Below are 56,749 nucleotides of genomic sequence, written 5' to 3'. Positions count from 1 at the left end.
CTCTGGTGCTGAAGCAGAATGATAATAAGTTAACCGGTAGCTACTGCTTTATCTCCCGAGCGGGGACGCGTATAGATTGTCCGGATGATGGCGAGAATAATCTTCGCGGTGTCATCGTCGGGAACGGTGCAAAAGTCACGTTTACATCCTCTTTTAAAAGTGCAAAAGGCGTGGCTAAAATAACTTTGGAAGATAATGTATTAAAATGGCGGCTCGTTAAATCTTCCAGTTTGGAGATTAGCGCACCTGAACACTATAGTTTAATTAAGGATAATTAGCGTGAAGCTGATGATGCCTGTTCACTTCAAAAGCTGTCTTGTTATGGCGCTGATGGTCTCTGGCTATCAATTTTTCGGCCTTGTTATTGCCCCGGTATATGCGGCTCAAGTCCAGGGATACATAGTTGAATCTGACCTCTATGTTGACATCAATAATCAGCGTATTGGTCCTGGCTCCCGCTGGGACGCATCGGTTGAGAAAAATCTGGGGTATCAGATCAGCAAAAATTATGTTGGTGAAGTCTCCTTTGCTGGTGAGAGGTATAGATACTTTCAGCATAATTATCCCGGGCTTGAGGTTTATACGTCTAATTTTATGTGGGATAAACAGCACAGGAGTATCGATAGCTATATTGTTTCACAGCTAACAATAGACTCGCCGAAAATAAAAACCTACCGAGGCATAAGCGTAGGAATGACGGAAGGTTATCTTATCCAAAAGTACGGAAAAGGCACACCTGATTTCAGTGATAACCAGTACTGGTTATATTACGATGGTGACGAAAAAAGAGTCTCATTCCAGATTGAGAATGGCAGAGTGAGTCATATTATGATGGTGTTTAATCCTGATAATTAAAATGGTGTTATCTGCGCTAGGAACATATCGATGTGATAAGTAAATGATAAATGCTAAGGTAATTCTTATTACGGTCGCTATACTACTTGTGGGGATGACTGGCCGGTGTTTACACTATGATGACCTGTGGCACTTTGTATCAGTTTTAAGCGCGAGGCTTAATTTCATTTCTACCAAAACTATGGTGAGTGCGCTATTAACTTTCAGGCTTGTGGAGAGCAACGCCTATGTGAATTTTTATCGCGCAGGCGATCGGGTACTTGAAGACGGACTACGCATTAGCGATCTTGAACTTCGCCTCAGCAAAGAGAACGGGCGCACGCCATTGCTGCTCAGCTTTAGCCTGCAGGGCAGTTGCATTACTCTCGATGCCGTTAAAGCCCATTACCCGCATCTTACCTTGACCGACTATCCTCGCGCTGGCTCGCAAAATGAGGTTGCCAGCTATACCGCATCAGCTGGAGCCAGTGGGTTGGCCGTCACCTTCAGCTTTGCAGTTAAACAGCCGGACTGCCTGAGCCAGGTAGTTATCAGCGATAAACAATAATCTGTTTTGCTTTCCACTCACTAACTGCACGCTACGGCCCTGCGAATTGCAGAGGCACTGCTAATACCTCACTACGGAACTCGGCGCTGAGTCCGGATTGCAAGATTGCCCTACAGGAGCGACTCATACCATGGAATACACCCTTCAGGAAGGTTCATTTTCCCTTTTCCCCGCCGGCTGGCAGGACGCCAGCATGAATATTCTGCGCGATGAACAGAGCGGCTTATCCGTGGTGGTCAGCCGCGGCATTATTCCCGACGGCAGCAATGCCGAACAGGAGTTTCACCGCCAGTGGGAGATGCTGCGCACGCAGATGGGCGAGATTTCGCAGAGCGCGTTCACCCCGGTCATGGCCGGTCCGCAGCGGGATCTACCCGGCACGGAAGTGGAGACCGCCTTCGAGCGCAACGGGCAGCGCCTGTGGCAGAAGCAGCTGGCGGTGCAGGTGCCGGATAAGCCGGTACTGCTGCTGTTCACGCTTTCGGCCCTGCGTCCGTTTACCGAAGAGGACGCCGCCCGCTGGGAGGCCATCAAACAGAGTTTAACGCTGAACAACCGCCGGGAAGCGTAAGGCATGAGCGATAACAAGGCCGCCCGTCAGGGTGATGAGATCATTCACTCCAGCATCTTTGCCGATATTACCAGTATCGTGGCTGAAGGGGTCGTCTACGCAGCTATTGGCTCGGCGGTCGCCGTCGCGGCTACCGTTGCCGCGCCAGCGCTGGGGGCGGGGCTCGCAGCGACGGCCGTAGCGACAGTCGGTTCAAGCTGCCTGCTCAGCGGTATTGTCGGCGGTATCCTGGCAAACGTCACCGGCGCAAGCGAGCTTATCAGCAAAGCCGCTGACGGCCTGGGCGATATGCTGTTTCCCCCGTCTCCGGCGGGAACAATCGTCACCGGGTCAGGCAACGTCATGACCAACGGCCTGCCCGCCGCGCGCGCTGCGGGGACGCTGACGCCGGCGGATACGCCGCCGCCTGAGCCCCAGTCGCCGGGGAGCTTCGCCGACTATGCGGGGGCGCTGTTGTCGATGGCGGGCCACTTTGGCAGCGAGATGTGGCAGCCGACGGTTGCCAGCGCCGCGGAAGGCACCTCGCCGCTGGAGCAGGATAAAGTTGTCTGTTCAAAGCACTCCGGTCCGCAATACCTTGCCGAAGGCTCAAAAAGCGTCTTTATCAACGGTCAGCCCGCCGTGCGGGCAAAGGACAAGACGACCTGCGATGCCACCGTTTCAGATGACGTTTCGCCGAACGTTATTATCGGCGGCGATACGCTCACCGTGCGCGATATAAAAAGCGGCAAGCTTCCCGGCCTGCAGGTGGCCATGATCGGCCTGTCGCTGTTTCGCGGCCGCCCCGGTAAGATCCTGAGCAATATGCCCTGCGCGCTCGCGTCCGCTGGCGGCGGGATGCTGGCCGACATGGCCGTTAATGCCGTATTCGGCTCCTTCCACCCGGTCCACGCCGCCACCGGCGTCAAGGTCCTGAACGACGATGACGAGCTCGACTTCTCCCTGCCCGGCCACTTCCCGCTGCGCTGGCAGCGCAGCTACAACAGCCTGACCCTGCGGGAAGGGCTGTTTGGCCGGGGCTGGGCCACGGTGTTTGACAGCTATCTCACCCTCAATGACGGCAGCGTTACCTGGTTCGACGACACCGGGCGCGAACTGTCGTTTGCTCTTCCCCCCGTTGACCGGCCCCTCTACAGCATCAGCGAAGGCGTGATTGTCCGCCGCAACGAGGCGGGCGACGTCGCCATTGGCGACGATGACGGCGCCGTCTGGCGGCTGTTTAAGCCGACCCGCGATAACCCTTCCCTGCTGCGCCTGGCCTCCCTGAGCGACGAATACGGCAACGCGCTGGAGATGGGCTATGATGCCGGGCGCCTGGTGCGCATCCACGACGCGCTGCTGGCCGTTGACGTTACGCTTCACTACGAGGATATCCGCCACCCGCAGCGGGTGACCTCCGCGAGCCACTTCGACGGCGAGCGCCACTGGCCGCTGATGCGCTGGGCCTTCAGCGACGGCGGCCAGCTGGCCTCTGTTACCGATGCGGCAGGCGTCGTCACCCGCGAGTACCGCTATAACGCCGAAGGGCTGATGACCTGGCACCGGCTGCCGGGCGGTCTGGAGAGCGAATACCGCTGGCAGAAGCTGGACCACTGGCGGGTGGTGGAGAACCGGACCAGCACCGGCGACGGCTGCCGCTTTACGTATGACCTGGACGCCGGGCTGACCACGATTGCGACGTATGACGGCCAGACCCGCCGCCACTACTGGAACGCGCAGGGCCTGATTACCTGCTTTATCGACGAGCGCGGCGAAAGCTGGCGCTTCGCGTGGAACGACGATGAACAGCTGACGCAGCGCACCGACCCGCTGGGCAATACCACGACCTTTACCTACGACGAGGCGGGTAACCGGGTCGGGGAAACTGACGCGGAGGGCAACACCCGCGCCACGCAGTGGCTGGCGCACCGCGCCCTGCCGACGGCCATCACCGAGGCGGACGGGACATCCACCCGCTTCTGGTACGATGAACATCACGGCCTGACGCGCATTGTCGATGCGCTGGGGCAGACCACGCGCCTTACGCGGGATGAGTCTGGTCTGGTCACGGAAGAGACCGACGCCGCGGGCAACCGCCGGATGCAGGAGTACAACGATGCGGGGCAGCTTATCCGCGAGGTGGACTGCTCCGGGCGGGTGACGCGCTACCGCTATCATCCCCTGGGCTGGCTGAACAGCGTCACGACCGCCGACGGGGAAGAGACCCGCTACCGCTACGATGCGGCAGGTCGCCCGGTTCAGCTGGAGCGCGCCGAGGGCTGGCTGGAGACGCTGGCGTGGAGCCGGCATGGGCTGCCGGAGGCCCACGAGGGCGCCGACGGCAGGCGCAGCGAGTTCCGCTATGACGACGCCGGGCGGCTTATCGCCACCCGCAATCCGCAGGGGGAAGAGGTCCGCCGCCGCTGGGACAGCCGGGGACGTCTGACCGCGCTGGAGAATGAGAACGGCGAGGCGTACCGCTTCCGCTGGGGGGCAGACTCGCTGCTGCTGGAGGAGGAGGGGCTGGACGGCGTCGTCTGCCGCTATCAGTACGACGCCTGCGGGCGCACCGTCGCCCGGACCTTCGCCGCCGGACATCCCGATGCCATCACCCACCGCTTTGCCTGGAGCGCGGGCGGGCGGCTCGTTGCCCGCGCCACGCCGGAGGGGCAGACGCGCTATCACTATACGCCAGCAGGGCTGGTCGGCCGGATAGCCCTGCATCCGGCGCTGGGCGAGAACGCTTGGAGCCGGCAGGCCGAACAGGAGCTGTCCTTCAGCTACGACGCCCTGGGCCGGGTCACGCAGGAGCGGGGCGAGCACGGCGCCCTTGCGTGGGAGTACGACGCGCTGGGCAATAAAACCGCCCTGCAGCTGCCCGACGGCCGCGCGCTGAAGCAGCTCTATTACGGCAGCGGCCACCTGCTGAGCATCGCCCTGGACGGCCTGCCGGTGACGGACTTCACCCGCGACGCGCTGCACCGGGAAACCGGCCGCACCCAGGGGCTGCTCACCAGCCGCAGCGAATACGACCGCCTCGGCCGCCTGCACCGCCGGGACGTCTTCACCGGCGGGGCGCACCGCCCGGCGCCGGTGCGCTGGTCGCGGCGCTGGGACTACGACTACCGCAACAACCTCATCCGCGAGGAGCGGGACGACAACCCGTTCAGCTGGCACCGCTGGCAGTACGACGGCGCCGGGCGCCTGCTCACACAGGACGGCACGCTGCCGGGCCAGGAGCAGTGGCGCTGGGACGGGGCGGGGAACCCGCTGGACGGCCAGGCGGCGGAGGCGGTCGCCCACAACCGGGTCACTGAGCTTAACGGCATCCGCTGGCGCTACGACGTCCACGGCCGGACGACGGAGAAGGACGACGGCCACATCCGCTGGCAGTACCGCTACGACGGGGAGCACCGCCTGACGGAGGTCATCAGCCGGCCGCGGGACCGCAACAGGCCGCAGACGCGGGTCAGCTTGCGCTACGACCCGCTGGGCCGGCGCATCGCCAAAACGACGCAGCGGCAGCGGCCGGACGGGCAGGCCGTTGGCCGGACGACCACCGTGCGCTTCGTGTGGGAGGGCTACCGGCTGCTGCAGGAGCTGCACGATGAGGTGCCGCTGACCTACGTCTACAGCGGCCCGGAAAGCTACGAGCCGCTGGCGCGCATCGACGGCCTCAGCCAGCCGGAAATCCTGTGGTACCACTGCCAGCCGAACGGCACGCCGGAGCGGCTGACCGACGCCGAGGGGCAGGTACGCTGGGAGGGCCAGAACAGCGCCTGGGGCAGGCTGCTGAGTGAAAGCAGCGTAAAGCTGGACGGCTACGCGCAGAACCTGCGGATGCAGGGCCAGTATCTGGACCGCGAGACGGGGCTGCACTACAATCTGTTCCGGTACTACGACCCGGACAGCGGGCGGTTTACGCAGCAGGATCCGATAGGGCTGGCGGGTGGGATAAACCTTTATCAGTATGCGCCGAATGCGCTGGGGTGGGTGGATCCGTGGGGGTTGAGTTGTAAGAATAGTTGGAATGAATTTCAGAGTAGAACAAAAGGTTTCTTCTCTTCAAGTAAAGCGGCAGCAAATGCTTATAAAGCGGTTAAAGGAAAAATAAAGCCAAACTTCCCTGACCCAAGAACGTATCTAGAAGAATCCCATGTAAGACAACATTTAGCGCAATTTGATGGTGGAGTATCTAAGATTGCATGGGGAGTTAATCGTGCAGAAATAGGTCCTCCGGGTGGCCATTTTGTAATGCCTAGACATGTTGCTGATGATCTTATTTCACGATCTGGAGGAAGTATCCCTAAACTTGAACATTTACTTGGTTTAAGCCCTGGTGATCTTGGTGATGCACCAGTTAGAATTGACATTCCTAATCCATCAGGATTAAGAATGCCATCAGGTAACGAACCAGGAGCAAATGAGTTCTGGCTACCCGGTGGCAAGACTTCAGGAGGAATACCTGAAGCTGTTATTGACCAAACACCGGTGACGGAGGCAGTGATATCTAAATTGCCAAATAGTAATATATGAAAATAGGTGCTCTATATGAAAGAGGTTATATTTAGTAAGTACGGTATAGATATTCTTAAAGATGATGGTAATTTTTATATAAAATATGACTCTGGAGAGCTTGCTAGTAAGGAAAGAGAGTCTGAAATTAGTAGTCAAGAGGCCGAAAAAGCTATGAGAGGGGCAGAGGAAGCATATGAGGTAATTATCGCGTCTCAGAATAGAGATAATGGATATAAGCCTTATATTAAATAACGTTATCAACGAGCGAAAGTTTATGTTGATTAGCTGGGATCTACGTGTCGTCACCAGCCGGAAATATTTTAGTTTCACTATTAGCACAGTTATCATGATAGCACATCAGATCGGCTGACCGACGCCGGAGGCAGGTACGCTGGGAGGAGCAGAACAGTGCCTGGGGCAGGCTGCTGAGTGAAAGCAGCGTAAAGCTGGACGGCTACGCGCAGAACCTGCGGATGCAGGACCAGTATCTGGACCGCGAGACATGATCCTACCCACGTAATGTGGACACGCTTCTAAGCGAGGTTCTGGTTTTCGAATTGGTCCGGGCTGAGGCCGCCACAGGCACTGTGGCGTCGCCAGCGATTATAATCACACTCGATATAATTAAACACCGTCTTCCGTATTATTTCCCGGTGGCTAAAATGTTCTCCGTGGATACATTCCATTTTCAGCGAGTGGAAGAAGCTTTCCACACAGGCATTATCGTAGCAACAACCCTTAGCACTCATGCTACCCTGCAGGTTGTGCTGCCTGAGCAGGAACTGATTATCCGCCGAACAGTACTGCCCACTACGGTCAGTTTGAACAATGACATTTTCCGGGCGTTTCCGTCTCCACTGCGCCATTTGTAGCGCATCACAGGCAAGCTGTGCCGTCATTCGTGATGACATTGACCAGCCCTGCTCCGGACCACAGGTCAATCACCACCGCCAGGTACAGCCAGCCCTCATCAGTACGTAAGTACGTGATGTCACCTGTCCATTTCTGGTTCGGTCCACTGGCGTAAAAATTCTGCTTCAACAGGTTCTCTGATACCGGCAGACCATGTTCACGGTAGCTGACCGGACTGAACTTCCGCGCTGCCTTTGCCCTGAGCCCCTGACGACGCAGGCTGGCGACAATGGTTTTTATGTTGTATTCCGGAAGTTCATCCGCCAGTCGCGGTGCACCATACCGCTGTTTTGCATCCCTGAAAGCCTGCCGGACATCAGCATCACAGACCAGACGGAACTGCTGCCGCCGATTAAGCTAATGGCGACGAAGACACCATGTATACCAGCCACTGCGGGCCACGCGCAGCACCCGACACTCGCTTTGATACTGAACTCTTCCCGATGTTTTTCGATGAAGACATACTTCATTTCAGGCGCTTCAGGCGGGCATTTTCGGCAGCAAGCTCATTCTCCCGTTTGGAGGACGTTCTCTGCTGCTGAATTTTGTTGCGCCAGGCATAAAGCTGAGACTCATAAAGGGAGAGTTCGCGGGCAGCGGCGGTCACGCCGATTCGCTCAGCAAGCTTCAGGGCTTCGCTGCGGTATTCAGGCGAATACTGTTTTCGTGGCTTCTTAGTTACGGTTGCTGATTTGGTCATGTGAGTCACCTCTGTCTGAGAGTTTACTCACTTAGTCGCGTGTCCACTAATCGCGGGTAGGATCACTGGATGGCGGTGCAGTCTACATCGAGTATTTGCGGGGAATGTATTGTCCTGAATCGCGCGGCTGCTCATCCCTCTATTCAGGGACGGGGCGAACAGGATAATATCTTCACGCGCCTGCCCGATCTCCCCGGCAGGCGCGCGGATACTATCAGGTCACCACCATCGGCCATTCGGGAGGGGTCTGCTGCATCACTTCCACCATCACGTCCTTGATGTTATTCCAGACGGCGGCTATTTCAACGAGGGTAATGCCCAGTAGACCGGTCGCAAACCAGCAGGCGGCGGCCATGCCGGCGACGCTGGTAATAATAGCCAGTCCGGCATAGTCAGATTTACGCAGCTTAATATTCAGGGTGCTGGCAAAAAACATCAGCACGGCGCTCACTAATGGCCAGCGCAGGAGGGCTACGCCGGTAGTCACAGAAACCATACAGAAATCCTCAGAGTTGCATAGCCAGAGATAGCGCGGCGATGCTTCAGGGTGCAGGCGGTCTGGCTATCAACAGGCGGTCACGTACAAATGTAAACACGAATCAGGCCTTACTCAATAGTGTGAACTATATCACATTTGTCGTTTTGTTCGCCAGCGGGCGTCGGCGTTTTTTTAACATCTTCAGAGTGAGTTTTGTTCAGTATCTGAGCTGTTTTTTTGTTTTTTATATAGCGAATTCAATACGTTGAGTTTTTATTTATCGAGGGCTGCCCGTGCCGGGTTAACCGAAGTACGGCGAGAGTTATCTCGGCCTGGGCGGTCCTTTTAGCAATAAAATTAAGTTATTTCAGATAATTATATATATGGTGGTTTGTGGCATCATTGTTTTACACCTCGCGTTACTCCTCCTGTACGCTTTATGCTTATTATTAGTGCGTAAATAATATTTATTGAGCGCCCGGATAGTCTTATTAATTAAAATATTAAGAGTGATTAATAAGTTTCATGATAGGCAGAACTGAACGGTTGCTAAAAAAATACAAAAATTCAGCCCGTTACTCTGAAAGAGTATTGCTAATGTTTAAAGATTAATGCAGTTTACTGAAGGTGTCTGGAGGATTCAGACGCATAAGGACGCATAAAGAGGATGGGAAAACTGTGGAGCATGACTGTGATTGCGCAGCGTAAGGCACTGAGAAGCGTCGGCATTTTACTGGTGGCGATCCTGCCGGTTCTGCTTGCTTTTTGGCTGGCGCAACAGAGGGCGGAATCCGACACGCACGGCCAGCACCGGATAATGGGGCGGCTTATCATCAATAAAGCCGAACGGGTCATTAATCAGGTAATGCTCGCCTTCCAGGATGCTTCAACTTACCGTGGGGCAATCTGCACATCACAGCATCAGCAGCGGTTGCTTGATATTGCTCATGGTCGGCTTTATGTGAAGGATTTGATTTACGCAGACGGCAATCGCTTTTTGTGTTCCACAACCCAGACACGTCGCCAGCCGTGGATCATGTCTTCGCCTGATTACTTTCGCCCGCCGGATATCTCAATCTACTATTACCGCGACACCCCGCTCTATCCCGGCTACCGGATGATCTATATGCAGAAGGGGCACTACGTTGCCATCCTCGATCCGCTTTCATTCAGCCAATTGGAAACCGATGATAATACGCTGGTATTCGGCATGTACGATACCAAAGCGGATGAATTTTTCTCCGCCAGCGAGAACGCCGATCTGACGACGCTGCAATCGCTGGTGCACGATAGCAAGACAGCGTTTACCCACAATGACCGTTTCTATACCATAGTGCGCTCCGCACAGCGGCCGATTGCCGTCATACTGTCATCGCCTTCCGAACGCTATTTCCAGAATCTCCGCCACCAGCTGGCGCTGACCCTGCCGCCGGGTATGATTATCAGCATTCTTATTTTATGGCTATGGTCGCGTATTCGTCAGCGGCTCGACTCCCCTGAGCGCCAGCTACAGCGGGCTATTACCCGACATCAGCTTGAGCTTCACTACCAGCCGATTATTGATCTTAAGACCCGGCAATGTGCCGGCGTAGAAGCATTGCTGCGCTGGCCCGGCGCGCAGGGGCCGATCATGAGCCCGACTGAATTTATCCCGCTGGCCGAAAATGAAGGGCTCATTGCGCAGATAACCGACTATGTCATTCAGGACGTGTTCAGCGATTTAGGCACATTTCTGCATCGAAACCCCCGGGTCTATGTGTCAATAAACCTTGCTGCCTCTGACTTCCTCTCTTCTCGGCTGCTGGCAGTACTTAAAGAGAAAACGCGGCAATACCGGATTGACCCGCAGCAGATTAAAATAGAGGTCACAGAACGGGCGTTTCTTGACGTCCCGAAAGCCGCGCCGATCATTCAGGCGTTTCGCACGGCAGGTTATGAAGTGGCGATTGATGATTTCGGCACCGGCTACTCCAACCTCTACAATCTCTATTCGCTGAACGTGGATATCCTCAAAATTGATAAATCTTTCGTGGACTCCCTGATGGATGGCAGCAGCAGCAGCCACCTTATCGTCGAGCACATCATTGAGATGGCACAGAGCCTGCGCTTAAAAATTATCGCCGAAGGCGTTGAGAAAGAGGAGCAGGTCAGATGGCTCTGTAAGCGCGGCGTGCACTTCTGTCAGGGATGGTACTTTGCCAGAGCGATGCCGCCGCAGGCGTTTATTGAGTGGCAGCAGAAGTCGGCGGCCCCGATCGTCACCGGCACCGCTCAGGCTGAGATCTGATGCCGGTAATCGCTCGGCGTGCGGTCAAACTCGCGGCGGAAAACGCGGGAAAAGGTCTGCTGCGACACGTAGCCTAAGTCCATCGCGATATCAAAGATAGGGCGCCGGGTATTTCTCAGTTCCTCCGCCGCCAGCAGCAGCCGCCGCTGGCGAATATACTCGCCCAGCGTCTGATGCGTCACCGTGCGAAACATCCGCTGCAGATACCACTTCGAATAGCCTGACTTTCTGGCAACAACGTCGATGTTAAGGGGTTGATCGATATGTTCATCAATCCATTCAATCAGGGTCTGAATAATTTGCTGATGGGACATAAGCGGCCTCTCTCACAATTCTGATTCGTCGTTTTGTCTGCGGGCGAGTATAATTCCTCAAGTTAACTTGAGGTAAAGCGCTTTATGGAAAAGAAATCTTCTCGTGTAAAAACGCTGCTGACGCCGGGCGAAGTAGCGAAGCGCAGCGGCGTCGCCGTCTCGGCACTGCACTTCTATGAGAGCAAGGGGCTGATACAGAGCACTCGCAACGCCGGCAACCAGCGGCGCTACCGGCGTGATGTTCTGCGCTATGTGGCTATTATTAAGATTGCCCAGCGCATCGGTATTCCGCTTTCCACTATCAGCGAGGCGCTGGGCGTGCTGCCCGAAGGGCACAACCTCAGCCCCAAAGCCTGGAAGCAGCTCTCGTCCCAGTGGCGCGAGGAGCTGGACGAACGTATCAATACGCTGGTGGCGCTGCGTGACCAGCTCGACGGCTGCATCGGCTGCGGCTGCCTGTCGCACCGCGACTGCCCGCTGCGCAACCCCGGCGATATGCTGGGCGAGCAGGGGCCGGGGGCGCACTTTCCGGGGCAGAAGACCCCGAACTAACCATTTTGCCGGAGAACGTCATGCTGACGCTGCACCACCTTAACCTTTCTCGCTCCCAGCGCGTGCTGTGGGCGCTGGAGGAGCTTCACCTTCCTTATGACATCGTCCGCTATCAGCGCGAGCCCACCATGCTGGCGCCCGAAGCGCTGAAAAAAGTGCATCCGCTGGGCAAATCGCCGGTGCTTGAAGATAACGGGCAGGTGCTCGCCGAGTCCGGGGCCATCCTTGAATATCTGCAGGAGAACTACGATCCCGATGCCCGCCTGAAGCCGCAGGCAGCGGCGGATAAAATCCAGTACCGCTTCTGGCTGCACTACGCGGAGGGCTCGCTGATGCCGCTGCTGCTGATGAAGCTGGTATTCGCCAGCCTCGGCAAACGTCCGGTGCCGGTGGGGCTGCGTACGGTAGGCAAAATGCTCGGCCAGGGGATACAGAAGGCGTGGCTGAACAAGCAGCTCGCCACCCACGCACAGTTTATTGAGGCGCATCTGGCCCGGCACCGCTGGTTCGCCGGTGAGCAGCTGAGCATGGCTGATATTCAGATGAGCTACCCGGCCTTTGCGCTGCTGGCGCGGGGCGGCCAGGGGGCGTTGCCGCAGCTTGAGCGCTGGAAGCAGGCGGTCGAGTCGCTGCCGGCGTGGCAGAAGGCCGTCGCGCAGGGTGGGCCGCTGGATTTTCCCGGCTGATGAAGGCACGGAGAACGGGCGCTTTCCTCGCGGTGATTGACTGAAGCGGCCGGGCGGCCTGAGCAGGTCGCCTTTAACCAACGCGCCGTCAGGCGTCAGTTCATTCCGGATGAGGTGGATGACGCCTGGCTGATTGAGTGTGCGGAGGCCAGCTACATCCATGACGCGGTGATGAAAATGCCGATGGGATATGAAACGCTTATCGGTGAACTCGGCGGAGGACTCCCCGGCGGGCAGAAGCAGCGCCTGTTTATCGCCCGCGCGCTCACCGCAAACTATGGCCGAGGCGACCAGCGCGCTCGACGCCGACAGCGAGCGCTGCGTAAACCAGGCCATCCGCCAGTTGCGCATCATCCGTATCATTATTGCGCATCGCGAATCGACAATTGCCACCGTGGATAAGATGCTGTCCCGGAATGTTGCGACTTAGTTTGCCGCCTGTTTCATACTCTTCTGTCATAAGTGAATTTTAGCGAAAGGGCGCAATCATCGGTTGAAAAGCCCCTGCTAAAAGCCAGATAATCGTTTGCCTTTTTTACCGTGACCTTTGGGTATCCGGCGTTTACGCATAAACGCCGGCACGGACTCGCTTCAACGCCGCTTTGTCTGCGCGGAGCTAAACGTTTGCTATTTCGCGGCACCCCTCGCCGCAACGCAGCACATGGAGATGACGTTTAGCTGGCAGTGGATTGTCCACCACGCGGGCGGAGCAACGATAAAAACTCTTTGGGGATGTTTGTTATGTCAGTGCCTTCAGCGCCTCGCGGCGGTTCGTTAGACGCCTTATTTAAAATTTCAGCGCGCGGCAGCAGCGTGCGTCAGGAAGTGCTTGCCGGGTTAACCACCTTTCTGGCGATGGTCTACTCCGTTATCGTCGTGCCGGGTATGCTCGGCAAGGCCGGCTTCCCGCCGACCGCCGTATTTGTCGCCACTTGCCTGGTAGCCGGCGTTGGCTCGATTGTGATGGGCCTGTGGGCGAACCTGCCGATGGCCATCGGCTGCGCTATTTCGCTGACCGCGTTTACCGCCTTTAGCCTCGTGCTGGGGCAGCACATCAGCATTCCGGTGGCGCTCGGCGCAGTCTTCCTGATGGGCGTGCTGTTCACCATTATTTCCGCCACCGGCATCCGCAGCTGGATTTTGCGCAACCTGCCGCAGGGCGTTGCGCACGGGACCGGCATCGGTATCGGTCTGTTTCTGCTGCTGATCGCCGCCAACGGCGTCGGCCTGGTGATCAAAAACCCGCTCGACGGGCTGCCGGTGGCGCTGGGCCACTTTGCCAGCTTCCCGGTGATCATGTCGCTGGTGGGGCTGGCATTCATTATCGGACTGGAAAAGCTGAAGGTGCCGGGCGGTATTCTGCTGACCATCATCGGTATTTCTATTGTCGGGCTGATTTTCGATCCTGCCGTACACTTTACCGGTATCTTCGCCATGCCATCCCTGAGCGACGAGCACGGCAATTCGCTGATCGGCAGCCTCGACATCGCGGGCGCGCTTAACCCGGTTGTGCTGCCGAGCGTACTGGCGCTGGTGATGACCGCCGTGTTTGACGCTACCGGTACCATCCGCGCGGTGGCCGGGCAGGCGAACCTGCTGGATAAAGACGGGCAGATCATCAGCGGCGGTAAAGCCCTGACCACCGACTCCCTGAGCAGCGTCTTCTCAAGCCTGGTGGGGGCGTCCCCGGCGGCGGTCTATATCGAATCGGCGGCGGGCACGGCGGCAGGCGGTAAAACCGGTCTGACGGCCATCACCGTTGGCGTGCTGTTTCTGCTGATCCTGTTCCTCTCGCCGCTTTCCTATCTGGTACCGGTCTATGCGACTGCCCCGGCGCTGATGTACGTCGGCCTGCTGATGCTGAGCAACGTGGCGAAAATCGACTTCGGCGATTTCGTTGACGCAATGTCGGGGCTGATTACGGCGGTGTTTATCGTTCTGACCTGCAACATCGTTACCGGCATCATGATTGGCTTTGCCACCCTGGTCATCGGGCGCATTGTTTCCGGCGAATGGCGCAAGCTGAACATCGGTACGGTAGTGATTGCCCTGGCGCTGGTTATTTTTTACGCCGGCGGCTGGGCTATCTGATCCGGCCTTCGGGCGGCAAACGGGCGGCCTGGCCGCCCGTTTTATTTTTTAAGGCACATCCTGTTGCGTCCTGGTTACGAGCGCGCGAGTATTATCAAACAGCAACACAGATAAAACATCGCAAACAGGGATAGCATGGAAATATTTTTTACAATACTGCTCATGACCCTCGTGGTCTCTCTCTCCGGCGTTCTTACCCGCGTATTGCCTTTCCAGGTTCCGCTGCCGCTGATGCAGATCCTGATAGGCGCGCTGCTGGCCTGGCCAACGTTCGGCCTGCACGTTGAATTCGATCCGGAACTCTTTCTGGTGCTGTTTATCCCGCCGCTGCTGTTCGCCGACGGCTGGAAAACGCCTACCCGCGAGTTTATCGAGCACGGGCGCGAGATTTTAGGTCTCGCGCTGGCGCTGGTGCTGGTCACGGTGGTGGGTATCGGCTTCCTGATCTACTGGACCGTGCCCGGCATACCGCTGGTGCCCGCTTTTGCGCTGGCGGCGGTGCTGTCGCCCACCGATGCGGTGGCCCTGTCGGGCATCGTCGGGGAAGGGCGGATACCGAAGAAAATCATGGGCATTTTGCAGGGCGAGGCGCTAATGAACGACGCCTCCGGCCTGGTATCGCTGAAGTTTGCCGTCGCGGTGGCGATGGGCACGATGATCTTTACCGTCGGCGGCGCCAGCCTTGAGTTTCTGAAGGTTGCCATCGGCGGTATTCTGGCGGGCTTTGTTGTCAGCTGGCTGTACGGCCGCTCGCTGCGCTTCCTCAGCCGCTGGGGCGGCGATGAGCCGGCGACGCAGATTGTCCTGCTGTTCCTGCTGCCGTTTGCCTCCTACCTGATTGCCGAACACCTCGGGGTCTCCGGCATCCTGGCCGCCGTGGCGGCGGGGATGACCATCACCCGCTCCGGCGTCATGCGCACCGCGCCGCTGGCCATGCGTCTGCGCGCCAACAGCACCTGGGCAATGCTGGAATTCGTGTTTAACGGTATGGTGTTCCTGCTGCTGGGCCTGCAGATGCCGGGCATTCTGGAGACCTCGCTGGTGGCGGCCGAGGCCGACCCGAATGTCGAAACCTGGATGCTGTTTGTCGATATTGGCCTGATTTACTTCGCCCTGATGATAGTACGCTTCGGCTGGCTGTGGACCATGAAGCGCCTCAGTATGCGTTTTCTGAAGAAGAAGCCGATGGAGTTCGGCTCCTGGAGCACACGGGAACTGCTGATTTCCACCTTTGCGGGCGTGCGCGGGGCGATCACTCTTGCCGGTGTGCTCTCCATTCCGCTGCTGCTGCCGAGCGGTGACGTCTTCCCGGCCCGCTATGAGCTGGTTTTCCTCGCCGGGGGCGTCATCCTGCTGTCGTTGGTTGTCGGCGTTATCGTCCTGCCGATGCTGCTGCGCCACATTGAAGTGGCCGACCATTCGCAGCAGCGTAAAGAGGAGCGGCTGGCGCGCGCGGCAACCGCCGATGTGGCGATTGTGGCGATTCAGAAGATGGAGGAGCGTCTGGCGGCAGATACCAAAGAGAACATCGATAACCAGCTGCTGACCGAAGTCAGCTCGCGGGTGATCGGTAACCTGCGCCGCCGCGTCGATGGCCGCAACGACGTGGAGACGTCGATGCTGGAAGAGAGCCTGGAGCGCCGCTTCCGCCTCGCGGCGCTGAGGTCCGAGCGCGGCGAACTGTATCACCTGCGCGCCACGCGACAAATCAGCAATGAAACGATGCAGAAGCTGCTGCACGATCTGGATTTGCTGGAAGCGCTGCTGATTGAGGATCAGTAGCCTTCAGGTGCCCCTCTGCCTGACGGAAAGAGGGGCGCCGTCAGCGCTTTGCTACGACAAATCCACGTTCTTACAGCCAAACAGCCACGTCAGCGCAAATCCCGCCGCGTAGGCAATCGCGATCCCCGCCACGTAAACCAGCATCCCGGCAAAAATGCCCTGCGACGAGGTCATCAGCGGAATCGACACCAGCCCGGAAGGCCCGAACACGGTGTTGAGGCCCACCGGCAGCCCAAGCCACGAGACCAGGCCGATAAAGAAGCCGCCGACCGCGCCGCCGAAGCAGGCGGTGACAAACGGCTTGAGGCGCGGCAGAGTCACGCCGTAAATCAGCGGTTCGCCGATCCCCAGCAGGCCCGGGAAAATCGCGCCCTTGATCTGGGTGCGCAGCGTGGAGCCCTTTTTCGCCCGGAAGTAGAGCGCCAGCGAGGCGCCAACCTGGCCCGCGCCGGCCATCGCCAGGATCGGGAACAGGGAGTTGAAGCCCTGGGCATCCATCAGCGCGAAGTAAACCGGCACGAAGCCCTGGTGAACGCCGAATACCACCGCAATCAGAAACAGGCCCGCCAGCAGGGCGGTACCGAACGGATTGCCGTTGAGGTGCAGGAACAGCCACGACATGCCTTTAAACAGCTCGCCGCCAATCGGCATAATCACGGTGAAGGTGATTGCCCCGGTAATCAGCAGCGTGATGGCCGACGTTAGAATCATATCCAGATTATCGGGCACAACGCGGCGCACCTGGCGCTCGATCCACGCCCCGAGAATGCAGGCCAGCAGCACGCCGATAATATTGCCGCGCGGGTCAATGGCCAGGCCGAAGAAGTCCTGCATGCCCGCATAGTAGCCGACGGTGCCTTCCGGCACGTAGCGCAGCACGAACAGCGAGGCGATAATCGCCCCGTTAACGCCGGAGCCGCCGAACGCTTTTTGCGTATTGAAGCCAATCAGAATGCTGAGGAAGGTAAACAACCCGATGCTGAAGACTTTCATATAGGCAATCAGGGCGGCGAGCCAGTGGCTTTGCACTACGCCGTCGACGGCGAACATCTGCTGCAGCAGGGTTGCGATACCCAGCAGCAGGCCTGCGGCGATAAAGCCCGGAATGAGCGGCGTAAAAATAGTGGCAAACCGGGTGAGAAAGTTATGCACCGCGCTATTCTGCTTGCCCTTCATTTTCGCTTTCTGAACGCTTGCCTGCGCTTGCAGATCGGCGGCGGCGGGCGCGCTTTCCGCTGCGCCATTGATTACCGCGTTCATCATTTCGCTGGCAGTCTGCGCCTTACCGGGGCCGAGGATGATCTGCAGCTGGTCGTCGCCGTTGATAACGCCCATCACGCCGGGTACGGCCTTCAGGCCGGCAATGTCCGCCGCGTCGCGGTCGGCAAGGGTAAGGCGCAGGCGGGTCATGCAGTTGCCGCAGACGCGGATATTGGCCTTTCCGCCGGAGAGCCGCAGCAGTTGCTCAATCATGGATGGCGTAATTTTAGCCATATTCAGTTGCTCCCGATACCCTGAATTGCCCGGCGGATAAAGCCGCTGTTGCTGGCGAGAAGTTCTTCGGCGTCCGCTGCGCTGACGCCGGCCAGAATCATCACGATGGCGGTTTTGCAGTGGCGATGGCAGGCGTCGAGCGCGGCCTGCGCCTGCTCAGGCGTACATTCGGTAGCCTGCACCACGATGTTGACCTGGCGCTGCAGCAGCTTGGCGTTGGTGGCTTCCACGTCCACCATCAGGTTGCCGAACACTTTGCCCGAGCGGATCATCGCCCCGGTGGTGAGCATATTGAGAATCAGCTTCTGGGCGGTGCCCGCCTTCATGCGCGAGGAGCCGGTGACCACTTCCGGGCCGACCAGCGGCTCAATGGCGAAATCCGCCAGCTTGCCAATTTCGCTGCCAGGATTGCAGGCAATCGCGCCCACTTTCGCGCCAACGCTGCGGGCGTAGTTCAGGGCGCCGATAACGTAAGGCGTGCGGCCGCTGGCGGCGATACCCACCACCACATCGCGATCGTTAAGCGCCAGATCGCGCAGGTCCTGCTCGCCCATTTGCGGGCTGTCTTCGGCGTTCTCAACGGCCTGCAGGATAGCGGTTTTGCCGCCGGCAATCAGGCCCACCACCATTTCGCGCGGGGTGCCATAAGTTGGTGGGCACTCACTTGCATCAAGGATACCCAGCCGCCCGGAGGTGCCCGCCCCGCAGTAGATCAGGCGACCGCCGGCGGCAAAGGCGGCGGCGATGGCGTCGACGGCCCGGGCGATAGCCGGGAGCTGCTCTTCTACCGCCAGCGCGACCTTTTTATCTTCATTATTGATGACGGTGAGCATCTCAAGCGTCGGGAGCTGGTCGATATTTTCGCTGGCCGCGTTGCGGCTTTCGGTAGTCAGGGTGGATAAATCTATTTTCATGGCGACCTCAATAAGCAGGGTATGAAGGAATAATATATTCCTTAAGTGATGCGATTAAAGTAATTTTTTATTATTTTACGGGGAGTGTGATCCCGACGATATTACGGCGGACGGTGTCAGACCGACGTCTGCCAGAAGCCTTCGCAGCATTCGAGCCAGGCCTGGGCGCTGTGGGAGAGGTAGGTCCCTTCCCGCCAGATCATGCCCAGCGACCAGGTGACGTCGCTGTTGAGCGGCAGCCAGCGCAGGGTCTGGCGGTCAAGCCGCTGGCATACGGGCTCCGGCAGAATAGCCACGCCGACGCCCGCCTGCACCATCGCCGCCAGAAAGTCCCACTGGCCGCTGCGCACCGCGATGCGCGGCTTGATGTTGCGGGCGTTAAACAGCGCCATCAGCTGGCGGTTGAGGGCAAAGTCTTCGTTGTAGATAAGCAGCGGATGGGCCGCCAGCTGCTCCGGCTCGATAGTCTCCCTCTGCAGCCAGTCGCCGGAGCGGGGCACCAGCACGCACAGCGGGTGGCTGAACAGCGGCAGGGTGGCAAGGCCGCTCTCTTCTTCAACCGGCAGCACGGTCATCGCTACGTCGAGATCGCCGTTAGTCACCGCCTGCTGCACCGTCAGGCCGCCAAATTCAGAAATTTTTAATTCCACGCCGGGATAGCGCTGGCGAAACAGGCTGATGGGGCCGGCCATCATCATGCCGACCATCGGCGGGATGCCGAGGCGCAGCAGGCCTTTATGCAGATGATTAATGTCGCTCAGCTCTGCTTCAAGCTGGCGAAACTCGCCGAGAATAGCGAGCCCGCGCTCGAAAACCACCCGGCCAGTGTCGGTCAGCAGCAGCTTGCGTCCATCGCGGATAAGCAGAGTACAGTTGAGTTCATCTTCAAGGTTTTTCAGCATCTTACTGATAGTCGGCTGCGTCACGAACAGCTTCTCCGCGGCGCGGGTGAAACTCTGCTGGCGAACCACCTCGACAAAATAGCGCAGCGTTCTGATATCCATGATCATTCCTCGGGACTATACCTTCAATAATTTTAATTCATTTCAGCCGCGGCCGGCGCCTCACTATACTGGGCGCCTTCACTTTTTTCAGGAATTCCTTCCATGGCCGTGGCCTCGGGGCGACTTGCGCCCGCGTTTCTGCATCATCTTCAGGTGCCGGTGCAGGTGATCCTCTATGCCGGATTATTCATTTTTGCTGAACATCTGGTGAGGTGGGCGCACCTGCCGCTGCCCGCTAACCTGGTCGGCATGGTGCTGATGCTGCTGCTGATCGTTTTTCGTATTGTGCCCCTTGCCTGGGTGCGCGCGGGCTCGCGCTGGCTGCTGGCCGAGATGCTGCTGTTTTTCGTGCCGGCAGTGGTCGCGGTAGTGAACTACGCCCAGCTGCTGATGATCGACGGCTGGCGCATCTTCTCGGTTATCGCCCTCAGCACGCTGCTGGTGCTGGGCTGCACTGCCTGGGTCGTCGATAAAGTCTATCGCTACGAACTGCGGCGCATGAATCATGAATAATTTTCAGCTCAGCGTGCTCTGCCTGGTCGTTACGCTCGGCCTTTATTATGCCAATAAACGCCTTTACCGACGTTTCCACAAGCTGCCGCTGATGCCGCTGGTGTTTACGCCGCTGCTGCTGGTGGCGCTGCTGGTATTCGGTCATATCTCCTATCAGAACTACATGGGGGAAACCCACTGGCTGCTGTGGCTGCTGGGCCCGGCGACCATCGCCTTCGCGGTGCCGGTTTACGACAACCTGGCGGTCATTAAGCGCCACTGGATGTCGCTCAGCGCCGGGGTGATAACCTCCACCGTCGTGGCCGTCACCAGCTCGGTGTGGCTGGCGCGCCTGTTTACCCTGCCGGATGAGATCCAGCGCAGCCTGGCGGTGCGTTCGGTGACTACGCCGTTTGCGCTGGCGGCGGCGAAGCCGCTCGGCGGCCAGCCCGAACTGGTGGCGCTGTTCGTGGTGATCACCGGCGTGTTCGGCATGGCGGTCGGCGACGTGCTGTTTATGCGCCTGTCGATTCGCGAAGGGATGGCCAAAGGCGCCGGTTTTGGCGCCGCGTCCCACGGCGCAGGCACCGCGCGCTCTTATGAGCTGGGGCCGCAGGAGGGCGTGGTAGCGAGCCTGGTGATGATGCTTTCCGGGGTGGTTACCGTGCTGGCGGCGCCGCTGGTGTCGGTGGTGCTGTTTTAGGTGTTCATAAATTATCCATAACAGTTTATCTATCCCCATATTGGGTATATATTGTTCCTGTACAGGAGATATATGCCCATGGATGCGCTGTTTATTGAACTACCGCCCTTTGAACGGCATCGTGCTGAATACTTCAGCGATGATGATTTCAAGGCTTTCCAGCAAATGTTGTTGCATAATCCTTGCGCCGGGGATGTCATTCGAGGCGCCGGGGGACTTCGTAAAATTCGATTTGCTGACCCTCGCAGGAATAAGGGGAAGCGGGGAGGTATTCGGGTTATCTATTACTGGTATGCCGAGAAGTCCCATTTTCTGCTTTTTACGCTATACGATAAAGAGCAGCAGGATGATTTGACGGCTCACCAACGTAACATCCTGTCCCATCTTTTAGAGCAGGCAAAACAGAGGATCATCAGGTGACGAAGCGAGATATTTTCAGCGAATTGCAGGAAGGTATTGAAGCGTGGGGCGAGTTAAATGCCGGAAAAAAAACACTGCGCACTCACCGCGTTAATACCCGCGATCTGGCGATTGCGCCGGAAGATTTGGTCAAGGTTCGTGAACAGCTCAATCTTTCGCAGGCCGTTTTCGCGCGCTATCTTCATGCGGGCCTGAAGACTTACCAGAATTGGGAGCAGGGCCTTGCCAGTCCAAACAAACAGGCGGTGCTATTGATCCGCATGATTGAGAAAAGTCCCTCTGTATTGTCTCAGCTTGCCGCTATCTAAATTTCTGTCTCCCCGGCCCGCAGGCCGGGGATCTCTCCGTTAGTGTGCGTGTCCCTTCTCAATACCAATCCCGGTCTGGGAGCGGATAAACTGCGCGCGGAACTGCTCGCGCTCGCGCTTGCCTTCCGCTGAGTTATCGGTTACCGAGAAGAACCAGATGCCAATAAAGGCGATGGCAATGGAGAACAGCGCCGGATACTCGTACGGGAAGATAGCCTTCTCGTGGCCGAGGATCTGTACCCAGATGGTCGGGCCGAGGATCATCAGGATAACGGCGGTGAGCAGCCCCAGCCAGCCGCCGATCATCGCCCCGCGGGTGGTCAGCTTCGACCAGTACATGGAGATCAGGATGATCGGGAAGTTACAGCTGGCGGCGATGGAGAAGGCCAGCCCCACCATAAAGGCGATGTTCTGCTTCTCAAACAGGATCCCCAGCAGAATAGCCACCACGCCCAGCACCAGCACCGTTATCTTCGATACCCGCAGCTCGTCGCGCTCGGAGGCACCTTTACGGAAAACGTTGGCGTACAGGTCGTGCGAGACCGCCGAAGCGCCCGCCAGCGTCAGGCCAGCCACCACTGCGAGGATAGTGGCGAAGGCCACCGCCGAGATAAAGCCGAGGAACAGGTTGCCGCCCACCGCGTCTGCCAGGTGAACCGCCGCCATGTTGTTGCCGCCGATCAGCTGCCCGGCCGCATCTTTAAAGAGTGGATTTGCGCCGACCAGCATGATGGCGCCAAAGCCGATAATAAAGGTCAGAATGTAGAAGTAGCCCATAAAGCCGGTGGCGTAGAATACGCTCTTACGCGCCTCTTTGGCATCGCTGACGGTAAAGAAACGCATCAGGATGTGCGGCAGCCCGGCGGTGCCGAACATCAGCCCGAGGCCCAGCGACAGGGCGGAGATCGGATCTTTTACCAGTCCGCCGGGGCTCATAATGGCCGCGCCCTTCGGATGCACCGCCATCGCTTCGCTGAAGAAGCGGTCAAAGCTGAAGCCGACGTGCTTCATCACCATAAAGGCCATAAAGCTGGCGCCGAACAGCAGCAGCACGGCTTTGATGATCTGCACCCAGGTGGTGGCCAGCATGCCGCCGAACAGAACGTACAGCACCATCAGTACGCCCACCAGCACCACGGCGATATGGTAGTTGAGACCGAACAGCAGCTCAATCAGCTTGCCCGCGCCCACCATCTGGGCGATCAGGTAGAGGGCGACCACCACCAGCGAGCCGCAGGCGGAGAGCACGCGGATCGGCCCCTGCTTCAGGCGGTAGGAGGCGACGTCGGCAAAGGTGTAGCGGCCGAGGTTGCGCAGGCGCTCGGCGATCAGGAACAGGATAATCGGCCAGCCTACGAGGAAGCCCAGGGAGTAGATCAGGCCGTCGTAGCCGGAGGTATAGACCAGCGCCGAGATACCGAGGAAGGAGGCGGCGGACATAAAGTCGCCAGCCATTGCCAGCCCGTTCTGAAAGCCGGTGATATTGCCGCCGGCAGTGTAGTAGTCGCTGCGCGAGCGTACCCGCTTAGAGGCCCAGTAAGTGATATACAGGGTCAGGGCGACGAAGATCAGGAACATGATTATCGCCTGCCAGTTGGTCGGCTGGCGCTGAACGTCGCCGGTAATGGCATCGGCAGCGCTGGCCGCCAGCGGCAGCGCGGCGGCAAGCGCGGTCAGAAGTCGTTTCATTATACTTTCACCTCATGCAGCACGGCCTTGTTCAGGCGGTCGAACTCTCCATTGGCCCGCCAGACGTACACGCCGGTCAGGATAAATGAAATCACAATGACGCCGATACCAATTGGAATACCGCGGGTGACGCTGGTGCCGGCGTGCAGCGGCGTGCCCAGCCAGCCGGGAGCGAAGGCGATGAGCAGAATAAAGCCGACGTAGATAATCAGCATGATGATGGAAAGTAGGGTGGCAAACCGTTGCCTTTTTTCGACGAGCTCCCTGAATTGCGCACTATCTTCAATCTGCTGACAAATATCTTGATTCATCACAGAGTCTCCAGAGGTGTTCCTCCGCTTTCTTCGTGCCGCAGGTGCAGTCAATGCGCCTCTGGCCCGAATGCCGCAGGAGGGTGTGTAGGGTATCGTTTTAAGTAAGAGCACCGTACAGATCCCTCTCCCCGCCGGGGAGAGGGTCAGGATGAGGGGGAGTTCAGTACGGCTTATCCCCTCACCAGGCCCCCTTCTGACCAGAAGAGGGGCACATCTTTGTTACGACGGCATCGCGATGGCCTGCTTCTCTTCGAGCAGCTTCTCCACCACGCCCGGATCGGCAAGCGTTGAGGTATCTCCCAGATTGCTGGTGTCGCCGGCGGCGATTTTGCGCAGAATGCGGCGCATGATCTTGCCGGAGCGGGTTTTCGGCAGCGAGTCGGTCCAGTGCAGTACGTCCGGCGTCGCCAGCGGGCCAATTTCTTTGCGCACCCAGTTGCGGACTTCCGCATACAGCTCCGGCGTCGGCTCCTCGCCCTGGTTCAGGGTGACGTAGGCGTAGATAGCCTGGCCTTTAATGTTGTGCGGAATACCCACCACCGCCGCTTCGGCGATTTTCGGGTGCGAGACCAGCGCCGATTCGATTTCGGCGGTGCCGAGGCGGTGGCCGGAAACGTTGAGCACATCATCGACGCGTCCGGTGATCCAGTAGTAGCCGTCTTCGTCCCGGCGCGCGCCGTCGCCGCTGAAGTACATGTTTTTGAAGGTCGAGAAGTAGGTCTGCTCGAAGCGCTCGTGGTCGCCGTACAGGGTACGCGCTTGGCCCGGCCAGGAGTCGGTGATGACCAGGTTGCCCTCGGTGGCGCCTTCCAGCGGATGGCCTTCGTTATCGACCAGCGCGGGCTGCACGCCGAAGAACGGATGGGTGGCCGAGCCGGCCTTCAGCTCCGTTGCGCCCGGCAGAGGCGTTATCATGAAGCCGCCGGTTTCGGTCTGCCACCAGGTGTCCATCACCGGGCACTTCTCGTTGCCGATTTTCTTCCAGAACCACTCCCAGGCTTCCGGGTTAATCGGTTCGCCGACGGAGCCGAGAATGCGCAGCGAGGAGCGGTCGGTGCCCTCTATCGCCTTGTCGCCTTCGGCCATCAGGGCGCGGATGGCGGTCGGCGCGGTGTAGAGAATATTCACCTTATGCTTGTCCACCACCTGGCACATGCGCGCCGGGGTCGGCCAGTTGGGCACCCCCTCAAACATCAGGGTGGTGGCGCCGCAGGCCAGAGGACCGTACAGCAGATAGCTGTGGCCGGTGACCCAGCCAACGTCGGCGGTACACCAGTAGATGTCGCCGTCGTGATAGTCGAAGACGTACTTAAAGGTAGTGGCGGCATACACCAGGTAGCCGCCGGTGGTGTGCAGCACGCCCTTTGGTTTACCGGTGGAGCCGGAGGTGTAGAGGATAAACAGCGGATCTTCTGCGCCCATCTCCACCGGCTGGTGGCTGTCGCTGGCGCCGCTGATAAGATCGCTCCACCACAGATCGCGGTTCTCCTGCCAGCCGATGCTGCCGCCGGTGCGCTTGAGCACCACGACGTGTTCAACGGTGGTAACATTCGGGTTTTTCAGCGCGTCATCGACGTTTTTCTTCAGCGGGATCGCGCGCCCGGCGCGCAGGCCCTCGTCGGCGGTGATCACCATCCGCGAGCTGGAATCGATGATGCGGCCCGCGACCGCTTCCGGCGAGAAGCCGCCGAAAATGACGGAATGAATAGCGCCGATGCGGGCGCAGGCGAGCATCGCCACGGCGGCTTCCGGCACCATCGGCATATAGATAGCGACGACATCACCTTTCTTAATCCCGAGATCGGTCAGCACGTTGGCGAAGCGGCAAACGTCGCGATGCAGTTCTTTGTAGGTGATATTTTTGCTCTGGCCGGCGTCATCGCCTTCCCAGATAATGGCCGTCTGGTCGCCGCGTTCCGCGAGGTGGCGGTCAAGGCAGTTGGCCGCGAGGTTAAGGGTACCGTCTTCATACCATTTGATGGAGACATTACCCGGCGCAAAAGAGGTATTCTTGACCTTCTGATAGGGCTTAATCCAGTCGAGAATTTTACCCTGCTTGCCCCAGTAGGCGTCGGGGTCGGTCACGGAGAGTTGATAGTCGCTCTGGTACTGCTCCGGGTTTATCAGGCAGCGTTCCGCAATGGATGCGGCAATAGGGTGTTTATGAACCTGGCTCATGGCAATTATTCTCCTTGTTAGGATGTTAATAATATGTCACATAAAGGTTAATTGAAGAGGTTTTGGTGGGTTTGTTTATAATTTGCGCGGCAGATCACGCATTGTTTGTAATGTATAAGAAACAGCCAAACAATCTATTTGGATGAAATAATCACCACTTTGAATTTATTGAATTTTGTTGGAGGAAAAGTATTTTATAACAATTAGTTATTGTCATTAAGTGTCCTTAACTGTCGATAACCCTCCGTTTTTCAGCTTAAACCTCCGTTATTAAAGGCTTGCGTAGTACACTGTGCAGATGATACTGATACGCCGCGTTAAAAATACTATCTATAGACGCCGCACAATTCACCCCATTTGGTATTCGTCATATGTATTGCTTATGACGCCCTGCACAGAGGAAGTTTATTATGAAAAAGGCCAAAATTAGCCTTGCGTGGCAGATATTGCTCGCGCTTATCTTCGGCATCCTGCTGGGAAGCTATCTGCATTATCATAGCGCCGATCGCGACTGGCTGATTGTCAATCTGCTCTCACCCGCCGGCGACATCTTTATTCACCTGATTAAAATGATCGTCGTGCCGATTGTCATCTCGACGCTGATCGTGGGCATTGCCGGGGTCGGCGATGCGAAATCGCTGGGCCGCATCGGCGCGAAAACCATTATCTATTTCGAAATAATCACTACGATCGCCATCGTTGTCGGTATTACGCTGGCCAACGTCTTCCAGCCCGGCGCCGGGATCGATATGTCGACCCTCGCCGCTGTGGATATTTCGAAATACCAGAGCACGACGGCAGAAGTGCAGAGCCACGCTCACGGCCTGATGGGCACGATTCTGTCGCTGGTGCCGACCAATATCGTGGCCTCAATGGCGAAGGGCGAAATGCTGCCGATTATCTTCTTCTCGGTGCTGTTTGGCCTCGGGCTCTCCTCGCTGCCGGCGACCCACCGCGAGCCGCTGGTTACGGTATTCCGCTCGATCTCGGAAACCATGTTTAAGGTGACCCACATGGTGATGCGCTATGCGCCGGTCGGCGTGTTCGCGCTGATCGCCGTGACCGTCGCCAACTTTGGCTTCGCCTCCCTGTGGCCGCTGGCCAAGCTGGTGCTGCTGGTCCATGCGGCAATTATCTTCTTTGCCCTGGTGGTGCTGGGTGGCGTGGCAAAAATGTGCGGCCTGAGCATCTGGGTCCTTATCCGCATCCTCAAAGACGAGCTGATCCTGGCGTACTCTACCTCCAGTTCCGAGAGCGTGCTGCCGCGAATCATCGAGAAGATGGAGGCCTACGGCGCCCCGGCGTCGATCACCAGCTTCGTCGTGCCGACCGGCTACTCCTTTAACCTCGACGGCTCCACGCTGTATCAGAGCATCGCGGCTATCTTTATCGCCCAGCTGTACGGCATCGAGCTGTCTATCGGTCAGGAGATTATCCTGGTATTGACGCTGATGGTGACCTCGAAGGGCATCGCGGGCGTGCCAGGCGTGTCGTTCGTGGTGCTGCTGGCAACGCTCGGCAGCGTCGGTATTCCGCTGGAGGGGCTGGCGTTTATCGCCGGCGTTGACCGCATCCTCGACATGGCCCGCACCGCGCTGAACGTGGTGGGTAACGCGCTGGCGGTGCTGGTGATTGCCAAGTGGGAGCATAAGTTTGACCGCAAGAAGGCGGCGGCCTACGAGCGGGAAATGCTGGGCAAGTTTGATAAAACCGCCCAATAAAACAAAAGCCCGGCGCTGGACGGCGCCGGGCTCTTTCTTATTTTTTACTGATCCGGTCAAACTCTTCGCATCCGGTATCAAACCCCTCAAGACAGCTGACGTTGAGCCAGTGCAGCGCCTTCTGTTTATTCGGTTCGATAAAACCTTTCTCTCCCTGCCGGAACATCGTGCCGGCCCAGTATTCGGCATAGCCGGTCCGTGAGAGCATCGAGCTGCCTTTAAAGTATTCGCCCGCTTTCACATCATCTTCCGGGCCGTTCACGCCGCTGGCGTAGATCAGCCCCAGCAGCATCCGGGCGTCTACTGCCGCATCGTTTTCGCTATCCCGGGCAGCATCCTGCAGAAGGGTGATGGCGTGCGCCACGTCGGTGGCGCCGGCCTGGCGGTTCACCAGCACCCGCGCCAGAACGATCTCCCCGGATTTGCTGCCCGTCTCAACGGCTTTTTCTGCCAGCTGGCGGGCCTGCGGATAGTCCGCCTGTTGGGGGTTGCGAATTTTGAGCTGCGCCAGCAGCGCCAGCGCGTCGCCATCGCCCTGCGCGGCGGCTTTCTGCGCCCAGTATTCGGCTTTCTGATAATCGCCGGAGCTGACCAAAGTATCCGCAAGATAGTATTGCGCGCGTCGATCGCCCGCTTCCGCCCGCTGTTGATACCGGCTGTCGGGTTCGGCGGCCACCGCTGCGCCGCTGGTAAAGATGAGCAAAAATAAAAAGAGGTATTTCATTTGGTTATTATCAGCAATGAACATGGCGCGCAGTATAAAGGGAGGCGAAAAAGAAGAAAACGGCGGGAATGGGTAGGTAAGGTGGATTTGCTCTACCTTACCGTAGGCCCGTGCAAGTACAGCGCCGCCGGGCTACAGGCAGAGCGGAGAGGGAGCCGCTTGTGTGCCGGATGGCTGCTGCGCCTGACCCGGCCTACGGATGGATATGCTCTTGCCAACCGTAGGCCCGCGCAAGCGCAGCGCCGCCGAACCTTAACCTACCGCGCTTTCGCGCAGGCGGGCTTTCAGCTTGTTGTACTCGTCGATCACGTACTGTTCCGCCGCGCGCTGATCGGCAATCCGCTCAACGTTGACCGCGCAGTACTTATACTCCGGCGTTTTGGTTATCGGACTGAGGTTCTCTGAGACCAGCTCGTTACAGGCGCCAATCCACCACTGGTAGGTCATATACACCGCACCTTTGTTAGGACGGCTGCTGACCTTCGCCCGGGTGATGACCTTGCCTTTGCGCGAGTTGACCCACACCAGCGCCTCATCTTCAATGCCCAGACGCGCCGCGTCATCGCTATTGATCTGCGCATAGCCCGGTTCGTCCGCCAGCGCCGCCAGCGCCGCGCAGTTGCCGGTCATCGAGCGGCAGGAGTAGTGGCCCACTTCGCGCACCGTGGAGAGCACCATCGGATACTCGTCGGTGAGCTTGTCGATGGGCGCTACCCAGTCGCAGGTGTAGAACTGCGCCAGGCCATTCGGCGTATCGAACTTCTCTTTAAACAGGTATGAGGTCCCCTGATCTGCCTCCGACTCATCCCGACACGGCCACTGGATGTAGCCCAGTTCGCCCATTTTCTCGTAGGTCGCCCCGAGGAAGTCCGGGCACAGGTGGCGCAGCTCATCCCAGATCTGTTGGGTGTTGTCGTAGTGCATCGGGTATCCCATCCGGGTGGCGATCTCGCTGATGATCTGCCAGTCGGTTTTCAGGTCCCACTTCGGCTCAACCGCCTTAAAGAAGCGCTGGAAGCCGCGGTCCGCTGCGGTATAGACCCCTTCATGCTCGCCCCAGGAGGTGGACGGCAGGATGACGTCCGCCGCGGCGGCGGTCTTGGTCATAAAGATATCCTGCACGATGACCAGCTCCAGCTCCTCGAAGGCCTTACGCACGGCGGAGAGTTCGGCGTCGGTCTGCAGCGGATCTTCGCCCATAATGTACGCGGCGCGCACTTCGCCGTGGGCCACGCGGTGCGGCAGCTCGCTGATGCGGTAGCCGGTATGCTCCGGCAGGCTGTCAACGCCCCAGGCTTTGGCGAATTTCTCGCGGTGTTCCGGGAACTTAACGTACTGATAGCCCGGATAAGTGTCCGGCAGCGCGCCCATATCGCAGGCGCCCTGAACGTTGTTCTGGCCGCGTACCGGGTTAACGCCGACGCCCGGCTTGCCGAGATTGCCGGTCAGCATGGCGAGGCTGGTGAGTGAACGTACGGTTTCCACGCCCTGGTAGAACTGGGTGACGCCCATACCCCACAGGATAGCGGCCGATTTCGCCCCGGCATACATCCGCGCGCACTGGCGGATCTGCTGGGCGCTGACGCCGGTTATCGCTTCCACTGACTCAGGCGTATAGCCTTCGACAATTTTGCGATACTCTTCGAAGCCTTCGGTACGGCTGGCGACGAACGCCTGGTCGTAGAGGTTCTCTTCGATAATCACGTGGCCGAGCGCGTTGAGCAGCGCGATGTTTGACCCGTTCTTCAGCGCCACGTGCATGTCGGCAATGCGCGCGGTTTCAATTTTGCGCGGATCGCAGACGATGATTTTCGCGCCGTTGCGTTTCGCATTAATGACGTGATTCGCCACGATTGGGTGAGAATCCGCCGGGTTGTAGCCAAAGATGAACACAAGATCGGTGTTATCGATCTCGTTAATGGCATTACTCATGGCGCCGTTACCGACCGATTGGTGCAGACCTGCAACCGAAGGGCCGTGTCAGACGCGTGCGCAGCAGTCGACGTTATTGGTACCAATAACGGCGCGCGCAAATTTCTGCATGATGTAGTTGGTTTCGTTACCGGTGCCGCGCGACGAGCCGGTGGTCTGGATAGCATCCGGGCCGTACTTAGCTTTAATGGCGCTCAGGCGGGTCGCCACGTAGTCCAGGGCTTCATCCCAGGAGACGGACTCCAGCTTGCCGCCGCGCTCGCGGCGGATCATCGGGGTTTTCAGGCGCGGGGTGAGGATCTGGGTATCGTTAATAAAGTCCCAGCCGTAGTAGCCTTTCAGGCACAGGGTTCCCTGGTTGGTTTTCCCCTGCGCCGCCTCCGCCTTGACGACTTTGCCGTTATCCACCACCAGGTTTATCTTGCAGCCCGATGCGCAGTAAGGGCAAACCGTGACGACTTTTTTCATCGGTTGTGCTCCGTTAATTGATGGCATAAATGCACTCAGCGCACTGGTATGCAGGTTCTATGCCATTTTTATTTGTGTGGGTATATGGGGGCCTGGAAGAGGGATCGCAATGACGACGAGGGGATTTTCGTCAGTTTTGACGTGTCGAAGGCAGGGCGGCGGGCGCGGTGCGTTCAAAAAGTAAACATGTTAGCATTGAGCGTCGGGTGCTACCCGCAAGGTGCAGGACTCAGCAGAGAGGCTGACAGGAGCTGGCTCAGAGTAGCCAACAGTAAGGAGACGGGAGATGAATCAAGGATGAAAAAACAGCCACAGCCCCACGATGCGACATTCCGGCAATTTCTGACGCAACCCGGGATTGCCCGCGACTTCATGGATATCCACTTGCCGGCAGAGCTGAGGGCCATCTGTAACCTCAGTACGCTAAAACTGGAGTCCGGCTCCTTCGTTGAGGATAATCTGCGCCAGTATTTCAGCGACGTGCTCTACAGCCTGAAAACCACCGCCGGTGGCGACGGCTATGTGTACGTGCTTATCGAACATCAATCCAGTGCGGATAAACACATGGCGTTTCGCCTTATCCGCTACGCCGTTGCCGCCATGCAGCGCCACCTCGACGCCGGCCACAAAAAGCTGCCGCTGGTCATTCCGGTGCTGTTCTATTCCGGTAAGCGTAGTCCTTACCCATATTCAACCAACTGGTTGCAGGAATTTGATGATCCGGCCCTGGCGGGGAAACTGTATGCCGGTGATTTTCCGCTGGTGGACATCACGGTTATTCCCGATGACGAGATCATGGGGCATCGCAGCATGGCCGCTCTGACCCTGCTGCAAAAACATATTCGCCAGCGCGATCTGGCAGAGCTAACGGACAGATTATCCACGCTTCTGCTTGCCGGCTATCTCTCTTCGCCAATGGTGGTTTCGCTGATACACTATATTATCGAGGCTGGTGAATCGGCGGATGCTCAGGCATTTGTTCGCGAACTGGCCCTGCGGGTACCGCAACATGAGGATGAACTGATGACGATCGCACAACAGCTTGAACAAAAAGGTCTCGAGAAAGGCCTCGAAAAAGGTCTCCAATTGGGCGAGCAGCGCGGTATTGAAAAAGGGCGCAATGAAGGCAAGCTTGAAGTCGCGCGCGCCATGCTGGCCAACGGTATCGATCGCGATTCTGTAATGAGAATGACCGGTCTGACCGCTGAGGACCTGGCGCAGATCCGCCACTGAGACTCTGATACAACGCTTTTATTCGCGGCGGGAAATGCGTATTGGGCCGTCCCGGCCGCGTGATAGTACATTGCACTGACCCTGCTTTATTTACCTGATTCTGTCGCCTGCTCGCGCATATACATCCTCGCGCTCTCTTTTACCTACGGCGACTACTGCAACGATCAGCGCATCATCAATGACCTGATACACCAGCCGGAAACCGGCAGAGCGCAGCTTGATTTTGTAGCAATTAGGCATTCCACGAAGTTTTGCCGCAGGAATATGCGGGTCCTCACTGCACTTTTTAAGTTTTTTGGCAAATTGCTGTTGGATTACCTTATCCAGTCGATTCCATTCTTTCAGGGCATCCTCCCTGAACTTAATCCTGTAGCTCATAGCAGGCTATCCAGATCCACATCGACCAGCTTCTGGTCTTTGCGCTCATTGACCAGCCTGACCAGTTCCTGGTCGTCAAGCGCATCGAGTATGCGCTCGTATAACTCTGCGGGAATGCAGTAAAAAGCCGGCTTATTGCGGTTGAGAATCGCGACGGGAAAGCCTTCGCCTGCGCTGACTGTCGCCATCGGATTACTTTTCAGCTCGCTGACGCTGGCGGTGGTTTCACTTAATATAATGCTTGGCATACTCTACCTCATGACCAGTTAACAGGTTTCCAGTATATCCACTGGAGACCTGTTAACAAGTCTTCTGGCGGGTTTTTGCACAAAGCGCCCTTATTCCGCCGCCGGCAAACTCTCCATCGCCTGCTGAATAATCGGGATCGGCGTCAGCAGGTGCTGGCGCATCAGCTCGCTGGCGCGGGCGGCATCGCGGGCCAGAATGGCCTCCACCAGCGTCTGGTGCTGATCGTGCTTATCCTCCAGCATTTCCACCGACAGCACGGTCTTGCGCAGCCAGATGAAGCGATAGCGGGCGGCGAGGTCGAACAGCCGCTCGCGCATCTGCAGCAGGTAGCGCGAGCCGCAGCCCGCGACAATTGCGGTATGGAAGGCCTGATGGCGCTGATCCCACTCGTCGAGCAGCTGTTCGCTGGCGTCCACCGCCTCCAGCTTGGCGAGCATGTGGGCGCGGGCGAGGATCTCCGCCTCCCAGGCGTCGTCGCCCCGGGCAATCGCCAGCTCAACCAGCATCGCCTCGGTATTGGCGCGGGCGTCGAAGATATCCAGCAGCTCCTGGCCGGACATCGGCGCCACCCGGTAGCCCTTCTGATTGACCACCGTTACCAGCTGCTCTGCCACCAGCTGGGAGAGCGCTTCGCGCAGCGGCCCGACGCCCAGCTGATAGCGGGAGGTCAGCAGGCTCATGCGCAGCTTCTCATCCGGCTGATAAACGCCGCGTATGATATCGTTCTTCAGCCAGCGATAGCCGTCGAGGGACGTCGGTTGCGCCGTGGCGGTCATGGTCAATGTTTGCTCCCGAAAAGTGCCTTACTGCGTGTTCTGCAGCGGATATTTTTGCCACTCTAGCAGCTTTTTCCAGCGTGCCATAATAGGCACCGTACAGATAATTGCCAGCGTCAGCAGGCCTGTAGAGATAACCTCCAGCTGCTGCGCCGGGCGGAACAGCATCACCACCAGCACGAAGCAGATAAAGGCGATAACCGTCCAGGTCAGCCACGGATAGAGCCACATCCGCAGCTTAATTTCGCCGCCCTGCGCCCGCAGAATTTTGCGCATCCGCAGCTGGGAAACGGCGATCACCAGATAGACCAGCAGGGCGATGGCGCCGGAGCTGTCGATCAGAAACTTAAACACCTTTGCCGGGGCGTAGTAGTTGACGATCACCGTCAGGAACGCCGCGCCGGTGGAGAGCAGCACCGCCACGTAGGGAGTCTTACTGCGGTTGGTTTTCCCCATAATGGCCGGGGCATCGCCGCGGCGGCTCAGGGAGTAGAGCATCCTGGAGGCGGTATACAGCGCCGAGTTGAGGCAGCTGGTAACCGACAGCAGGATCACGCCGTCCATAATCAGCTTCGCGTAGGGAATATTCAGTAGCTCCAGCACCGAGCGGTAGGAGCCCACGCTCTTCAGGCCCGGCGTGTTCCACGGGATCAGCGCCACTACTACGAAAATTGAGCACAGGTAGAAGATGGAGATGCGCCAGATAACTGAATTGGTCGCCCGCTGAATGTGCTTGTCCGGCGTATCGGACTCGGCGGCGGCGATAGTGACAATCTCGGCGCCCATAAACGAGAACATGGTGATCAGCATCGCGCTCAGCACCGCGCCGAAGCCGTTGGGCATAAAGCCGCCCTGGTCCCACAGCCGCGAGATGCCGCCCACCTCGGCGTAGGGATAAAAGCCGCTGATGGCGATGGCGCCCAGCGCAATAAAGGCGACGATGGCAATCACCTTGCACAGCGCCAGCCAGAATTCGAATTCGCCGTAGTTTTTCACGCTCAGCAGGTTGCTGCCGGTGAGCGCCAGGGTAATGAGCAATGAGAACAGCCACACCGGCACGCCGGGGGTCCACGAGTTAAGGATGATCGCGGCAATGTTGGCCTCCAGCGGGATCACCAGCACCCAGAACCACCAGTAGAGCCAGCCGATGGTATAGCCCGCCCAGCGGCCAATCGCCTTGTCGGCGTAGGTAGAGAAAGAGCCGGTATCCGGCGTGGCGACGGCCATTTCGCCCAGCATACGCATGATCATGACCACCAGCAGCCCGGCGAACAGGTAGGAGAGCAGCACCGCCGGGCCCGCTTCGGCGATGGCGACGCTGGAACCGACAAACAGACTGGCGCCGATGACGCCGGCGATGGAGAGCATGGTGACGTGGCGCGATTTCAGCCCACCACCCAATTTATCCGATTGCGACAGTTGCCCCATTTTAAAAACCTCTCGAAAGCGTAACACTTGGGAGAGCGCCAGGACTTTCCCGCGTCCGGGCACGCGTATTATTGTTTTTTTACTCTATCGTCATCATTCCGTTAGCAACGAAGGACTTCCTGCACTGCGTTAGCCTTTTTTCGCCTCATCAAAGCACTCGGCGATAATTGCCAGGCCCTGCTTCACCTGCGCCTCTTCCACCGTCAGCGGCACCAGGATGCGCAGTACGTTGTAGTACGGCCCGCAGGAGAGCAGGATCAGCCCCTTATCGCGGGCGCGGGCCACTACCTCGGCGGTCAGCTTCGCGTTCGGCTTCTCATGGTCGCCCTCTTCAAACAGCTCCACGGCGATCATAGCCCCCAGGCCGCGCACGTCGCCGATTTCCGGATGCTTCTCGGCGATCGCCAGCAGGCCGTCGCGCAGAGACTGCCCCAGCGCGTTCGCTTTCGCCAGCAGGTTCTCCTGTTCGAAGGTTTTCAGCACCGCCAGCGCGGCGGCGCAGGCGATCGGACTGCCGGCGTAGGTGCCGCCGAGGCCGCCCGGCGCAATGGCGTCCATCACTTCCGCGCGCCCGGTGACGCCCGCCAGCGGGAAGCCGCCGGCGATGGATTTGGCGAAGGTGGTGATGTCCGGCGCAACGCCCATCTGCTCCATGGCAAACAGGGTGCCGGTACGGCCGGCGCCGCTCTGCACTTCGTCGGCAATCAGCATGATGCCGTGCTCGTCGCACAGGGCGCGCAGGCGCTGCATAAAGGCGGGGGTCGCGGCGTAGAAGCCGCCTTCGCCCTGCACCGGCTCAATAATGATGGCGGCGACGTCTTCCGGCGCGGCATCGTTTTTAAAGATGCGGTTGATGCTGGCGATGGCGTCATCTTCGCTGATGCCGTGCAGCGGGCAGGGATAGAGCGCGCGGTATACGTGACCCGGCATCAGGCCCATGCCGGCGGAGTACGGGTTTACCTTGCCGGTCAGCGACAGCGTGTAGTGGGTGCGGCCGTGGTAGGCGCCGCTGAAGGCGATAACCCCGGTGCGTTTGGTGGCGGCGCGGGCGATCTTCACCGCGTTCTCTACCGCCTCGGAGCCGGTGGTCACCAGCAGGGTCTTCTTGGCGAAGTCGCCCGGCACCTTCTGGTTCATGATTTCGCACACTTCCAGGTACGGCTCGTAGGCCAGCACCTGGAAGCAGGTGTGGGACAGCTTCTTCAGCTGCGCTTCCACCGCCGAGACCACTTCCGGATGCAGGTGGCCGGTGTTCAGTACCGCAATACCGCCCGCGAAGTCGAGGAACTCGCGGCCCTCGACGTCCCAGACGCGGCAGTTTTCGGCGCGATCGGCAAAGATCGGGTGGATCTGGCCCACGCCGCGGGGAATGGCGCTTTCGCGACGCTGCATAAGTTCTTTATTGCTGCTCATCAGAGGCTCTCCGTTAAAGGCCGATACACATATATTTGATTTCTAAATAGTCTTCGATGCCGTACTTCGAGCCTTCGCGGCCAAGGCCGGAGGCTTTAATGCCGCCGAACGGCGCCACTTCGTTAGAGATAATGCCGGTATTGATGCCGACGATGCCGTACTCCAGCGCTTCGCCGACGCGGAACACGCGGCTCAGATCGCGGGCGTAGAAGTAGGCGGCGAGGCCGAACTCGGTGTCGTTGGCCTGGGCGATAACGTCCTCTTCATCTTTAAAGCGGAACAGCGGCGCCAGCGGGCCGAAGGTCTCCTCTTTGGCGACTTTGGCGCTCTTCGGCACGTCCACCATGATGGTCGGCTGGAAGAAGTTGCCGCCGAGTTCGTGCGGCTTACCGCCGGTGATAATGCGCCCGCCTTTTTCCAGCGCGTCGGCGATGTGCTCTTCCACTTTCGCCACTGCCTTCTCGTCGATCATCGGCCCGGTGGTGACGCCCGGCTGCATACCGTCGCCGATGTGCAGCTTCTCAACCGCCTGCTTGAGCTTTTCGGCAAAGCGGTCGTAGACGCCGTCCTGGACGTACAGGCGGTTGGCGCAGACGCAGGTCTGTCCGGCGTTGCGGAACTTGGAGGCCAGCGCGCCTTCCACGGCCTTATCCAGGTCGGCGTCGTCAAACACGATAAACGGCGCGTTGCCGCCCAGCTCCAGGGAGACTTTTTTGATGTCCTTTGCGCACTGCTCCATCAGCTGGCGGCCAATCTCGGTGGAGCCGGTGAAGGAGAGCTTGCGCACCAGCGGGTTGCCGGTCAGCTCGCCGCCCACATCGCTGGCGGAGCCGGTGACGACGTTGAACACGCCCGCCGGAACGCCTGCGCGATTCGCCAGCTCCGCCAGCGCCAGCGCCGAGAACGGCGTCTGGCTGGCGGGCTTGAGCACCATGGTGCAGCCGGCGGCCAGCGCAGGACCGGCCTTGCGGGTGATCATCGCCGCCGGGAAGTTCCACGGCGTGATGGCGGCGGTGACGCCGATGGGCTGCTTGATGACGATCAGGCGCTTATCCGCCTGGTGGCCGGGAATGGTATCGCCGTAGACGCGCTTGGCCTCTTCAGCAAACCACTCAATAAAGGAGGCGGCGTAGTTAATCTCGCCCTTGGCTTCCGTCAGCGTCTTGCCCTGCTCCTGGGTCATCATCCGCGCCAGATCGTCCTGGTGTTCAACGATCAGGTTGAACCAGCGGCGCAGGATATTGGCGCGCTCTTTGGCGGTCAGCGCGCGCCAGGCGGGCAGGGCGCGGTTGGCGGCTTCGATGGCCTCGCGGGTCTCATCGGCGCCCATTTTGGGCACGCTGCCGAGCTTCTCGCCGTTGGCTGGGTTGGTCACGGAGATGACCTCGCCGCCGGCGGCATCGCGCCAGCGGCCGTCGATCAGCGCCTGCTGGCGAAAGAGAGTGGTGTCGTCGAGTTGCATGATGGCTTCCTTTAAGTCAAAAGTTAACGGCTGTAAGCGGCGTGTAGTGCGTCTGCGCTGCGTGCCGCACGCAGCGTGCGTCCGGGATTGCTCTGGCTCTCCAGCAGCGCCTGCACTTTACTGACGATATGCGCCCCGATGGGCAGCGCCGAGGTGGCGGCCGGGGAGGGGGCATTGCAGGTGTGGATGGAGCGCGGGGTGGTGACAAACAGAAAGTCATCAATAAGCTTTCCGTCAGGCGAAACCGCCTGCGCCCGGACGCCCGCCGGGTAAGGCTGAAGATCCTGCTGCGTCAGGCTCGGGCAGTACTTCTGCACCAGCTTCAGGTAGCCGCTTTTGCACAGCGAATTCTTCATCTCGCCCAGACCTGAGCGTAGGTTATTTTGCAGCACCCGGCGAATCCCGCCGGAGCCAAACATCTCCAGCATGTCGGAGAGCGAGATATCGCGCTTACGGTAGCCTTCGCGCTTAAAGGCCAGCACCGCGTTGGGGCCAACGGTGACGCTGCCGTCGATCATCCGCGTCAGGTGGACGCCGAGAAACGGCATCGCCGGGTCCGGGATCGGATAGATCAGATGATTGACTATCTGGTTATGCTGCGGCGCGAGGCGGAAGTACTCTCCGCGAAACGGGCAGATAATAAAGCCCGGCTCGACGCCGAGCATTTTTACCAGCCGGTCGGCCATCAGGCCGGAGCAGGTGATCAGCGTTGAACCTTCAAACTCCCGCCCGTCGCCGGTGTGGACCAACACGCCGGAAGCGTGCTCTTTCAGCGCGGTGACTTCGGCGTTATAGACAATTTCGCCGCCCTTACGCTGAAAGTTTTTCGCCATCGCCGCCGTCACCTCCCGGTAGCTGACGATGCCGCTGGAGGGGACAAAAATGCCGCCCATACCGGTGATGTTCGGCTCCCGCTCCTTCAGTTCGGCGGCGCTCAGCCACTCGCGCTCGAGGCCGTTGGCGGCGGTGCGCTCCCACAGGGCCTTCATCCGCTCCATCTCAAGCGTCGAAGTTGCCACCAGCATCTTGCCGCAGGTGTCGTAGCGGATGCCGTTCTCATCGCAGAAGGCTTTGGTGGCGCGATTGCCCGCCAGGCAGAACTTCGCCTTCAGGCTGCCGGGGGTATAGTAAACCCCGGCGTGGATCACGCCGCTGTTGTGGCCGGTCTGGTGATGGGCCGGGCCCGACTCTTTCTCCAGCAGCACCATGCGCGCATCGGGGTAGAGATCGATTAACTGCATGGCGGTGGACATGCCGATGATGCCGCCGCCGATAATCACAAAATCATGCATCCGCTCGCTTCCCTGTGCTTACTGGTGGGTCTGATAGTGGTTGCTGGAGTAAGCGAAGTAGCCGCGCTGGCGCATCAGTTCGCGGCGCAGATCCGGGTGCGGCGTAAAGCGGTCGCGGCCGTGGAGCCAGAACAGGTTATTGATCAGCAGGAATTTACCGACCGGCACCGGCACCGAGATAATGCCCTTGCTGGTTTCCAGCGCATCGGAGAGGGAATTCAGCCAGGTCCCCTCCTCAAAATCTTTCGGCTGCACGAACTGGTCGATATAGCGCATCACCGGGCGGCCCTGCTGGTCTACGTCGAACACCGGGTGGAACACATCCTTACTGACGTTCTTGCTCGGCGGCGCGGCGAAGCGCATCGGGCGGCGGGCCAGCGGATGGCTGAAATACTCGTCCAGATGCTCCCAGTCGTCGAGGTGCAGCAGGAGCGAGTTGCCGCCCTGCATATTCTGCTCGTCGATCTTCATCATCAGCACGTAGTCGGTGATCTCTTCCACATAGGTGCCGTCGTTGTGCAGCTCCATCACGCGGTGCGGCTGGCGCAGGTAGCTGTCTGAGTTATCGACATTCTTCACCACGAAGCGGGCATAATACTGGCCGCTCATGGCATCAAAATTGGAGCGGCCCACCAGGTGCGCCACGGCGGTAGCCAGCTTCACCATCTCATCGGCCTGGGCGACATTATTCAGCCCTTCGCCGTTAATCAGCAGCCCGCCTTCGGCGCGATCCAGCAGGATTTTCAGCAGCAGCGGCTGCAGCTGATTACCGCAGAGATCGTCGAGGATCTTGCCAACCTGAAAGCGCAGAAACGACTTGTACTCCAGCGCCTGCACCGGCCACTGCGCCACCTGCTGCAGAAACTGTTCCGTGGTGGCGGCGGAGAACGTCAGCTCCAGCAGACGCGGGGATTGGCGGGACGGTGTAAGAGTGAAGCCGGTATAGCGTTGGGTCTGCCCATTGGCGTCAGGTTTTACGGCAGTCAGTGCGTTCATCAGGATCGATCCTCATCGTAGATAGTCGGGAAGATGGCGATGCTCATTTGTAGCCATAATCTAAAAATATCTACATTTTCGAAGATTGTACGCAAAACGGACTTTTTGTTTCACTAATGTGATCTGATTAACAAATGATTAACAGTGCGAGTGATGCAAATTGCAACGCAGCGGTGATGGGGACAACCCGGCCGCGCGGGCCGGGTCTGAATTCAGACAGGAACGGCCTCAGTGCTCGACCGCGAACTCGAAAATATCGGCGCGGATAAGGCTCACCGAATACTCTACCGGCTGCTGGCTGCCCTGCGGATTACTCAGCGTGCGGATGCACAGCAGCGGCGCCATCAGCGGGATCTCCAGCAGTTTACTCTCTTTCGCCTGCGCGCGTCGGGCGCCGATCCGCGTCTGCGAGCGGATCACATCCATCCCCCGCTGCTGGCGGAGAAATGCCAGCGGCGAGTCGCTCTGCACCTCCTGCAGCGCTGGCCACAGGCTGAGATCGGCAACGTAGTGGTCCGTCACGCACAGCGCCACCCCGCCGATGCGGCGAAGCGTGCGCAGGTGGATAACGCTCTCGCCCTCCCGCAGACCCAGGGCGCTGGCGACGTGACCAGCGGCGGGGCGCAGCACGCAGAGCAGCCGGGCTCCGGCGGCGTAACTGTTGAGATCGGGGAGGTTCTGGCTCCAGAGCGCCTGCCCGGGAATATCGGCAATCGGTGGATTGTGGACGGGATGACGTGTCGGTGGTCCGGATAACTGCATCATAACGAGACCTCTTCGAGAGTGAGCGCCGGGCTCAGGGGGCCAAATTTCTCTGCACAGCGGCCTTGCGGAGAAGGGCTGTCGCGACAACATTTCTATCCTGGCGATGCAGTATGACAGCACCGTGAAGGGTCGATGACCGGGAGGTGAAGAACGTCAGGCGGGTATTAGCGCGGATTATTATTGCTGACAGCACTAAGTGTAGCTGCTGTGTTGAAAGAGACCAGGCGGCGGAGCGGTCGCCCGGTCTGCGGACAATCAGTTCTTTTTCACAAACTCTGACTTGAGCTTCATCGGGCCAAAACCGTCGATTTTGCAGTCGATGTTATGATCGCCCTCGACGAGGCGGATATTTTTCACTTTGGTGCCGATTTTCAGCATCGAAGAGCTGCCTTTTACCTTCAGATCTTTTACCACGGTCACGCTATCGCCGTCGGCCAGCAGGTTGCCGTTGGCGTCTTTAACCACCAGGGTATCGTTCTCTTCCGCCGCTTCGGCATCGTTCCACTCGTAGGCGCACTCCGGGCAGACGTACATATCGCCGTCCTGATAGGTGTATTCGGAGCTACATTTAGGGCAGTGTGGCAGGGACATAACAACCTCATAAACAAGTCAAAAAACACAACAGCCCCACAAAGGCGGGGCTGAGTGCCAAAAGTATGACTTATTATACCGCATATCCCTGTCGTTGTCGGGACTATTGTATTTTCGCGGCTGTACGCTCAGGCGTGCCTGTTGCTAACCACTGGTAACGCCATAATGCGAGGGGTTGAATAGTGCTTCAATACAAGCGGCGGTGTGTTTTATCTTTTTGTACCACACATATTGAGGATATATAGCGGAAGTTGCCGATGACAGAAAAATAAGTAAATGTAAATAACTGTCGCGAGTGCCGCACTATTTGATCCATTTTTTTGCTGCGGCTCGGCGATAATCACACGGAAATACGAGATAAATCTGATAAATGGCAGATGGGTGAAGTACGGACACGGAAATTATTTTTGGCGGCACTGATTTACGTTTTCTGAACCAACTTCACGCAGGCCGGTTTTTTTTCGTGAAGTTGATCACAAATATAAACACTGGTAGGGTAAAAGGGCATAGTACAAAAAATATTGCTCATTGCTCTGTTTCAGAGTCTTTAAAAGCCAGAGCTGGCTAACGCTGGTGCGACAGTACATGTTGTGAACAACCTGTATTTTTCCATCTGCTACGCTTGATGTGAGGAGCGCCGTCTCTACCGCTCCTTACCGCACGCCGGGAACCTTCCACCTCTTCCGGCGTGTGCTCGCGGCGAAAAGTTAACGAGGACAACAATGCTTAAAAGGAAAAAAGTAAAGCCCATTACCCTACGCGATGTAACAATCATTGATGACGCTAAGCTGCGCAAAGCCATTACTGCAGCCTCGCTCGGCAACGCGATGGAGTGGTTCGATTTCGGCGTATATGGATTTGTGGCTTACGCACTGGGTAAGGTCTTTTTCCCCGATGCCAGCCCCGGTGTGCAGATGATTGCCGCCCTGGGGACCTTCTCTGTTCCGTTCCTGATTCGCCCGCTCGGCGGCCTGTTCTTCGGCATGCTGGGTGACAAGTATGGTCGTCAAAAAATCCTGTCGATCACTATCGTCATTATGTCGCTAAGTACATTCTGCATCGGCCTGATACCGTCCTATGCCGCTATCGGCATCTGGGCGCCAATACTGCTGCTGCTGTGTAAAATGGCGCAGGGCTTCTCCGTCGGCGGCGAGTATACCGGGGCGTCCATCTTCGTCGCCGAATACTCTCCCGACCGCAAGCGCGGCTTTATGGGGAGCTGGCTGGACTTCGGCTCCATTGCCGGGTTTGTTATCGGCGCCGGACTGGTGGTGCTTATTTCCACCATCGTTGGTGAAGAGAACTTCCTGAAATGGGGATGGCGTCTGCCGTTCTTCATTGCGCTGCCGCTCGGTATAATTGGCCTCTACCTGCGTCATGCTCTCGAAGAGACCCCGGCCTTCCAGCAGCACGTTGATAAGCTGGAGCAGGGCGACCGCGAAGGTCTGCAGCACGGACCCAAAGTCTCTTTCCGTGAAATTGCGACTAAGCACTGGAAGTCGCTGCTGATCTGTATTGGTATCGTTATTTCCACTAACGTCACCTACTACATGCTGCTCACCTACATGCCGAGCTACCTGTCGCATAACCTGCACTACTCGGAAGATCACGGCGTACTGATTATCATCGCTATCATGGTCGGGATGCTGTTTGTCCAGCCGATAGTGGGGATGCTGAGCGACCGCTTTGGCCGCCGTCCGTTCATCCTGGTCGGCAGCGTGCTGCTGTTCGTGCTGTCTATTCCCGGCTTTATGCTGATCAACAGCGGCGTTGTCGGCCTTATTTTCGCCGGCCTGCTGATGCTGGCTGTGGTGCTGAACTGCTTTATCGGCGTTATGGCTTCGTCGCTGCCGGCGATGTTTCCGACCCACATCCGCTACAGCGCGCTGGCCAGCGCCTTTAACATCTCGGTGTTAATCGCCGGCCTGACGCCGACCCTGGCCGCGTGGCTGGTGGAATCAACCAATAACCTGATGATGCCTGCCTACTATCTGATGGTGGTGGCGGTAATTGGCCTGGTAACCGGTCTCTACATGAAAGAGACGGCGAATCGTCCGCTGAAGGGCGCAACCCCTGCGGCATCCGATATCCAGGAAGCGAAAGAGATCCTGCGCGAGCACCATGACAATATCGAGCACAAAATTGAAGATATTGACGAGCAGATCGAAGCGCTGCAGAAGCAGCGTTCGCGGCTGGTAGACCAGCATCCGCGCATTAACGAATAAGTTTACGTTGCTGATGAGAACCCCGACCTGGTCGGGGTTTTTTTATGCTCAGTGGTTAGTAAAGCGGGCCAGCCGCTGCTGAAGCAGGCGATTCTCCTGCTGCAGGCGCTGGTTTTCATCAAGCAGGGTCAGGGTGACTGCCGTGCCGGGCCAGTCGAGCGCCAGCTCGCGGCGCAGGCGCATCGCCCGGCGTACGATCGTGACCGCATAATCATCAAACTGCCAGGGTGGCGTAGCGGTGTCGCAGGGCTCAATCATGCCCAGGCCGACAATCTCATTCAGATCTTCTTCGCTGACCCCGGTATGCAGGCAGAATTCAGTCATGGTGAATGTGATGGTGACGTTAGCCATGTTTTTTACCCCACTCTTTACGCGGATCGAAGCCGGACTGCGCCTCTTTCAACTGCTGCCACAGGGCGGCGGTCTGCTCATCGCCCTTCGGCGGCATAACAATTTTTATCACGGCGAACAGGTCGCCGGCGTGCTGCTTACTGACCAGGCCTTTGCCCTTAATGCGCAGCTTCTGCCCGGCCTGGGTGCCAGGCGGAACGGTGATCAGTACGCTCTCTTTGAGAGTCGGGACCGTCACTTTTGCACCCAGCGCGGCTTCCCACGGCGCCAGCGGCACCACTATCTCCAGGTTGTGGCCGACAATATCAAACAGCGGATGCGGGGCGATGTGGATAACCAGCCACAGGTCGCCCGCCGGGCCGCCGTTCTCGCCCGGCGTTCCCTGCCCTTTGAGGCGGATGCGCTGGCCGTCGCTGACCCCGGCGGGGATCTTGACGTTGAGGGTTTTGGGGATCTCTTCCTCAATCATGCCGAAGGCGTTATACACCGGCAGGGAGTAACTGATGGTGCGGCTGTGGGCCTCCAGCGTCTCTTCCAGGAAGACGGCGACCTCGAACTCGACGTCGTGACCGCGCGCGCTGGGGCGCTGGCGCGACTGGCGGGCATGCTGGCCGAACATCGATGAGAAGATATCGTCAAAATCCTGCTGGCTGTAGTTGTGCTGCTGCTGGCCTTGGCCGGACTGGCGCTGCTGAAACTGCGGATCGTTGCGGTGCGCCCACAGGGTGTCATATTCGGCGCGGCGCTGCTCATCGCTGAGCACTTCCCAGGCCTCGGCAACCTCCTTGAAGCGCGCTTCGGCGTCGCTCTCTTTACTGACGTCAGGGTGATACTTACGGGCCAGCCGGCGATAGGCGGTCTTAATGGTCTTGAGATCGTCCGTCGGCTTTACGCCCATGATGGCGTAATAATCCTTTAATTCCATGGCATTATCTCTCGCTAGGTCAAACCTTGATAAAAATAGTACACCTATAAGTGTAGGGGCGCGAAGGGCTTTTGCCTGAGAATACCTCTCTTCAGACATTTTATGATAATGGTTGCGATTACCCTTTTTGAAAGGGTTTGTTGATGATGAATTAGCGCCGGTTTATTTACCTGGACGGAATTTTGTCATCGACTAAATGAACGCCGTGTAAGGGAAGAATAAGCGACTCCCCCGCGGCGGGAGAAAATAAAAACACTATTAATTCATCGGTGTTACGTCGCGGGTGCCGCGCAAAATAGACCGCTTTTGCGGGGCCGGCGATGGCGATGTCTTTTCCGGCGCTGCTGGCGTCCCGCCTCTTCCCGATCCTGGCCCGGCGCATATTTGGTCCTGGGTAAGCGTTAAGGTACCGTTTAACTTATTAGCAGAATAATCTGAGTGTCTTCACTTCACAGATTTTTATCTCACCACACCGTCATCGATGGAAAAATCTACTGTTAAAGTGCGGTTCGCGGTACCATTTCAGCTATCGCAGCATATGCTGGCCGCGGCGGGGCGGGTGAAGCATTAGGGCGGTCATTGTTTTAATCATCCTCACTGTACTTAATGGAGCGTTTCATGACAGGCGTTGTCCCCCAACAGGTGCTGATCGTTGACGATCACCCGCTTATGCGGCGCGGCATTCGCCAGCTGCTTGAGCAAGATGACGCGTTTCGCGTCGTGGCAGAAGCGGGGGACGGCAGCACCGCCGTCGCGCTGGCCGGCCGGCACGATCTCGATCTGATCCTGCTCGATCTCCACATGAAGGGCCGCAGCGGTCTGGAGACGCTGCAGGCGCTGCGTCGGGACGGATGCACCGCGCGGATCGTTATTCTCACCGTTTCTGACGCCGTCGACGATATCCGCGCCCTGATCGACGCCGGTGCGGACGGCTATTTGCTCAAAGATGACGATCCGGAAGTGTTGCTGAAGGCGATCCGCGCAGGGGCTGACGGCAAAGAGGTATTCAGCGACAAGGTGAGAGAGTACCTGAGCCAGCGGGAGTCGGGCTGCGAGGCGCAGGCCGATTCCTTAGCGCTGCTGACGGAAAGAGAGCTGGACGTGCTCCACGAACTGGCCGGGGGGATGTCCAATAAGCAGATAGCCTCGGTGCTCAATATCTCTGAACAGACGGTCAAGGTGCACGTGCGCAACCTGCTGCGTAAGCTCAACGTGCGCTCGCGCGTGGCGGCCACGGTGATGTTTTTACAAAGCGAACGCCGGGGGCGTTAGCCGGGGCGGCGGGCCAGCATTCTGGCCATATTCACGGACTCAATGACCGCCGGGCGGTCGATCCTGTCGGAATTAAGATCCAGCACCTGCTGCCAGATATCGGCGGCCCCGGCGTAGTCTGCCCGCAGAAAGGCATCGGCGGCCAGCAGCATCAGGGCGGTGACTTCCCGGGGATCGTCCGCCAGGGCTTTATCAATCTCCGCCCGCGCCTGCGGGGTCATACGCTGACCGGCCTGATAGTAGAGGACGGTGGCCAGCGCCGCGCGAAGCTCGGCATTTTCGCCCCGCAGCGCCAGCGCCTGCCCATAGGCCCGCAGTGCATCCGAATAGCGGCTGCGCCAGAGATAGAACTCCCCGAGCCGCGCCCAGGCCTCGCTCTCCTGCGGATTGGCGCGGATCCTGGCCTGCAGGCTCTGCAGCGCCGCCTGCGGCGTCTGCCGGTCGGCAAAGTCGCGCAGCGGATCGGCCAGCCGCTGCTGCTCGTGGCGCACCGCCTGCCAGCGGGGGATCAGCAGCTGGCTGGCGGCCGCTAAAAACAGCGCGCCGGTCGCTACCAGTAACAGCGTCCGGCGAGTTCTATTCACGGCGCCTCCTGAGGCTGAGCAGGCCGCCGGCGACCATTAGCAGCCCGCCGCCCCAGACCCAGCGCACGCCGGTCTGCACGTACAGGCGCACGGCGTAGCGCTCCCGGCCCGTCTTTTCACCCAGCGCCGCGTACCAGTCGCGCAGCGGCGTCCAGGCGATGCCCGGCTCCATTGTCTGCTGGCGGCGGGCGAGGTAGAAGCGGCGTTCCGGGCGCAGCTGTGCCAGCTGTCTGCTTCCTTGCCAGACGCTGATAGCGGCAATTTCCGCGGTGTAGTTTCCCTTTGCGCTCAGCGTGATGTCGTCAAAGCGAAAGCGGTATCCCGCCAGCTGCGCCTGCTCGCCGGGAGCGAGGCTGACGCTTCTCTCTTCGCGGCCGGTGGTGGAGGCGAGGACGCCGAGGGCAAACAGCAGCACGCCGCCGTGGGCCAGCAGGGCGGGAAACCTTCTGGCCCGCGCGGAGAATACTGTTGCCAGGCCGACAACCGCCAGCATCAGTGCGCCAAACGGCAGGGTCGCCAGGTTGAAGTAGGGCGCGCCGACCGACAGCCGCCCCAGCCCCAGCAGGCCGTAAATCATCGGATAGAGCGTGCCGATGAGCACGACGCCCAGCACGGCGCAAAACAGCAGCAGCGCGGCGAGCGTCAGCAGCTCCCGGCGGCCCGCAGGGGGCGCTGGCGGGCCATTGCTGCGCCCCCGCCAGGCGTAAAGCCCCAGCGCGGCCAGGCTCAGCAGCGTAAACAGGGTAAACAGCGGCACGGCGCGGACGTTATCCAGCGCGAAGGCGTGGACCGAGACCAGGATGCCGGAGCGGACGATCAGCGTCCCGAGCAGGGAGAGGAGCAGCGTGGCTATCGCCAGCAGCAGCGACCAGTGGCGAAAGCCGCCGCCGCGGGCAGAGACCGGGAGGCTGTGCAGCAGGGCGGTGGCAGAAAGCCAGGGCAGCAGGGAGGCGTTCTCCACCGGATCCCAGAACCACCAGCCGCCCCAGCCCAGCTCGCAGTAGGCCCACCAGGAGCCGAGAATGATCCCAAGCGTCAGCGCCGCCCAGCCGCCCAGCGCCCAGCGCTGGCAACGTCGGGCGACGGCGGGGCTAAAGCCGCCGCCCGGCAGCGAGGCCAGCGCCAGCGCCGCCGCTACCGTCAGCCCGCCGTAGCCGAGATAGAGCAGCGGCGGATGAAAAATAAGCCCCGGATGCTGCAGCATTGGGTTAAGATCCCGGCCCTCAATCGCCGGCGGAAAAATGCGCGCGAAAGGATCGGACCACAGCGCCACAAACAGCAGCAGCGCCGCCGCTATCGCCGCCAGGGCGCACAGCGTCAGGACAAAAAGCGGCGCCCGCTCGCGCCGGTAGCGCCACGCAAACAGCGCGCTCCAGCCGCAGAGCAGCAGCACCCACAGCAGCAGGGAGCCTTCATGGCCGCCCCAGGCGGCGGCTACCCGCAGCGGCCATCGCAGCAGGCGGTTGCTGTGCTGGGCGACGTAGATGACCGAGAAGTCGTTGGTCAGAAAGCCCGCCACCAGCAGCGCAAATGCCAGCAGCAGCAGGATAAAGGAGGCCAGCGTGCCGCAGACGGCAATCCGCATGCCCGGCCCGCGGGCGCCCAGGGCGGCGAGCGGGATGAGGAGATTCACCCCCAGGCACAGCAGCAGCGCCAGAAAGCCGAGTTCGGGAACAAGTAGCACCTCAGGCAACCGTCAGCTGGCCGGCGTAGAGGATAAAAAAGCGCAGCAGCAGCACGCCGGTCAGGCTGGCGCCGCTGACCAGCAGCGTGCTGGCGAGCGTCGGCCGGCGGCTGAGCCAGGGCCTGAGCAGCATCGGCAGCAGCAGCCCGATGCCAACTACTCCCAGCCAGAACCACAGGCTCCAGAAGCCGCCGCCCAGCGCTGCCGCCAGAGCGCGCGTTTTGCCCGCATCCCCCAGCGCCAGGCCGATAAAAAAGGCCGCCAGCAGGAAGATCTCCACCCAGACTACGGGCGTTTCCAGACGGTGAACAAAATGCGCCTCCGCGCTTTGCGGATGCGCCCGGGCGCGCAGGGCCATGGCGATCAGCGCCGCTGCCGCGCCCGAGGAGAGGCCGGAGACGAGAAACAGCGCCGGCAGCAGGGGATGATTGAGCAGCGGATAGGACTTGAGGGCCGAGAGCAGAAAGCCGGTATAGGCGCCCAGCAGCACCGCCAGCGCCAGCAGCAGGGTTTCAAGCGGGCGGTGCAGCGGCGTCAGCCAGCCCAGCGCGGTGCGCAGCACCCCGACGCGCGGCAGCAGGGCCAGCAGCTCTTTCTCGAAGATTTTCGCCAGCCACAGTATCAGCACCGCCGTGTAGGCCTGAAACAGCATCACGCCCATCGACATCACCGACGTCAGGCTGTAGTTGAACATCAGCTTCCAGAAGGTCCAGGGGCGGGCGAGGTGGAAGATGAGGATCAGCAGGCCGAGGATAATCGCGCCCGGCCCCAGCACCAGGGTGGTGCGCAGCAGCACCGCCAGGGTCACCAGCCCGGAGGAGATCCCGAGCAGGAACAGGTAGATGGCGATGGGCCAGTCCCACACCAGCGAGTCGAAGTGAAAAGCAGAAGCGGCGTTCATTGGCTCACCTCCCCGTATTTGAAGGGTACCCGATACACCTTTGGCCGGGTGCCGAGCGCCGGCTTGTAGCGGTAGGTCGGTTTTTCATGCAGCAGGCGCGAGATAGCGCTGTTGGGATCGTCGAGATTACCGAAGGTCAGCGCCCGGGTCGGGCAGGCCTCGACGCAGGCGGGCTGTTTACCCGCGCGCAGGTTGGTTTTGCGGCAGAAATCGCACTTGTCGGCGGTCCTGCTGATCGGGTGAATAAAGCGCACCCGGTAGGGGCAGGCGGCAATACAGTACTGACAGCCGACGCAGAGGTCCGGATTGACGTCGACGATGCCGCTGGCGGCATCGCGAAACGAGGCGCCGGTAGGGCAGACCTCCACGCAGGGCGCGCTGTCGCAGTGCTGGCACGAGTGGCGGAAGAAGCGGTACTTCACGTCCGGAAACTCGCCCTGCGGCGCGCTGCGGATAATCGTCAGCCGGGAGACGCCTTCCGGCACCTGGTTGACCTCGCGGCAGGCCTCCACGCAGGCGGTGCAGCCGATGCACAGCGACTCGTCGTGCACCATGCCGTAGCGTGTTCCTTTAATGTTCAGGGTTTTCGCCACGGCCCGCCCCGCGGCGCAGCCGGTCACCGCCAGCGTGCCGATGCGGGTAATAAACTGACGGCGCGAGCAGCTCATGGGTGCGCCTTAAGCGGCCGCACCGCCGCCGGGTTAAAGGCCGGATTGTTGCGCTGGTCGCTATGGCAGTCCACGCAGAGGTTGATTCGCCCTTTGTCGTTCAGGGTTTGCACCGCGTCCTGCTGCGGGTGCAGCGCGTGGCAGCCGGTGCAGGTCACTTTCGTCACGTGGACGTCGTGCGGCCAGAAGGCCTTCTGCAGCTGCTGCGGAAGATGGCACGACAGGCAGACGCTGTTCTGCTGCTCGACGCTGAAGCGCGGGTCGCCAAAGCGCATCACGTCCATGACGCCTTCGCGGTGGCGGGGAGATGGGTGACCGTGGCAGTTGGTACAGGTCACCGGCAGCTGATTGTTGGGATTGATGGCGGCGGCGTGTTTGCCGTGCATACCTTGCGCATCGGGTTTGTGGCAGTCCTGACAGGCGGCGTCCGGGCTGCGCTGTGGGCTGACCTCCCAGCGATCGGCCGGCGGCGCGCTGATGCCGGGCTGGCTGCAGAACAGGCCTGTTGCCACAACCCCGGCAGTGAATAACGAACGTAGTACGCTCATATTGACTCCATTGCGTTATCCGCCCCGCAGGGCGGAAGAGGGTTATTGGCTTAACAGACCGTTTTTACGCGCCTGCTCATCCCACTGCGGCACGGCGGTTTTCAGGAACTCCTGCTTGCCGGCGCGGATTTTTTGCATATCGAGACCGATCGCCTGCTGGGCCTTCTCTTTGGTGGAGATATCCGGCAGCGGAATTTCGTGGGTGATGCCTTTGGTTGCCAGCAGCCGCGCCAGTTTCGTGCGGGCGTCGGCCGCTTTATCCAGCGCGCTGCCGAGCATCCGCAGGCCCTCCTCCGGGGCATGCATGTGGATGCCGTGAGAGGCTATCGCCAGATCCCAGCGCCACTGGGCGTGGCGAATATCCAGCAGGATCGGCTTCATTTCCGCGTCGGTTGCGCCCGCGTCCCAGGCGGCTTTGGCCTCAAAGTGGGCATGGACCAGCTGATCCTCGACTTTGATTTTCAGGGTCTGAATCGCTTTTTTGCGATCGGCAACGATGCCCTGCAGGGTCGCTTTGTCCTGGGTATGGCAGCCGGAGCAGGTCTGGGCGAAGGTATCGAACGGATTACCTATCTTGTGATCGGTATAGAGCTTGCCTTCGGCGTTCTGCACTTTCGGCATGTGGCAGTCCACGCAGCCGACGTTGTTCTTACCGTGGATGCCGACCCGCCAGGTCTCATACTCCGGATGCTGGGCCTTGAGCATCGGCGCTTTCGACAGGGCGTTGGTCCAGTCGCTGAAGTCGATGCCGTCGTAGTATTTCTCCATGTCCTCGACCCGGGTGCCTTCATCCCACGGGAACTTCACCGCTTTCTCTTTACCGCTGAAGTAGTACTCGACGTGGCACTGGCCGCAGACCATAGACTGCTGGTCGAAGCGGCCGGCTTTCTCAAACGGCTTGCCGATGGCCTCCATGGCGCGGGCGGCGTAGGGGCGAGAAAGGGTCAGTTCGGGTTTTCCCTTTGCGAAGTCCGGCGAGGCGGTGTTGTGGCAGTCGGCGCAGCCGAGCGCGTTGACCACCTCCGGACCGCCGCGCGCCCATTTGCCGTGGAAGTAGCCGGCCTCGCCCTCTTTCTGGATGAGGCGCGCCACGTCCGGGCTTTTGCAGCTCCAGCAGGCCATCGGCTGCGGGCCATCCTCGGCCGTTTTGGGGGCGCCGGTGCGCAGGGTTTCCCGCACGTCGGTCAGGGTATAGGCGTGGCCGCGCGGCTTATTGTAGTCCTGCGCGAAAAGGTATCCCGCCCAGAGGATCACCAGCCGGGGATCTTCCGCCAGCGCGTCCTCGCGGGTGGACTGCTCGGCGGTTGCCTGCCAGGAGCGATACTGATCGGGGTGCTGCGGGGCGAAGAGATCGTTTCTTGCCTCGACGGCGGGCGTTTTTTCGGGAGAGGTCGTTTGCTCAGCGTTAACTGTAAAAATAAGTAAAAAAGGGACAATCAGGCTGAAGAAACGGCGGACGTTTATTTTTATTCTGGCCATCGTTTTTATCCATATTATGCCGCTGCGGCGGGCAGAGGCGTCCAGACACATTGCTTGAGTTATGTAGGGTGTTGCCTTAGGCGGCTGTCCGGGAACGCACTACTTTGGTCCGCATTTCTGCGGGACCGGGGGCCTGACTGCCGTCAGCCTCTGCAAAATAGGGAATTAAGCGGTCACATTCTGCAACAATATGGCGTTATTTTGATTTCGTTGCGCCATTTACCTCTATCGGGTTATGCACCTCATTGCGCTCTTCCCCTACCTTACCCTCACCTAAATACGCATAAAAAGAGTGGATATATGTCGCCTTCCGGTAAGCCACCGCGGACGGTTGATATTGTCCGTCGCGGTCTGCTGACCCGCCCCTGGCGCAGCGCCGTTGAGGCCGTTCGCCCGCCGTGGAGCCCGCAGGAGAGTCAGTTTACGCAGGCCTGCGCGCGCTGCGGCCGCTGCGTAGAGGCATGTCCCGGCGGCATTCTGCAGCGCGGCGACGGCGGCTATCCCGTAGCCGACTTTCGCCACGGCGAATGCACTTTCTGCTACGCCTGCGCCGGGGCCTGCCCTGAAGGCCTTTTTCTGCCGCACGACGGCCGCGCGTGGGACATTGTGGCCACGGTGACGGCGGGCTGCCTTGCCCTGCAGGCCGTGGAGTGCCGGCGCTGCCAGGAGAGCTGCGCGGACGGCGCGATTATTTTTCGCCCCGTTGCGGGCGGCCTCTGGCAGCCGCAGTTGAACCGCGCGGCGTGCAGCGGCTGCGGCGGCTGCGTCGCCGGCTGCCCGGTATCGGCAATCAAGATGGAGCACAGCCATGGAAGATCTCTGGCAGGTATGTAGCCTGGTCGTCCGGATAAAAAAACAGCAGATAAGCGCGGTAAGCGAGGCGATTGCCCGCCTGGCGGGCTGCGACGTTTCGCTTAGCGACGCCGACGCGGGGACGCTGATTGTGGTTATCGAAGGCGAGAGCAGCAGCAGGCTGCTGGAAACTATTGAGTCGGTACGCAATATCGCAGGCGTGCTGGCGGTATCGCTGGCTTATCACCAGCAGGAACAACCAGGTGAGGATGCACCATGAAACTCAGTCGTCGTAGCTTTATGAAAGCTAACGCCGTTGCGGCCGCTGCGGCGGCTGCCGGGATCAGCGCGCCGGGTATCGCCCGCGCGGCCGTTGGCCAGCAGGAGGCCATCAAGTGGGATAAGGCGCCGTGCCGCTTCTGCGGTACCGGCTGCGGCGTGCTGGTGGGCACCCAGCAGGGAAGGGTCGTCGCCTGTCAGGGCGATCCGGATGCCCCGGTTAACCGCGGGCTTAACTGCATTAAGGGCTACTTCCTGCCCAAAATCATGTACGGCAAGGACCGCCTGACGCAGCCGCTGCTGCGCATGAAGGGCGGCCAGTACGATAAAGAGGGCGAATTCACGCCGGTGAGCTGGGAAAAAGCCTTCGACGTGATGGAAGAGAAATTTAAGGCCGCGCTGAAGAGCAAAGGCCCGGAGTCCATCGGCATGTTCGGCTCCGGCCAGTGGACCGTGTGGGAGGGCTATGCCGCCGCCAAGCTGTTCAAGGCCGGCTTTCGCTCCAACAATATCGATCCGAATGCCCGCCACTGCATGGCTTCGGCGGTCGTCGGCTTCATGCGCACCTTCGGCATGGACGAGCCGATGGGCTGCTATGACGATATCGAGCAGGCGGATGCCTTCGTGCTGTGGGGCTCAAACATGGCGGAGATGCACCCGATCCTCTGGTCGCGCATCACCGACCGCCGCCTGTCGGACCCGAACGTGCGGGTGGCGGTGCTCTCAACCTTCCAGCACCGCAGCTTCGAGCTGGCGGACAACGGCATGGTCTTCACGCCGCAGACCGATCTGGTGATCCTTAACTACATCGCCAATTACATCATTCAGAACAACGCGGTGAATCAGGACTTCCTCACCCGCCACGTCAACCTGCGCAAGGGCGCGACGGACATCGGCTACGGCCTGCGCCCGGCGCATCCCCTGGAGCAGGCGGCGAAAAATCCCGGCTCTGACGCCTCCGAACCGATGGATTTTGACGCCTACAAAGCCTTCGTTGCCGACTATACGCTGGAGAAGACCGCTGAGATGACCGGCGTGCCGAAGGACCAGCTGGAGCAGCTGGCGCAGCTGTATGCCGACCCGCATAAGAAGGTGATCTCCTACTGGACGATGGGCTTCAACCAGCACACCCGCGGCGTGTGGGCCAACAATCTGGTCTACAACCTGCACCTGCTGACCGGCAAGATTTCGCAGCCGGGCTGCGGTCCGTTCTCGCTGACCGGCCAGCCGTCGGCCTGCGGCACCGCCCGCGAAGTAGGCACCTTCGCCCACCGCCTGCCGGCGGACATGGTGGTGACTAACGATAAGCACCGCGCGATCTGCGAGCAGCGCTGGCAGCTCCCGGCCGGGACGATCCCGGCGAAGATCGGCCTGCACGCGGTCGCCCAGGACCGGGCGCTGAAGGACGGCAAGCTCAACGTCTACTGGGCGATGTGTACCAATAACATCCAGGCCGGGCCGAACATCAACGAAGATCGCATGCCGGGCTGGCGCGATCCGCGCAACTTCGTCATCGTTTCCGATCCCTATCCGACCGTCAGCGCCCTGGCTGCGGACCTGATCCTGCCGACCGCCATGTGGGTCGAAAAAGAGGGCGCCTACGGCAACGCCGAGCGCCGCACCCAGTTCTGGCGCCAGCAGGTGCAGGCCCCGGGCGAGGCTAAGTCCGACCTCTGGCAGCTGGTGCAGTTTGCCCGCCGCTTTAAAACCGAAGAGGTATGGCCGGAAGCGCTGCTGGCGCAGAAGCCGGAGCTGCGCGGCAGGACACTGTACGACGTCCTGTTCGCTACTGCGGAGGTGAGCAAGTTCCCGCTGAGCGAGCTGGCGGAAGGGCAGCTCAACGACGAGTCCCGCGAGATGGGCTTCTATCTGCAGAAGGGACTGTTTGAAGAGTACGCCGCTTTCGGGCGCGGCCACGGCCACGATCTGGCGCCGTTCGACGATTACCACAAGGCGCGCGGCCTGCGCTGGCCGGTGGTGAATGGCCAGGAGACGCAGTGGCGCTATAGCGAGGGCCACGATCCCTACGTCAAAGCGGGCGAGAGCTATAAATTCTACGGCAAGCCGGACGGCAAGGCGGTGATCTTTGCCCTGCCTTACGAGCCCGCCGCCGAGGCGCCGGATAAAGAGTATGACCTGTGGCTCTCCACCGGCCGCGTGCTGGAGCACTGGCACACCGGCAGCATGACCCGCCGCGTGCCCGAACTGCACCGCGCCTTCCCGGAGGCGGTGCTGTTCATCCATCCGCTGGATGCCAAAGCCCGCGATCTGCGCCGGGGCGACAAGGTGAAGGTGATCTCCCGCCGGGGCGAAATCACCTCGGTGGTCGAAACCCGCGGCCGCAATCGGCCGCCGCAGGGGCTGGTCTATATGCCGTTCTTCGACGCCGCGCAGCTGGTGAATATTCTGACCCTCGACGCCACCGATCCGCTCTCCAAAGAGACGGACTTCAAGAAGTGCGCCGTGAAGCTGGCGAAGGCGTAGCGGCTTATGGCCTCGTCAGGCAAGCGCCAGAAAGGTCGCCGTCGCTTCCTGCGCGATATGGCGCGGGCGGCGGGCGGCCTGGCGGCCGTCGGCATTGCGCTGGGCCTGCAGCAGCAGACCGCCCGCGCCCACGGCGTGCGGCTGCGCCCGCCGGGGGCGCTGGCGGAAGAGGCCTTCGCCCGCGCCTGCGTGCGCTGCGGACAGTGCGTGCAGGCCTGCCCCTACAACACCCTGAAGCTGGCGACGCTGGCCTCCGGGCTGGCGGCGGGCACGCCCTATTTTGTTGCCCGCGATATTCCCTGCGAGATGTGTGAGGACGTGCCCTGCACCCGGGCCTGCCCGAGCGGCGCGCTGGACCGCGACATTGTCGCGATTGACGACGCGCGCATGGGGCTGGCGGTGCTTCTCGATCAGGAGAACTGCCTCAACTTCCAGGGACTGCGCTGCGATGTCTGCTACCGCGACTGCCCGAGGCTGGATGAGGCCATCACTCTTGAGATGGACCGCAACCCGCGCACGGGAAAGCACGCGCGCTTCCTGCCGACCGTTCACAGCAGCGCCTGCACCGGCTGCGGCAAGTGCGAAAAGGTCTGCGTACTGGCGCAGCCCGCTATCCGGGTATTGCCGCTGGCGCTTGCCAGGGGGGAGCTGGGTCATCACTACCGCTTCGGCTGGCTGGAGGCAAAAGATGGCAAACCGTAGGCGCGACGCCGGGCGCGAAGCGCGGCAGAAAAAAGGCCCCTGGCGCAGCCGCCGCTGGCTCATCCTGCGACGCCTCAGCCAGCTGCTGGTGCTGGCGATGTTCCTCTGCGGGCCGTGGCTGGGCGTCTGGATCCTGCGCGGCAACTACAGCGGCAGCCTGCTGCTGGACGCCGTACCGCTGACCGATCCGCTGATGGCCCTGCAGAGTATTGCCAGCGGCTACCTGCCGGGGACGCTGGCGCTGGTCGGGGCGGTGACGGTGGCCGGGCTGTACGCCCTGGCGGGCAAAAGGCTGTTCTGCGGCTGGGTCTGCCCGCTCAATCCGCTGACCGACCTCGCCGCCTGGCTGCGCAGGCGCTTTGATCTGACGCCGACGGCGGCGCTGCCGCGCTACCTGCGCTACGTGCTGCTGGCGGGAGTGCTGATTGGCTCAGCGCTGACCGGCACGCTGCTGTGGGAGTGGATCAACCCGGTATCGCTGCTGGGCCGCAGCCTGGTGATGGGGTTCGGCAGCGGCGCGCTGCTGCTGATTGCCCTGTTTTTATTTGACCTGCTGGTGGTGGAGCACGGCTGGTGCGGCCACCTCTGTCCGCTGGGCGCTCTGTACGGCGCGCTCGGCAGCAGGGGGGCGCTGACCGT

Annotated in this window: 51 protein-coding genes and 3 pseudogenes (1 of these 54 cut by a window edge); 25 read left to right on the top strand and 29 right to left on the bottom strand. The window is 59.7% G+C overall.

Translation table 11 applies throughout. From position 1 onward, the window contains the following. The 6 genes from ENGE1_RS13550 to ENGE1_RS26965 form a co-directional block, all read left to right on the top strand. A protein-coding gene (locus ENGE1_RS13550) for a hypothetical protein (protein ID WP_053075598.1) crosses the window boundary here: on the top strand, positions 1-278 show its 3' portion. The gene continues 103 nt to the left of window position 1, outside the view; 278 of the gene's 381 nt are visible here — the last part of the coding sequence; its start codon lies off the left edge, out of view; its stop codon occupies positions 276-278. 1 nt (position 279) lies between these two features. Then, positions 280-855: a hypothetical protein gene (locus tag ENGE1_RS13545; protein WP_053075597.1), complete on the top strand. Its 576-nt coding sequence runs from the start codon at positions 280-282 to the stop codon at positions 853-855. A gap of 43 nt (positions 856-898) precedes the next feature. Further along, the gene (locus tag ENGE1_RS13540; protein ID WP_225823462.1) at positions 899-1,402 is read left to right on the top strand and encodes a hypothetical protein; all 504 of its coding nucleotides are present in this window, start codon (positions 899-901) and stop codon (positions 1,400-1,402) included. A 130-nt stretch (positions 1,403-1,532) separates the two neighbouring features. Beyond that, positions 1,533-1,973 carry a DcrB-related protein gene (locus tag ENGE1_RS13535; protein WP_048253979.1) on the top strand — a complete coding sequence of 147 codons (441 nt, stop codon included), beginning with the start codon at positions 1,533-1,535 and terminating at the stop codon, positions 1,971-1,973. 3 nt (positions 1,974-1,976) lie between these two features. Further along, the gene (locus tag ENGE1_RS13530) at positions 1,977-6,488 is read left to right on the top strand and encodes an RHS repeat-associated core domain-containing protein (RefSeq protein WP_048253978.1); all 4,512 of its coding nucleotides are present in this window, start codon (positions 1,977-1,979) and stop codon (positions 6,486-6,488) included. Between the two features lie 15 nt (positions 6,489-6,503). Continuing rightward, positions 6,504-6,722 carry a hypothetical protein gene (locus tag ENGE1_RS26965; protein WP_072065297.1) on the top strand — a complete coding sequence of 73 codons (219 nt, stop codon included), beginning with the start codon at positions 6,504-6,506 and terminating at the stop codon, positions 6,720-6,722. Between the two features lie 281 nt (positions 6,723-7,003). Here ENGE1_RS26965 and ENGE1_RS28035 read toward each other — a convergent pair. Next, positions 7,004-8,082: pseudogene (locus ENGE1_RS28035) on the bottom strand (IS3 family transposase). 214 nt (positions 8,083-8,296) lie between these two features. Next, positions 8,297-8,578, bottom strand: a complete 282-nt coding sequence (locus tag ENGE1_RS13510) for a YjcB family protein (RefSeq protein WP_043081720.1) — start codon at positions 8,576-8,578, stop codon at positions 8,297-8,299. Positions 8,579-9,245: 667 nt separating this feature from the next. Here ENGE1_RS13510 and ENGE1_RS13505 point away from each other — a divergent pair. Continuing rightward, positions 9,246-10,847 (top strand): EAL domain-containing protein, encoded by a 1,602-nt coding sequence (locus ENGE1_RS13505; protein WP_043086359.1) that lies wholly within the window; start codon positions 9,246-9,248, stop codon positions 10,845-10,847. Here the strand turns inward: ENGE1_RS13505 and soxS are convergent. Continuing rightward, positions 10,832-11,161 (bottom strand): superoxide response transcriptional regulator SoxS, encoded by a 330-nt coding sequence (soxS, locus tag ENGE1_RS13500; RefSeq protein ID WP_043081721.1) that lies wholly within the window; start codon positions 11,159-11,161, stop codon positions 10,832-10,834. The genes ENGE1_RS13505 and soxS overlap by 16 nt on opposite strands. Before the next feature lie 84 nt (positions 11,162-11,245). Between soxS and soxR the strand changes: the two genes are divergently transcribed. The 5 genes and pseudogenes from soxR (at position 11,246) to ENGE1_RS13475 (ending at position 16,272) form a co-directional block, all read left to right on the top strand. Further along, positions 11,246-11,713 carry a redox-sensitive transcriptional activator SoxR gene (gene soxR / locus ENGE1_RS13495; RefSeq protein WP_043081722.1) on the top strand — a complete coding sequence of 156 codons (468 nt, stop codon included), beginning with the start codon at positions 11,246-11,248 and terminating at the stop codon, positions 11,711-11,713. A 20-nt stretch (positions 11,714-11,733) separates the two neighbouring features. Continuing rightward, positions 11,734-12,399, top strand: coding sequence for a glutathione S-transferase family protein (locus ENGE1_RS13490; RefSeq protein ID WP_048253976.1), 666 nt, complete (start codon positions 11,734-11,736; stop codon positions 12,397-12,399). 108 nt (positions 12,400-12,507) lie between these two features. Then, positions 12,508-12,829, top strand: a pseudogene (locus ENGE1_RS13485) (colicin V synthesis protein); the annotation flags it as partial. Positions 12,830-13,140: 311 nt separating this feature from the next. Further along, on the top strand, positions 13,141-14,490 hold the full coding sequence (locus ENGE1_RS13480; RefSeq protein ID WP_045289891.1) for an NCS2 family permease: 1,350 nt from the start codon (positions 13,141-13,143) through the stop codon (positions 14,488-14,490). 135 nt (positions 14,491-14,625) lie between these two features. Then, on the top strand, positions 14,626-16,272 hold the full coding sequence (locus ENGE1_RS13475) for a Na+/H+ antiporter (RefSeq protein ID WP_043081723.1): 1,647 nt from the start codon (positions 14,626-14,628) through the stop codon (positions 16,270-16,272). A 51-nt stretch (positions 16,273-16,323) separates the two neighbouring features. Here ENGE1_RS13475 and murP read toward each other — a convergent pair whose 3' ends face one another. From murP to ENGE1_RS13460, 3 genes are all read right to left on the bottom strand, one after another. Beyond that, positions 16,324-17,766 (bottom strand): PTS N-acetylmuramic acid transporter subunit IIBC, encoded by a 1,443-nt coding sequence (gene murP / locus ENGE1_RS13470; RefSeq protein WP_048253975.1) that lies wholly within the window; start codon positions 17,764-17,766, stop codon positions 16,324-16,326. Between the two features lie 2 nt (positions 17,767-17,768). Then, entirely contained in the window at positions 17,769-18,680 is a 912-nt protein-coding gene (murQ, locus tag ENGE1_RS13465; protein WP_048253974.1) for an N-acetylmuramic acid 6-phosphate etherase, read from the bottom strand. 116 nt (positions 18,681-18,796) lie between these two features. After that, positions 18,797-19,684 carry a LysR family transcriptional regulator gene (locus ENGE1_RS13460; RefSeq protein WP_048254041.1) on the bottom strand — a complete coding sequence of 296 codons (888 nt, stop codon included), beginning with the start codon at positions 19,682-19,684 and terminating at the stop codon, positions 18,797-18,799. 102 nt (positions 19,685-19,786) lie between these two features. On the opposite strand from ENGE1_RS13460, the gene ENGE1_RS13455 reads away from it, so the two are divergent. The 4 genes from ENGE1_RS13455 to ENGE1_RS13440 all read left to right on the top strand — a co-directional run bounded on the left by ENGE1_RS13455 (position 19,787) and on the right by ENGE1_RS13440 (position 21,607). Continuing rightward, positions 19,787-20,197 carry a CidA/LrgA family protein gene (locus tag ENGE1_RS13455; RefSeq protein WP_048253973.1) on the top strand — a complete coding sequence of 137 codons (411 nt, stop codon included), beginning with the start codon at positions 19,787-19,789 and terminating at the stop codon, positions 20,195-20,197. Further along, complete coding sequence (locus ENGE1_RS13450) at positions 20,190-20,879, top strand: LrgB family protein (protein WP_043081728.1); 690 nt, start codon at positions 20,190-20,192, stop codon at positions 20,877-20,879. The genes ENGE1_RS13455 and ENGE1_RS13450 overlap by 8 nt, the downstream gene beginning before the upstream one ends. 78 nt (positions 20,880-20,957) lie before the next feature. Further along, positions 20,958-21,299 (top strand): hypothetical protein, encoded by a 342-nt coding sequence (locus ENGE1_RS13445; RefSeq protein ID WP_048254040.1) that lies wholly within the window; start codon positions 20,958-20,960, stop codon positions 21,297-21,299. Beyond that, positions 21,296-21,607 (top strand): helix-turn-helix domain-containing protein, encoded by a 312-nt coding sequence (locus ENGE1_RS13440; protein WP_048253972.1) that lies wholly within the window; start codon positions 21,296-21,298, stop codon positions 21,605-21,607. Before ENGE1_RS13445 ends, ENGE1_RS13440 begins: the two co-directional genes overlap by 4 nt. A 39-nt stretch (positions 21,608-21,646) precedes the next feature. On the opposite strand, the gene actP is transcribed toward ENGE1_RS13440, so the two are convergent. From actP to acs, 3 genes are all read right to left on the bottom strand, one after another. Then, positions 21,647-23,296 (bottom strand): cation/acetate symporter ActP, encoded by a 1,650-nt coding sequence (gene actP, locus ENGE1_RS13435; RefSeq protein ID WP_048253971.1) that lies wholly within the window; start codon positions 23,294-23,296, stop codon positions 21,647-21,649. Further along, positions 23,296-23,607 (bottom strand): DUF485 domain-containing protein, encoded by a 312-nt coding sequence (locus ENGE1_RS13430; protein WP_043081730.1) that lies wholly within the window; start codon positions 23,605-23,607, stop codon positions 23,296-23,298. Before ENGE1_RS13430 ends, actP begins: the two co-directional genes overlap by 1 nt. A gap of 222 nt (positions 23,608-23,829) precedes the next feature. Further along, positions 23,830-25,788, bottom strand: a complete 1,959-nt coding sequence (acs, locus tag ENGE1_RS13425) for an acetate--CoA ligase (RefSeq protein ID WP_048253970.1) — start codon at positions 25,786-25,788, stop codon at positions 23,830-23,832. Between the two features lie 410 nt (positions 25,789-26,198). Between acs and gltP the strand changes: the two genes are divergently transcribed. Further along, positions 26,199-27,509, top strand: coding sequence for a glutamate/aspartate:proton symporter GltP (gene gltP, locus ENGE1_RS13420; protein WP_043081732.1), 1,311 nt, complete (start codon positions 26,199-26,201; stop codon positions 27,507-27,509). A 37-nt stretch (positions 27,510-27,546) separates the two neighbouring features. Here the strand turns inward: gltP and ENGE1_RS13415 are convergent, their stop codons facing one another. Then, positions 27,547-28,233 carry a tetratricopeptide repeat protein gene (locus tag ENGE1_RS13415; RefSeq protein WP_048254039.1) on the bottom strand — a complete coding sequence of 229 codons (687 nt, stop codon included), beginning with the start codon at positions 28,231-28,233 and terminating at the stop codon, positions 27,547-27,549. A gap of 252 nt (positions 28,234-28,485) precedes the next feature. Then, positions 28,486-30,633 carry a formate dehydrogenase subunit alpha gene (gene fdhF, locus ENGE1_RS13410; protein WP_080732634.1) on the bottom strand — a complete coding sequence of 716 codons (2,148 nt, stop codon included), beginning with the start codon at positions 30,631-30,633 and terminating at the stop codon, positions 28,486-28,488. A gap of 297 nt (positions 30,634-30,930) precedes the next feature. Between fdhF and ENGE1_RS13400 the strand changes: the two genes are divergently transcribed. Continuing rightward, positions 30,931-31,866, top strand: coding sequence for an Rpn family recombination-promoting nuclease/putative transposase (locus ENGE1_RS13400; protein ID WP_048253969.1), 936 nt, complete (start codon positions 30,931-30,933; stop codon positions 31,864-31,866). A gap of 90 nt (positions 31,867-31,956) precedes the next feature. Here the strand turns inward: ENGE1_RS13400 and ENGE1_RS13395 are convergent, their stop codons facing one another. The 10 genes and pseudogenes from ENGE1_RS13395 to ENGE1_RS13350 form a co-directional block, all read right to left on the bottom strand. Then, positions 31,957-32,244, bottom strand: coding sequence for a type II toxin-antitoxin system RelE family toxin (locus ENGE1_RS13395; protein WP_048253968.1), 288 nt, complete (start codon positions 32,242-32,244; stop codon positions 31,957-31,959). Next, positions 32,241-32,492, bottom strand: a complete 252-nt coding sequence (locus ENGE1_RS13390) for a type II toxin-antitoxin system Phd/YefM family antitoxin (protein ID WP_043081737.1) — start codon at positions 32,490-32,492, stop codon at positions 32,241-32,243. Before ENGE1_RS13390 ends, ENGE1_RS13395 begins: the two co-directional genes overlap by 4 nt. A gap of 90 nt (positions 32,493-32,582) precedes the next feature. Then, entirely contained in the window at positions 32,583-33,269 is a 687-nt protein-coding gene (gene csiR / locus ENGE1_RS13385; protein ID WP_043081738.1) for a DNA-binding transcriptional regulator CsiR, read from the bottom strand. A gap of 27 nt (positions 33,270-33,296) precedes the next feature. Next, positions 33,297-34,697 carry a GABA permease gene (gene gabP, locus ENGE1_RS13380; protein WP_048253967.1) on the bottom strand — a complete coding sequence of 467 codons (1,401 nt, stop codon included), beginning with the start codon at positions 34,695-34,697 and terminating at the stop codon, positions 33,297-33,299. A gap of 129 nt (positions 34,698-34,826) precedes the next feature. Then, entirely contained in the window at positions 34,827-36,110 is a 1,284-nt protein-coding gene (gene gabT, locus ENGE1_RS13375) for a 4-aminobutyrate--2-oxoglutarate transaminase (protein WP_043081740.1), read from the bottom strand. A 13-nt stretch (positions 36,111-36,123) separates the two neighbouring features. After that, positions 36,124-37,572: an NADP-dependent succinate-semialdehyde dehydrogenase gene (gene gabD / locus ENGE1_RS13370; protein WP_064360635.1), complete on the bottom strand. Its 1,449-nt coding sequence runs from the start codon at positions 37,570-37,572 to the stop codon at positions 36,124-36,126. 23 nt (positions 37,573-37,595) lie between these two features. After that, positions 37,596-38,864: an L-2-hydroxyglutarate oxidase gene (gene lhgO / locus ENGE1_RS13365; RefSeq protein ID WP_048253965.1), complete on the bottom strand. Its 1,269-nt coding sequence runs from the start codon at positions 38,862-38,864 to the stop codon at positions 37,596-37,598. Between the two features lie 18 nt (positions 38,865-38,882). Then, on the bottom strand, positions 38,883-39,860 hold the full coding sequence (gene glaH, locus ENGE1_RS13360) for a glutarate dioxygenase GlaH (RefSeq protein WP_045289838.1): 978 nt from the start codon (positions 39,858-39,860) through the stop codon (positions 38,883-38,885). 228 nt (positions 39,861-40,088) lie between these two features. Continuing rightward, positions 40,089-40,556: pseudogene (locus ENGE1_RS13355) on the bottom strand (UTRA domain-containing protein); the annotation flags it as partial. 324 nt (positions 40,557-40,880) lie between these two features. Continuing rightward, entirely contained in the window at positions 40,881-41,216 is a 336-nt protein-coding gene (locus ENGE1_RS13350; RefSeq protein WP_043081744.1) for a zinc ribbon domain-containing protein YjdM, read from the bottom strand. A 722-nt stretch (positions 41,217-41,938) separates the two neighbouring features. On the opposite strand from ENGE1_RS13350, the gene proP reads away from it, so the two are divergent. Further along, entirely contained in the window at positions 41,939-43,441 is a 1,503-nt protein-coding gene (proP, locus tag ENGE1_RS13345; protein ID WP_048253964.1) for a glycine betaine/L-proline transporter ProP, read from the top strand. A gap of 48 nt (positions 43,442-43,489) precedes the next feature. Here the strand turns inward: proP and cbpM are convergent, their stop codons facing one another. Both cbpM and cbpA read right to left on the bottom strand, forming a co-directional pair. After that, positions 43,490-43,792 (bottom strand): chaperone modulator CbpM, encoded by a 303-nt coding sequence (gene cbpM / locus ENGE1_RS13340; protein ID WP_043081746.1) that lies wholly within the window; start codon positions 43,790-43,792, stop codon positions 43,490-43,492. Continuing rightward, positions 43,785-44,717, bottom strand: coding sequence for a curved DNA-binding protein (cbpA, locus tag ENGE1_RS13335; RefSeq protein ID WP_043081747.1), 933 nt, complete (start codon positions 44,715-44,717; stop codon positions 43,785-43,787). Before cbpA ends, cbpM begins: the two co-directional genes overlap by 8 nt. A gap of 618 nt (positions 44,718-45,335) precedes the next feature. Between cbpA and narP the strand changes: the two genes are divergently transcribed. Continuing rightward, entirely contained in the window at positions 45,336-45,989 is a 654-nt protein-coding gene (gene narP, locus ENGE1_RS13325; protein ID WP_048253962.1) for a nitrate/nitrite response regulator protein NarP, read from the top strand. Here the strand turns inward: narP and ENGE1_RS13320 are convergent. The 6 genes from ENGE1_RS13320 to nrfA are packed head-to-tail and all read right to left on the bottom strand — an operon-like array spanning position 45,986 to position 51,853. Next, positions 45,986-46,573, bottom strand: a complete 588-nt coding sequence (locus ENGE1_RS13320) for a TPR domain-containing protein (protein WP_043081749.1) — start codon at positions 46,571-46,573, stop codon at positions 45,986-45,988. The two genes, narP and ENGE1_RS13320, sit on opposite strands and share 4 nt — an antisense overlap. After that, on the bottom strand, positions 46,566-48,257 hold the full coding sequence (gene nrfE, locus ENGE1_RS13315) for a heme lyase NrfEFG subunit NrfE (protein ID WP_371320906.1): 1,692 nt from the start codon (positions 48,255-48,257) through the stop codon (positions 46,566-46,568). Before nrfE ends, ENGE1_RS13320 begins: the two co-directional genes overlap by 8 nt. A gap of 1 nt (position 48,258) precedes the next feature. Beyond that, positions 48,259-49,158, bottom strand: a complete 900-nt coding sequence (gene nrfD, locus ENGE1_RS13310; protein ID WP_064360634.1) for a cytochrome c nitrite reductase subunit NrfD — start codon at positions 49,156-49,158, stop codon at positions 48,259-48,261. Further along, the gene (gene nrfC / locus ENGE1_RS13305) at positions 49,155-49,826 is read right to left on the bottom strand and encodes a cytochrome c nitrite reductase Fe-S protein (protein ID WP_048253960.1); all 672 of its coding nucleotides are present in this window, start codon (positions 49,824-49,826) and stop codon (positions 49,155-49,157) included. Before nrfC ends, nrfD begins: the two co-directional genes overlap by 4 nt. Beyond that, positions 49,823-50,374 (bottom strand): cytochrome c nitrite reductase pentaheme subunit, encoded by a 552-nt coding sequence (gene nrfB / locus ENGE1_RS13300; RefSeq protein WP_048253959.1) that lies wholly within the window; start codon positions 50,372-50,374, stop codon positions 49,823-49,825. The genes nrfC and nrfB overlap by 4 nt, the downstream gene beginning before the upstream one ends. A gap of 42 nt (positions 50,375-50,416) precedes the next feature. Further along, positions 50,417-51,853: an ammonia-forming nitrite reductase cytochrome c552 subunit gene (nrfA, locus tag ENGE1_RS13295; RefSeq protein WP_043081753.1), complete on the bottom strand. Its 1,437-nt coding sequence runs from the start codon at positions 51,851-51,853 to the stop codon at positions 50,417-50,419. 300 nt (positions 51,854-52,153) lie between these two features. Between nrfA and napF the strand changes: the two genes are divergently transcribed. From napF to napH, 5 genes are all read left to right on the top strand, one after another. Further along, positions 52,154-52,687, top strand: a complete 534-nt coding sequence (gene napF, locus ENGE1_RS13290; RefSeq protein WP_048253958.1) for a ferredoxin-type protein NapF — start codon at positions 52,154-52,156, stop codon at positions 52,685-52,687. After that, complete coding sequence (napD, locus tag ENGE1_RS13285; protein WP_048253957.1) at positions 52,662-52,925, top strand: chaperone NapD; 264 nt, start codon at positions 52,662-52,664, stop codon at positions 52,923-52,925. Before napF ends, napD begins: the two co-directional genes overlap by 26 nt. Continuing rightward, positions 52,922-55,408, top strand: coding sequence for a nitrate reductase catalytic subunit NapA (gene napA / locus ENGE1_RS13280; RefSeq protein ID WP_048253956.1), 2,487 nt, complete (start codon positions 52,922-52,924; stop codon positions 55,406-55,408). Before napD ends, napA begins: the two co-directional genes overlap by 4 nt. A gap of 6 nt (positions 55,409-55,414) precedes the next feature. Further along, positions 55,415-56,110 carry a ferredoxin-type protein NapG gene (gene napG / locus ENGE1_RS13275; RefSeq protein ID WP_048253955.1) on the top strand — a complete coding sequence of 232 codons (696 nt, stop codon included), beginning with the start codon at positions 55,415-55,417 and terminating at the stop codon, positions 56,108-56,110. Continuing rightward, a partial coding sequence (gene napH / locus ENGE1_RS13270) for a quinol dehydrogenase ferredoxin subunit NapH (protein WP_048273220.1) occupies positions 56,097-56,749 on the top strand: 653 nt, incomplete at its 3' end. The genes napG and napH, both read left to right, overlap by 14 nt.

Source organism: Pluralibacter gergoviae ATCC 33028 = NBRC 105706 (genome assembly GCF_001598855.1).
GTDB lineage: Bacteria > Pseudomonadota > Gammaproteobacteria > Enterobacterales > Enterobacteriaceae > Pluralibacter > Pluralibacter gergoviae.
Note: the sequence above shows the minus strand (reverse complement) of the source record. Positions and strands in the feature narration are given on the sequence as shown.

What these genes read in the sequence shown, in the direction of transcription:
- ENGE1_RS13395 (WP_048253968.1), bottom strand. Translation starts at nt 32,244, where the DNA reads ATGAGCTACAGGATTAAGTTCAGGGAGGATGCCCTGAAAGAATGGAAT.
- glaH (WP_045289838.1), bottom strand. Translation starts at nt 39,860, where the DNA reads ATGAACGCACTGACTGCCGTAAAACCTGACGCCAATGGGCAGACCCAA.
- proP (WP_048253964.1), top strand. Translation starts at nt 41,939, where the DNA reads ATGCTTAAAAGGAAAAAAGTAAAGCCCATTACCCTACGCGATGTAACA.
- ENGE1_RS13430 (WP_043081730.1), bottom strand. Translation starts at nt 23,607, where the DNA reads ATGAATCAAGATATTTGTCAGCAGATTGAAGATAGTGCGCAATTCAGG.
- nrfC (WP_048253960.1), bottom strand. Translation starts at nt 49,826, where the DNA reads ATGAGCTGCTCGCGCCGTCAGTTTATTACCCGCATCGGCACGCTGGCG.
- ENGE1_RS13535 (WP_048253979.1), top strand. Translation starts at nt 1,533, where the DNA reads ATGGAATACACCCTTCAGGAAGGTTCATTTTCCCTTTTCCCCGCCGGC.
- ENGE1_RS13475 (WP_043081723.1), top strand. Translation starts at nt 14,626, where the DNA reads ATGGAAATATTTTTTACAATACTGCTCATGACCCTCGTGGTCTCTCTC.
- ENGE1_RS13455 (WP_048253973.1), top strand. Translation starts at nt 19,787, where the DNA reads ATGGCCGTGGCCTCGGGGCGACTTGCGCCCGCGTTTCTGCATCATCTT.
- ENGE1_RS13460 (WP_048254041.1), bottom strand. Translation starts at nt 19,684, where the DNA reads ATGGATATCAGAACGCTGCGCTATTTTGTCGAGGTGGTTCGCCAGCAG.
- murP (WP_048253975.1), bottom strand. Translation starts at nt 17,766, where the DNA reads ATGGCTAAAATTACGCCATCCATGATTGAGCAACTGCTGCGGCTCTCC.
- lhgO (WP_048253965.1), bottom strand. Translation starts at nt 38,864, where the DNA reads ATGCATGATTTTGTGATTATCGGCGGCGGCATCATCGGCATGTCCACC.
- cbpM (WP_043081746.1), bottom strand. Translation starts at nt 43,792, where the DNA reads ATGGCTAACGTCACCATCACATTCACCATGACTGAATTCTGCCTGCAT.
- napA (WP_048253956.1), top strand. Translation starts at nt 52,922, where the DNA reads ATGAAACTCAGTCGTCGTAGCTTTATGAAAGCTAACGCCGTTGCGGCC.
- napF (WP_048253958.1), top strand. Translation starts at nt 52,154, where the DNA reads ATGTCGCCTTCCGGTAAGCCACCGCGGACGGTTGATATTGTCCGTCGC.
- cbpA (WP_043081747.1), bottom strand. Translation starts at nt 44,717, where the DNA reads ATGGAATTAAAGGATTATTACGCCATCATGGGCGTAAAGCCGACGGAC.
- ENGE1_RS13540 (WP_225823462.1), top strand. Translation starts at nt 899, where the DNA reads ATGATAAATGCTAAGGTAATTCTTATTACGGTCGCTATACTACTTGTG.
- gltP (WP_043081732.1), top strand. Translation starts at nt 26,199, where the DNA reads ATGAAAAAGGCCAAAATTAGCCTTGCGTGGCAGATATTGCTCGCGCTT.
- ENGE1_RS13505 (WP_043086359.1), top strand. Translation starts at nt 9,246, where the DNA reads ATGACTGTGATTGCGCAGCGTAAGGCACTGAGAAGCGTCGGCATTTTA.
- gabT (WP_043081740.1), bottom strand. Translation starts at nt 36,110, where the DNA reads ATGAGCAGCAATAAAGAACTTATGCAGCGTCGCGAAAGCGCCATTCCC.
- murQ (WP_048253974.1), bottom strand. Translation starts at nt 18,680, where the DNA reads ATGAAAATAGATTTATCCACCCTGACTACCGAAAGCCGCAACGCGGCC.
- actP (WP_048253971.1), bottom strand. Translation starts at nt 23,296, where the DNA reads ATGAAACGACTTCTGACCGCGCTTGCCGCCGCGCTGCCGCTGGCGGCC.
- gabD (WP_064360635.1), bottom strand. Translation starts at nt 37,572, where the DNA reads ATGCAACTCGACGACACCACTCTCTTTCGCCAGCAGGCGCTGATCGAC.
- csiR (WP_043081738.1), bottom strand. Translation starts at nt 33,269, where the DNA reads ATGACCGCCACGGCGCAACCGACGTCCCTCGACGGCTATCGCTGGCTG.
- ENGE1_RS13450 (WP_043081728.1), top strand. Translation starts at nt 20,190, where the DNA reads ATGAATAATTTTCAGCTCAGCGTGCTCTGCCTGGTCGTTACGCTCGGC.
- ENGE1_RS26965 (WP_072065297.1), top strand. Translation starts at nt 6,504, where the DNA reads ATGAAAGAGGTTATATTTAGTAAGTACGGTATAGATATTCTTAAAGAT.
- soxS (WP_043081721.1), bottom strand. Translation starts at nt 11,161, where the DNA reads ATGTCCCATCAGCAAATTATTCAGACCCTGATTGAATGGATTGATGAA.
- ENGE1_RS13490 (WP_048253976.1), top strand. Translation starts at nt 11,734, where the DNA reads ATGCTGACGCTGCACCACCTTAACCTTTCTCGCTCCCAGCGCGTGCTG.
- acs (WP_048253970.1), bottom strand. Translation starts at nt 25,788, where the DNA reads ATGAGCCAGGTTCATAAACACCCTATTGCCGCATCCATTGCGGAACGC.
- napD (WP_048253957.1), top strand. Translation starts at nt 52,662, where the DNA reads ATGGAAGATCTCTGGCAGGTATGTAGCCTGGTCGTCCGGATAAAAAAA.
- nrfA (WP_043081753.1), bottom strand. Translation starts at nt 51,853, where the DNA reads ATGGCCAGAATAAAAATAAACGTCCGCCGTTTCTTCAGCCTGATTGTC.
- ENGE1_RS13350 (WP_043081744.1), bottom strand. Translation starts at nt 41,216, where the DNA reads ATGTCCCTGCCACACTGCCCTAAATGTAGCTCCGAATACACCTATCAG.
- narP (WP_048253962.1), top strand. Translation starts at nt 45,336, where the DNA reads ATGACAGGCGTTGTCCCCCAACAGGTGCTGATCGTTGACGATCACCCG.
- ENGE1_RS13480 (WP_045289891.1), top strand. Translation starts at nt 13,141, where the DNA reads ATGTCAGTGCCTTCAGCGCCTCGCGGCGGTTCGTTAGACGCCTTATTT.
- napG (WP_048253955.1), top strand. Translation starts at nt 55,415, where the DNA reads ATGGCCTCGTCAGGCAAGCGCCAGAAAGGTCGCCGTCGCTTCCTGCGC.
- ENGE1_RS13445 (WP_048254040.1), top strand. Translation starts at nt 20,958, where the DNA reads ATGGATGCGCTGTTTATTGAACTACCGCCCTTTGAACGGCATCGTGCT.
- nrfB (WP_048253959.1), bottom strand. Translation starts at nt 50,374, where the DNA reads ATGAGCGTACTACGTTCGTTATTCACTGCCGGGGTTGTGGCAACAGGC.
- ENGE1_RS13510 (WP_043081720.1), bottom strand. Translation starts at nt 8,578, where the DNA reads ATGGTTTCTGTGACTACCGGCGTAGCCCTCCTGCGCTGGCCATTAGTG.
- soxR (WP_043081722.1), top strand. Translation starts at nt 11,246, where the DNA reads ATGGAAAAGAAATCTTCTCGTGTAAAAACGCTGCTGACGCCGGGCGAA.
- ENGE1_RS13415 (WP_048254039.1), bottom strand. Translation starts at nt 28,233, where the DNA reads ATGAAATACCTCTTTTTATTTTTGCTCATCTTTACCAGCGGCGCAGCG.
- ENGE1_RS13390 (WP_043081737.1), bottom strand. Translation starts at nt 32,492, where the DNA reads ATGCCAAGCATTATATTAAGTGAAACCACCGCCAGCGTCAGCGAGCTG.
- ENGE1_RS13530 (WP_048253978.1), top strand. Translation starts at nt 1,977, where the DNA reads ATGAGCGATAACAAGGCCGCCCGTCAGGGTGATGAGATCATTCACTCC.
- gabP (WP_048253967.1), bottom strand. Translation starts at nt 34,697, where the DNA reads ATGGGGCAACTGTCGCAATCGGATAAATTGGGTGGTGGGCTGAAATCG.
- nrfD (WP_064360634.1), bottom strand. Translation starts at nt 49,158, where the DNA reads ATGAACGCCGCTTCTGCTTTTCACTTCGACTCGCTGGTGTGGGACTGG.
- ENGE1_RS13400 (WP_048253969.1), top strand. Translation starts at nt 30,931, where the DNA reads ATGAAAAAACAGCCACAGCCCCACGATGCGACATTCCGGCAATTTCTG.